47 protein-coding genes (1 of these 47 running past the window's edge) are annotated in these 57,671 nt (G+C 54.1%); 30 read left to right on the top strand and 17 right to left on the bottom strand.

Annotated features, from left to right (window positions below; genetic code table 11):
• From ribH to B2310_RS01825, 9 genes are all read left to right on the top strand, one after another.
• Window positions 1-53: the 3' end of a 6,7-dimethyl-8-ribityllumazine synthase gene (ribH, locus tag B2310_RS01865; protein ID WP_173380795.1), read on the top strand. 412 nt of this gene lie to the left of the window's left edge; only the last 53 of its 465 coding nucleotides appear in the window; the start codon falls outside the window, past its left edge; it ends in the stop codon at window positions 51-53.
• A gap of 37 nt (window positions 54-90) precedes the next feature.
• A complete protein-coding gene (nusB, locus tag B2310_RS01860) occupies window positions 91-528 on the top strand; it encodes a transcription antitermination factor NusB (protein WP_290727054.1) in 438 nt (145 codons plus the stop codon).
• Window positions 529-530: 2 nt separating this feature from the next.
• On the top strand, window positions 531-3,659 hold the full coding sequence (locus B2310_RS01855; RefSeq protein ID WP_290728275.1) for a DUF2723 domain-containing protein: 3,129 nt from the start codon (window positions 531-533) through the stop codon (window positions 3,657-3,659).
• Window positions 3,660-3,672: 13 nt separating this feature from the next.
• A complete protein-coding gene (locus B2310_RS01850) occupies window positions 3,673-4,602 on the top strand; it encodes a glycosyltransferase family 2 protein (protein WP_290728273.1) in 930 nt (309 codons plus the stop codon).
• Window positions 4,603-4,626: 24 nt separating this feature from the next.
• A complete protein-coding gene (locus B2310_RS01845) occupies window positions 4,627-5,340 on the top strand; it encodes a polyprenol monophosphomannose synthase (RefSeq protein WP_290728271.1) in 714 nt (237 codons plus the stop codon).
• A gap of 3 nt (window positions 5,341-5,343) precedes the next feature.
• Complete coding sequence (locus B2310_RS01840; protein WP_290728269.1) at window positions 5,344-7,038, top strand: glycosyltransferase family 2 protein; 1,695 nt, start codon at window positions 5,344-5,346, stop codon at window positions 7,036-7,038.
• A gap of 78 nt (window positions 7,039-7,116) precedes the next feature.
• Window positions 7,117-7,374, top strand: coding sequence for a Trm112 family protein (locus B2310_RS01835; RefSeq protein WP_173364981.1), 258 nt, complete (start codon window positions 7,117-7,119; stop codon window positions 7,372-7,374).
• On the top strand, window positions 7,375-9,981 hold the full coding sequence (locus B2310_RS01830) for a tetratricopeptide repeat protein (protein ID WP_290728267.1): 2,607 nt from the start codon (window positions 7,375-7,377) through the stop codon (window positions 9,979-9,981). It begins immediately after the preceding gene.
• Complete coding sequence (locus B2310_RS01825) at window positions 9,974-11,074, top strand: type IV pilus twitching motility protein PilT (RefSeq protein ID WP_073114012.1); 1,101 nt, start codon at window positions 9,974-9,976, stop codon at window positions 11,072-11,074. The genes B2310_RS01830 and B2310_RS01825 overlap by 8 nt, the downstream gene beginning before the upstream one ends.
• Before the next feature lie 70 nt (window positions 11,075-11,144).
• On the opposite strand, the gene B2310_RS01820 is transcribed toward B2310_RS01825, so the two are convergent.
• Window positions 11,145-11,870, bottom strand: a complete 726-nt coding sequence (locus B2310_RS01820; RefSeq protein ID WP_290728265.1) for an endonuclease — start codon at window positions 11,868-11,870, stop codon at window positions 11,145-11,147.
• A 79-nt stretch (window positions 11,871-11,949) separates the two neighbouring features.
• Between B2310_RS01820 and B2310_RS01815 the strand changes: the two genes are divergently transcribed.
• A complete protein-coding gene (locus tag B2310_RS01815; protein ID WP_290728263.1) occupies window positions 11,950-13,278 on the top strand; it encodes a bifunctional folylpolyglutamate synthase/dihydrofolate synthase in 1,329 nt (442 codons plus the stop codon).
• Here the strand turns inward: B2310_RS01815 and xseA are convergent.
• Window positions 13,275-14,573: an exodeoxyribonuclease VII large subunit gene (xseA, locus tag B2310_RS01810; RefSeq protein ID WP_290728261.1), complete on the bottom strand. Its 1,299-nt coding sequence runs from the start codon at window positions 14,571-14,573 to the stop codon at window positions 13,275-13,277. The two genes, B2310_RS01815 and xseA, sit on opposite strands and share 4 nt — an antisense overlap.
• Window positions 14,574-14,709: 136 nt before the next feature.
• On the opposite strand from xseA, the gene B2310_RS01805 reads away from it, so the two are divergent.
• Together B2310_RS01805 and B2310_RS01800 are read left to right on the top strand one after the other, a co-directional pair.
• On the top strand, window positions 14,710-15,447 hold the full coding sequence (locus tag B2310_RS01805) for a DsbA family protein (protein ID WP_173380803.1): 738 nt from the start codon (window positions 14,710-14,712) through the stop codon (window positions 15,445-15,447).
• Between the two features lie 100 nt (window positions 15,448-15,547).
• On the top strand, window positions 15,548-18,736 hold the full coding sequence (locus B2310_RS01800; RefSeq protein WP_290728259.1) for a carbohydrate binding domain-containing protein: 3,189 nt from the start codon (window positions 15,548-15,550) through the stop codon (window positions 18,734-18,736).
• 96 nt (window positions 18,737-18,832) lie between these two features.
• Here B2310_RS01800 and B2310_RS01795 read toward each other — a convergent pair whose 3' ends face one another.
• Window positions 18,833-19,276: a hypothetical protein gene (locus B2310_RS01795; protein WP_173382830.1), complete on the bottom strand. Its 444-nt coding sequence runs from the start codon at window positions 19,274-19,276 to the stop codon at window positions 18,833-18,835.
• A 19-nt stretch (window positions 19,277-19,295) separates the two neighbouring features.
• On the bottom strand, window positions 19,296-21,512 hold the full coding sequence (gene glgB, locus B2310_RS01790; RefSeq protein WP_290728256.1) for a 1,4-alpha-glucan branching protein GlgB: 2,217 nt from the start codon (window positions 21,510-21,512) through the stop codon (window positions 19,296-19,298).
• A 138-nt stretch (window positions 21,513-21,650) separates the two neighbouring features.
• Here glgB and B2310_RS01785 point away from each other — a divergent pair, with 138 nt between their 5' ends.
• Entirely contained in the window at window positions 21,651-22,085 is a 435-nt protein-coding gene (locus B2310_RS01785) for an acyl-CoA thioesterase (protein ID WP_290728254.1), read from the top strand.
• Between the two features lie 3 nt (window positions 22,086-22,088).
• Here the strand turns inward: B2310_RS01785 and B2310_RS01780 are convergent, their stop codons facing one another.
• Both B2310_RS01780 and sufB read right to left on the bottom strand, forming a co-directional pair.
• Window positions 22,089-23,519, bottom strand: a complete 1,431-nt coding sequence (locus B2310_RS01780; protein ID WP_290728252.1) for an aldehyde dehydrogenase family protein — start codon at window positions 23,517-23,519, stop codon at window positions 22,089-22,091.
• A 41-nt stretch (window positions 23,520-23,560) separates the two neighbouring features.
• Window positions 23,561-24,976 carry a Fe-S cluster assembly protein SufB gene (gene sufB, locus B2310_RS01775; RefSeq protein WP_290728250.1) on the bottom strand — a complete coding sequence of 472 codons (1,416 nt, stop codon included), beginning with the start codon at window positions 24,974-24,976 and terminating at the stop codon, window positions 23,561-23,563.
• 52 nt (window positions 24,977-25,028) lie between these two features.
• Between sufB and B2310_RS01770 the strand changes: the two genes are divergently transcribed.
• The 9 genes from B2310_RS01770 (at window position 25,029) to B2310_RS01730 (ending at window position 42,606) form a co-directional block, all read left to right on the top strand.
• Window positions 25,029-26,438 carry a sodium-dependent transporter gene (locus B2310_RS01770; protein WP_290728248.1) on the top strand — a complete coding sequence of 470 codons (1,410 nt, stop codon included), beginning with the start codon at window positions 25,029-25,031 and terminating at the stop codon, window positions 26,436-26,438.
• Window positions 26,439-26,525: 87 nt separating this feature from the next.
• The gene (locus tag B2310_RS01765) at window positions 26,526-27,920 is read left to right on the top strand and encodes a hypothetical protein (RefSeq protein ID WP_290728246.1); all 1,395 of its coding nucleotides are present in this window, start codon (window positions 26,526-26,528) and stop codon (window positions 27,918-27,920) included.
• 13 nt (window positions 27,921-27,933) lie between these two features.
• Window positions 27,934-31,572, top strand: coding sequence for an FISUMP domain-containing protein (locus tag B2310_RS01760; RefSeq protein ID WP_290728244.1), 3,639 nt, complete (start codon window positions 27,934-27,936; stop codon window positions 31,570-31,572).
• 393 nt (window positions 31,573-31,965) lie between these two features.
• A complete protein-coding gene (locus tag B2310_RS01755; protein WP_290728242.1) occupies window positions 31,966-34,854 on the top strand; it encodes a carbohydrate-binding protein in 2,889 nt (962 codons plus the stop codon).
• Window positions 34,854-36,731 carry a GDSL-type esterase/lipase family protein gene (locus B2310_RS01750; protein ID WP_290728240.1) on the top strand — a complete coding sequence of 626 codons (1,878 nt, stop codon included), beginning with the start codon at window positions 34,854-34,856 and terminating at the stop codon, window positions 36,729-36,731. The genes B2310_RS01755 and B2310_RS01750 overlap by 1 nt, the downstream gene beginning before the upstream one ends.
• Window positions 36,732-36,733: 2 nt before the next feature.
• Complete coding sequence (locus B2310_RS01745) at window positions 36,734-38,482, top strand: GDSL-type esterase/lipase family protein (RefSeq protein WP_290728238.1); 1,749 nt, start codon at window positions 36,734-36,736, stop codon at window positions 38,480-38,482.
• A gap of 120 nt (window positions 38,483-38,602) precedes the next feature.
• Window positions 38,603-39,535 carry a TIGR02147 family protein gene (locus tag B2310_RS01740; RefSeq protein WP_290728236.1) on the top strand — a complete coding sequence of 311 codons (933 nt, stop codon included), beginning with the start codon at window positions 38,603-38,605 and terminating at the stop codon, window positions 39,533-39,535.
• The gene (locus B2310_RS01735) at window positions 39,525-41,225 is read left to right on the top strand and encodes a right-handed parallel beta-helix repeat-containing protein (protein WP_290728235.1); all 1,701 of its coding nucleotides are present in this window, start codon (window positions 39,525-39,527) and stop codon (window positions 41,223-41,225) included. The genes B2310_RS01740 and B2310_RS01735 overlap by 11 nt, the downstream gene beginning before the upstream one ends.
• A 43-nt stretch (window positions 41,226-41,268) precedes the next feature.
• Window positions 41,269-42,606 (top strand): carboxylesterase family protein, encoded by a 1,338-nt coding sequence (locus B2310_RS01730; protein WP_290728234.1) that lies wholly within the window; start codon window positions 41,269-41,271, stop codon window positions 42,604-42,606.
• A 157-nt stretch (window positions 42,607-42,763) separates the two neighbouring features.
• On the opposite strand, the gene B2310_RS01725 is transcribed toward B2310_RS01730, so the two are convergent.
• The 7 genes from B2310_RS01725 to B2310_RS01695 form a co-directional block, all read right to left on the bottom strand.
• Complete coding sequence (locus B2310_RS01725; protein WP_290728233.1) at window positions 42,764-43,840, bottom strand: TIGR04133 family radical SAM/SPASM protein; 1,077 nt, start codon at window positions 43,838-43,840, stop codon at window positions 42,764-42,766.
• A gap of 42 nt (window positions 43,841-43,882) precedes the next feature.
• Window positions 43,883-44,266 carry a hypothetical protein gene (locus tag B2310_RS01720; RefSeq protein ID WP_290728232.1) on the bottom strand — a complete coding sequence of 128 codons (384 nt, stop codon included), beginning with the start codon at window positions 44,264-44,266 and terminating at the stop codon, window positions 43,883-43,885.
• Between the two features lie 44 nt (window positions 44,267-44,310).
• A complete protein-coding gene (locus B2310_RS01715) occupies window positions 44,311-44,979 on the bottom strand; it encodes a hypothetical protein (RefSeq protein ID WP_290728231.1) in 669 nt (222 codons plus the stop codon).
• Between the two features lie 26 nt (window positions 44,980-45,005).
• Window positions 45,006-45,488 carry a hypothetical protein gene (locus tag B2310_RS01710; RefSeq protein WP_173381537.1) on the bottom strand — a complete coding sequence of 161 codons (483 nt, stop codon included), beginning with the start codon at window positions 45,486-45,488 and terminating at the stop codon, window positions 45,006-45,008.
• A gap of 111 nt (window positions 45,489-45,599) precedes the next feature.
• Window positions 45,600-45,914 (bottom strand): YbjQ family protein, encoded by a 315-nt coding sequence (locus tag B2310_RS01705; RefSeq protein ID WP_290728230.1) that lies wholly within the window; start codon window positions 45,912-45,914, stop codon window positions 45,600-45,602.
• A 40-nt stretch (window positions 45,915-45,954) separates the two neighbouring features.
• Window positions 45,955-46,572 (bottom strand): bifunctional phosphoserine phosphatase/homoserine phosphotransferase ThrH, encoded by a 618-nt coding sequence (gene thrH, locus B2310_RS01700; protein ID WP_290727093.1) that lies wholly within the window; start codon window positions 46,570-46,572, stop codon window positions 45,955-45,957.
• Window positions 46,573-46,576: 4 nt separating this feature from the next.
• Window positions 46,577-47,455, bottom strand: a complete 879-nt coding sequence (locus B2310_RS01695) for an Hsp33 family molecular chaperone HslO (RefSeq protein WP_290728229.1) — start codon at window positions 47,453-47,455, stop codon at window positions 46,577-46,579.
• Window positions 47,456-47,562: 107 nt separating this feature from the next.
• Here B2310_RS01695 and B2310_RS01690 point away from each other — a divergent pair, with 107 nt between their 5' ends.
• The 7 genes from B2310_RS01690 to B2310_RS01660 all read left to right on the top strand — a co-directional run bounded on the left by B2310_RS01690 (window position 47,563) and on the right by B2310_RS01660 (window position 53,205).
• On the top strand, window positions 47,563-48,876 hold the full coding sequence (locus tag B2310_RS01690) for a B12-binding domain-containing radical SAM protein (RefSeq protein WP_349679635.1): 1,314 nt from the start codon (window positions 47,563-47,565) through the stop codon (window positions 48,874-48,876).
• Between the two features lie 47 nt (window positions 48,877-48,923).
• Window positions 48,924-49,469: a DJ-1 family glyoxalase III gene (locus tag B2310_RS01685; protein WP_290728227.1), complete on the top strand. Its 546-nt coding sequence runs from the start codon at window positions 48,924-48,926 to the stop codon at window positions 49,467-49,469.
• Between the two features lie 43 nt (window positions 49,470-49,512).
• Entirely contained in the window at window positions 49,513-49,941 is a 429-nt protein-coding gene (locus B2310_RS01680; RefSeq protein WP_290728226.1) for a hypothetical protein, read from the top strand.
• A complete protein-coding gene (locus B2310_RS01675) occupies window positions 49,941-51,056 on the top strand; it encodes an NAD-dependent epimerase/dehydratase family protein (protein ID WP_290728225.1) in 1,116 nt (371 codons plus the stop codon). Before B2310_RS01680 ends, B2310_RS01675 begins: the two co-directional genes overlap by 1 nt.
• A gap of 9 nt (window positions 51,057-51,065) precedes the next feature.
• Window positions 51,066-51,815 (top strand): glycosyltransferase family 2 protein, encoded by a 750-nt coding sequence (locus B2310_RS01670; RefSeq protein WP_290728224.1) that lies wholly within the window; start codon window positions 51,066-51,068, stop codon window positions 51,813-51,815.
• A gap of 17 nt (window positions 51,816-51,832) precedes the next feature.
• Window positions 51,833-52,426, top strand: a complete 594-nt coding sequence (locus B2310_RS01665; RefSeq protein WP_290728223.1) for a fibrobacter succinogenes major paralogous domain-containing protein — start codon at window positions 51,833-51,835, stop codon at window positions 52,424-52,426.
• Window positions 52,427-52,614: 188 nt separating this feature from the next.
• Complete coding sequence (locus tag B2310_RS01660; RefSeq protein WP_290728222.1) at window positions 52,615-53,205, top strand: fibrobacter succinogenes major paralogous domain-containing protein; 591 nt, start codon at window positions 52,615-52,617, stop codon at window positions 53,203-53,205.
• A 35-nt stretch (window positions 53,206-53,240) separates the two neighbouring features.
• On the opposite strand, the gene slyD is transcribed toward B2310_RS01660, so the two are convergent.
• Genes slyD through B2310_RS01645 form a run of 3 tightly spaced genes read right to left on the bottom strand, consistent with a single transcriptional unit; the run spans window position 53,241 to window position 56,907 of the window.
• Window positions 53,241-53,870: a peptidylprolyl isomerase gene (slyD, locus tag B2310_RS01655; protein WP_290728221.1), complete on the bottom strand. Its 630-nt coding sequence runs from the start codon at window positions 53,868-53,870 to the stop codon at window positions 53,241-53,243.
• Between the two features lie 57 nt (window positions 53,871-53,927).
• On the bottom strand, window positions 53,928-56,462 hold the full coding sequence (locus B2310_RS01650; RefSeq protein ID WP_290728220.1) for a U32 family peptidase: 2,535 nt from the start codon (window positions 56,460-56,462) through the stop codon (window positions 53,928-53,930).
• A 43-nt stretch (window positions 56,463-56,505) separates the two neighbouring features.
• Entirely contained in the window at window positions 56,506-56,907 is a 402-nt protein-coding gene (locus B2310_RS01645) for a hypothetical protein (RefSeq protein WP_290728218.1), read from the bottom strand.
• Between the two features lie 59 nt (window positions 56,908-56,966).
• Between B2310_RS01645 and B2310_RS01640 the strand changes: the two genes are divergently transcribed.
• On the top strand, window positions 56,967-57,179 hold the full coding sequence (locus B2310_RS01640) for a hypothetical protein (RefSeq protein WP_290728216.1): 213 nt from the start codon (window positions 56,967-56,969) through the stop codon (window positions 57,177-57,179).
• 25 nt (window positions 57,180-57,204) lie between these two features.
• Here the strand turns inward: B2310_RS01640 and B2310_RS01635 are convergent.
• Window positions 57,205-57,671, bottom strand: a 467-nt coding sequence (locus B2310_RS01635) for a RidA family protein (RefSeq protein WP_290728214.1), incomplete at its 5' end; no start/stop codon positions are given.

Raw genomic sequence — 57,671 nt, 5'->3', positions numbered from 1 at the left:
CAAACTGGGCTTCCACCGCAGTGGAGATGGCAAACCTTTACAAATCTATCTAGAGTCCATCTAACAATTAAAGACTAAAAGATTACGATTATGCAGAAAAGTTTTCGACCAGCCCGAGTCTTTGCGATGCAGCTCCTGTATTCCATGGAAATCACGGGCCAGACGGCGGGGGAGGCGCTTCCGGGAATTCTCGAAAGCCAGCCCCTGGATGACGAACAGAAAAAATATGGGATGAAGCTTGTGGACCTGGTTCAGGCGCACCACGACGAACTTGATGAGAATATCAAGACCGCCTCCGCGCACTGGGAAATCGAGCGTATGGCAAAATTGGACCGGATTGTAGCCCGGATAGCGATGGTCGAACTTCTTTACGTGGCGGATATTCCGATGAAGGTTGCGATTACCGAGGCCGTTCAAATCGCGAACAAGTACAGCACGGATAACTCGGGAGCATTTATCAACGGCCTCATGTCTGGGTTCATTCAGGCGCGTGGAATGGTTTCTAAATCTCAGGAAAAGGAGAATTAGTGATGATTAAGGAAAAATGGATGAAGCATATCTTTGCTGGGATTGCAGGGCTTGTCGCTCTCATCGTCTATGCATTGACGATGGCTCCTACGGTCAGTTTCTGGGATTGTGGCGAATTTGTCGCTTGCGCGAATACCTTGGGCATCCCGCATCCTCCAGGAACGCCTTTCTTCGTGTTCTTGGCCCGTGCGGTCATCGTGTTGCTTCCGTTCGTCGAAGAAATTGCGAAGCGGGTGAACTACATCTCGGTGTTCAGTTCTGCGGCTACGGTCTATATCACGGCCCTCTTTGCTTGGGAGCTCCTTGCCTCCGTTATCGATTCCGTCAAAACGGATGCGGACAAGCTCGGTCGTCCCATCTTTAGCAAGCTGTCCGACAAGTTAGACGGCAAGGCTCGCACCATCGTGCTCGGTTCTGCAGCCCTTGTTGCCGGTTTTCTTCTCACCTTCTCCGATACGTTCTGGTTCAACGCGGTCGAAGCCGAAGTTTACGGCGTTGCCATGTTTATCCTGATGCTTATCTCTTACCTCGGACTTTTGTGGTACAAGAATCGCGAAGACGAAGGCAGCGACAAGCTCCTGATTTTCATCTGCTATATCGCCTTCCTCGGTGTGGGTGCCCATCTTTATACGATGCTCACGGTTCCTGCAGTGTTTGTGCTCCTGCTTGTTGCCCAGCCCAAGAAGATCCTGGAACGTCTGCCCATTTGGATTACGGGAACGCTCCTCTGCTCCGTGATATACATGGTCTCGGCTTTCATCGAAATTTCCTTGGCCTGTCTCATCGTTCTTGCTGTGTTGACGTTGGCGAAACCGTTCTCTCCGAACGTGAACAAGGCTATCCGCCTTTCGCTCGCCTTTGCGTTCTTTGCGCTTGTCGGCTACAGCACGCACCTCTACATTCCCATCCGTTCGGAACTCAACCCGATTATTGACGAGAACGACCCGGAAATCAACATTCGCGATGACCAGGGCAACCTCCAGCTCGGCAACCTGTTCAAGGGCGAAAACTGGGTCGCGTTCAATAACTTCGTAGAACGTAAGCAGTACGGTTCCGAAAGCATGCTCACCCGCGCTTTCTACCGTCGCTCGCAGCTTGCGCACCAGGTGCTCTCGTTCCCGAACATGAGCTACGGTGGTTACCAGATGGCTCAGTATCTGCCTTACAAGGTGGGCGGTGTCAATTATTCGAACGGCGTCTATAGCTTTGATAAGTCCGAGAATGTGCCGCTGGAAAGATTAGGCCTCAAGTTCTCGACGCAGATGAGCACGATGGGCGACAAAATATTCCCGCAACTGCTCATATTCCTTATCTTTAATGGCCTCCTGGTTCTTGTCTGCGTATTCGTCTATAGGCATAATAAGCATCTGGGCATTTACCTTTCGGTGCTTTATGGATTGTGCAGCCTTGGGCTTCTGTTCTACATCAACTTTGCAGACGGAACCCGCATGGAACAGCGTGAACACGATTACTGGGTAAGCGTGATGACACGCAATGTGTCCGATTTGAATGCTGTTGGTGCCGGAATTTCGAAGGTGCCCGACCCGAACGAGCTCATCGACCTCCGTCAGGAAATCGAACACGCCAAGTTGAGCATCGAATCCCTGCGCAATCGTGGGGCATCCGCTGCGGAAATCGCAAAGTACGAACGAGTCGTCGACAAGGCAGAGCATTCGACGGCATGGGTCAACTGGAAGAAAATCGAGAGCGGTTTTGCTCAGCGTGGCCTGCGCGCTCCGTTCCCCGACCCCGTGCATATGGAAGTGCGTGAACGTGATTATTTCTACACGCCCGCATTCATCTTCATGAGCATGATTTTGGGCGTCGGCGCGGGTATCCTGGTGCTTACGTGTGCTACCGGTGCCTATGCTTCGATCGCGGCTCCCGTGGCCGCCGCGCTTGTCCTGGTGTCCTTCCTTGTTCCTTGTGTTTCGAACTACAAGGAACACGACCGTTCTGGTCTGTGGGTCCCGTGGGATTACGCCTATAACCTGCTCAACAGCTGCCGCCCGAACGCTATCCTCTTTACGAACGGCGATAACGATACCTTCCCGCTGTGGTTTGCTCAGGAAGTTGCCGGTGTTCGCAAGGACGTGCGCGTGGTGAACCTCTCGCTGGGCAATACCGACTGGTACATCAAGCAGATGCTCGTCAACGAACCGATTCTCAAGTTGTCTTACGACAAGAAGACGATTGACAGCGACATGGTGCTCGACAACAGCTCCGCCCAGAATCCGAACCATTCTGTCGCGACTTGGGTGAACAGGGCTAACCGCCTCATGCCGCAGCTCAAGAGCCGCATCGAGCAGATGGAAGGTCAGCAGCTTTCGGCAGAAGATTCCGTGAAGTTGTATACGTTCAAGACCCACTACCAGATTTGGGATGCCTTTGTTGAATGGGCTGCCCGCACCCGCAGTGGCGTGATGCTTACGCAGCACAAGCTGGTTCTTGACCTCGCGCTCCAGAACATGGACAAGCCCATCGAGATTTCGACGACGGTCGGAACCTCCAATTTCATGGGCCTCGAAAAGTACATGGTGCAGGAAGGTCTCGTCTACAACTTTATCAAGGGCGATCTCAATCCCAAGCGTAACGAGTTTGATGTTGCCTACGCCTCGGGCTTGATTGACAGCGTTTTCAAGTTCCGTGGCTTAGGCGATGGTACTGCGTTCATCAACGACGAGACATCAAGGCTCCTTTCGAGCTATGTGTCGCTCTACCTCCAGATATCGTTCGCTGCCCGCGAAAAGATTGCGTCTCTCCGTGTCCAGAAGCCGTTTACCGCGGAAATGAAGGCCGAGGCGGAAAAACTTGCGGCATCGTCCGTCAAGTATCTGGAACTTGGCATGAAGCAGTTCCCGCAGGAATGGCGCTGCTACTGGGCCGCCGGTTTTGTCTACGACATCGTGGGCGAGAAGCAGAAAGCGCTGGATGCTCTGGAACAGGGCTTGAAGAGCGTTTCGGAGTATGACGATGTGGGACTCTACCGATTGAAGATGAGTGTTGAGCAAATCAAGAACAGTCCTGCGAAGCCGATGACGGTCGATGAAATTGTTCCGGCCGCAGCAGATAGCGTTCAGGCCGATTCTGCGAAGGTGGATTCACCCACGGTCGTTGCGGCGGTGAAGTAGTCCGGAGGCGAAAATGGATTTAAGCCTAGTCATTCCTGTCAAGGAAGAGAGCGAGAATCTTCCGGAACTCTTTAAGGAAATCGTTGACGCGCTTGCGCCGACGGGCTTCGAATATGAAGTCATCGTTATAGATGACGGAAGCCGCGACAATACTTGGGAAGTGCTGGAAAACCTTTCTAAGGAATATCCGTTCATGCGCGGTATTCGCTTCCAGTTCAACTGCGGCAAGGCCGATGCCCTTGCTGTCGGTTTCTCGAAGGCCCGCGGCCGCTACGTGGCTACCCTCGATGGCGACCTGCAGGATGACCCGCTCGAAATTCCGAAGATGATCAAGATTCTGGATGATGGCTACGACCTGGTTTCGGGCTGGAAAATCCGTCGTCTCGATCCCTGGCACAAGACGTGGCCCTCCAAGCTGTTCAACCTGACCGTGTCCATGGTGTGCGGCCAGCGCCTGCACGATTTTAACTGCGGCATCAAGGCGTACCGCAGTTCCGTGGTCCGCTACATCGAACTCTATGGCGACTACCACCGCTTTATTCCCGTGATGGCCAAGTGGCAGGGCTTCCGCATTACGGAGATGCCGGTCGCGCACAGGGCCCGTGTCCACGGCGTATCGAAATACGGCGTGTCGCGCCTCGTGTCCGGTTTCCTCGACTTGATTTCGCTCATGTTCATGCGCAGCTTCTCGACCAAGCCCCTGCATTTCTTCGGGCTTATCGGGCTCGTGTTCATGCTGCTCGGTCTGGGCGTCTGCGGCTACTTCGGCTATGAATGGTTGCAGACGGGTGCCATGCATGTGCGTCCGCTCCTGCTTGCGGGTGGCTTTTCGCTTGTGATGAGCGTGCAATTCTTCTCGCTGGGGCTTCTGGCCGAGATGTTGAATGGCCGCAAGCGGCGGATTTATCCAGTTGCCGAAACTTTTGGCGGTGCAGATTTGTAGATTGTTGCGTATTGGAGTTAGAATATGGCATTTCCGAAGAGCTTAGTCATTGTCCCTACCTATAACGAGAAGGAAAACATCCTTCTTATCATTTCGGCGATTCTCGAACAGAACGCGTGCCTCGAGGTGCTCGTTGTCGATGATGGCAGTCCCGACGGTACGGGCGACATGGTCGATGAGGAGTCTAGGAAGAATCCTCGCGTGCACCTGATTCGCCGCAAGGGCAAGATGGGGCTCGGTTCTGCCTATGTGACTGGTTTCAAGTGGGCTTTGGAACGCGACTACGAACGCGTATTCGAGATGGATGCCGACTTTAGTCATGCTCCCACGGACTTGAACAGGTTCCTCGAAGCCGCCGAGGAATCGGACCTGGTTCTCGGTAGCCGCTACCAGAATCACCGCATCAGCGTGGTGAACTGGGACTTGCGCCGCCTTATCCTGAGCTACGGAGCGAACGTGTACACGCGCATCGTGACGGGCCTTCCGATTAGCGATGCGACGGGTGGCTTCAAGTGTTTCCGTCGCGAGGCCCTGCAGGCGCTGAACCTCGACAAGATGAAGAGCGATGGATACTGCTTCCAGATAGAGACGACCTTCAAGATTTGGAAAAAGGGACTCCGCGTGAAGGAAATTCCCATCGTGTTTACCGATCGCACGCGCGGAACCTCCAAGATGAGCGGTGGCATTATCTCCGAAGCCTTCTTCCTGGTTCTTAAGCTCAGGTTGGGACTCGCATAGCGCATGTATTCCTGTTCCATTATCATTGTTGCCTACAATTCCTGCGATTTCATTCCTGCATGCCTGAAATCGGTCCGAGATGCGTGCGAGGGAATCGATGCGCAGGTGATTGTGCTTGATAATGGCTCGGTCGAACCGATTCTACCCGAAATCAGGCAGTTCTTCCCCGAAGTGGAATGGATTGATTCCAAGGAAAACCTGGGCTTTGGTAAAGGTTGTAACTTTGCCGAAAAGCATGCGACAAAGCCGTACCTGTTCTTCATCAATCCTGATACGATTATCTCGAAGAACGCCTTCCGCGAAATGCTCAAGTTCATGGAAGAACACCCGGAAGCGGGGACGGTCGGCTGCCGCATCCTGAACGAAGACGGAACGCTCCAGTGGGCTTGCCGCCGTTCTTTCCCGACAATTGTTTCCGCTGTTTCCAAGACGATTGGCCTTGCGGCGATGTTCCCGAAGAGCAAGACGCTTGCCAGCTACAACATGACGTACGCCGATCCGGACGAGATGATTGAAGTCGATGCCATTAGCGGCTCGTTCTTCTGCATCCGTCGAGATGTCTATGAAAAGCTGAACGGCTTTGATGAAGATTACTTCATGTATGGTGAAGACTTGGACCTCTGTTTTAGAACAAAGAAAATGGGGCTCAAGAACTATTACACACCGGTCACGAACATTCTGCATTTCAAGGGCCAGAGCTGCCGCACGCGCCGTTGGGGTTCCTATGTGGACTTCTACAAGGCGATGCTTATCTTTGTGAAAAAACACAAGGACCTTTACTTTGTCCCGAATTTCCTCGTGTCTTTCGGTATTTTATTTGCGGCGTTCGTGGGCATGTTCTCGCGCTTGATTCCGAAGTTCTGGAAGATGTTCCTCGACCTGGGCGTTGTGGCGCTGTGGGCGTTTTCGTTCCTGAACCACACAAGCGTTGTGTCCGATGTGTGCTTCCATGATTCCAGTTGCCTCGAAAGTGGGTGTGCCGGGACGAGTGAGGTTATAAAACATTCCATTATGGATTTTGCCCAGTTCGAAGACTGGTGGCTTGTTGGCCTGGTGGTTGTCGTGAACTTTGCGTTCCTTATTTTCCGTGGGGAGTATACGGAATCTAGCCTCAAGGGCGAAAAGTTCCTGCGTTACCTGATTCCGCTGAACCTGCTTACGGTGGGCGGGTACGAGGCTTTCCGTTACTTCACGCAGATGCCCGTCGTGTCGGAAGGCGGCAATAATTATTGGCCGTACGATCCGCATTTGATTGTGTGGACTATCTGCTCCAGCCTCTTTATCCCGCTTGCGCTCCTTGCCTGGCGCCGTATCGCATTTTGGATAAACTATTTCTACCGCATCTTTGCCAAGAAGCGTCACCGTTCCATTCTGCTCGGTGGCCGCGAGGATTCGCTTACCAACTGGTTCGACAGCTACAACGTGATTCCGGGAATCGAGATTCTCGGTTGCGTGAGCGGCGAACCCGATAAGATTAGCGCAGAAAACCGTCAGCACCTCCTGGGGCCGCTTTCGGATATGGAATCCATTTGCAACCGTACCGGCTGCCGCGAACTCCTGGTCGTGTCCAATTTCTCGGGTTATCGCGAGGATTTTGACATCAATTGGCTCGATAAGCTCGGCCTGAGGGTATATTTGCTCATCGGAAACGGCAAAAATGGCAATTTTGCCCTCGTAGACCTCAAATATCTGCACTAAAAGCCCTCTCCGGTTATCCTTTTCTCGAAAATAGAGTTATTTTTATATCAACTATAAGTTGTTGATTATAAAGGCTTTATGTTCGACTATAAACTCTTGGATATTCTTTGCTGCCCCGAGACTCGGGGTAAACTCCGTATGGCAGATGACGCCCTTTTGGCGAGCATCAACAAGGCCGGTGCCGCAGGAACCCTCAAGAATGCGGCTGGCGAAAAGATTTCTGAAACTTTGACCGAGGTCCTTGTGAACGAGGCGGGCTCCCGTGCCTATATCGTTCGCGAAGGAATTCCTGTTCTTTTGACGGACGAAGCGATCTTGCTTCCCTTGGAGGGATAAATGGCCGTTACACTGGATACCCTGAAAAAGTCTATTGGCAAGAAGAAGGCGAAGTCTATGGCTTTCTCCTGGCTTGCCGACTATGAGTTCATGGCGGGAGACGTCGACAATGCGCTTGCCCGCGTGGATGCCGGTCTGCAGCTTTATCCGGGCGACATTCCCGGCATGCTGGTTCGCGCCAAGATTTTGTTCCAGCAGGGCAAATTCCTGGATTGTGTCGAAGAATGCAAGCGCGTCCTGGAAAAGGATCCGTTCTGCCTTTCGGCGCAGAAGCGCATGGGCGATGCTTACGATCAGCTGATTGGCCTTGCTGCCGGGGAAGAGGAAGCGCAGGAAAATACGGGAAACCGCAACCGCTGCTATCGCCGTGTTCACGATATGGATCCGCTCGATACGTTCTGGAAAGAAGAATACGAAGCTGTTCCTGAAACCTTGGGTGCTGCCGCCGTTGCCGGTGCTGCAGCCCTGGGGGAGGCCGACTTTGCGATGCCCGATATGGATGCTGCTGCAGACGTGGCTGCCGAGCCCGAGATGGAAACGGCCTCTGCCGAAACCGAAGCGCCTGCTGCGGAAGAATCGGATTCCCTTTTCGACAAGTCCCTCGACATGGATATCGATACTCCGGCCGAGGAGCCTGCTCCGGAATTTACGCTGACCGAGGAACCCGCCGAACCAGCCAAGCCGGCCTCTCCGTTCTCCATGGCGGACGACGATCCGTTCGCTTCGTTGAAGTCGCTTGGTGTTGAAGATGACTCCGTCGATGAATCTGCGATGGATACCCTGGAGAACTCGCTGAATTCCGCGCTGGATTCTGCCGAGACGGACATTACTCTCGACGAGGATGCCGCTCCGAGCGAAGAAATCTCCGGCAATGACGTGGATTCCGCGTTCTCGAATTTCTTTGGTGACGAAAGCGATGATCTTGAAACGGAATCGTCTCAGTCTTCCGCTCCGTCTTCTCCGTTTGCACAGATGGATTTGCCGACGAGCCTGGACGACGAACCCGTGGCTCCGCAACCCAAGGACGAGGATGTTTTCGGTTCGGAGAATGTCGAGGACAAGCCGCAGAGCATTGACGATGCGTTTGGCGATATCTTCGGCGAAGACGAACTTCCCGAAGAATTGCCCTCTTCCGCTCCGGCACTGGAATCTACGCCTGCTCCTGAAGAATCCTCGTTTGGTTCGGGTCTCTTCGAAAAGTCGGCGGATGCCGATATGGGCGTGGGCTCTGATGAGGATTCTCTGAAGCTCGACGAGCCCGAACTGGAGGAGCCGGAAGCCGACAAGCCGCAGAGCTTGGACAGCGCGTTCAACGATATCTTTGGCGAGGATGAACTTCCCGAAGAAAAGCCTGCTGAACCGGCTGCCGAGGATGCTTCTGCAAATGAGGATGAATTCTCCCTGGGACTTGATCTGCCGGTCGAGGATGCTCCTGCAACTGAGGCTCCCGCTGCGGATGACGTGTTGGATCTCGATAGCGAAGACCTGACGTTCGGCGAGGAAAAGGCTTCCGAGGACGAATCGCTCGAACTGCCGGCCGAAGAAGAAGCGGTTCCCGAGGAACTTGCTGCTGAAGAGACCGCTGTGGAAGAACCCGCTGCGGAAGAACCGGTTGTCGAGGAAACGAATGCCGAGGAACCTGCTGTCGAAGAACCTGTAGTTGAACAAACTATTGCCGAAGAACCGTCTGTTGCAGAGCCCGAAGTAGCTGATGATGGCGGTATCCATGTGCAAAGTGCTCTTGACGCTCTCTTTGCCGATGATGACGAACTTCCGGAAGAACATGCCCCTGCATCGGATATGCCCGAAGCTGTGGCCGAGGACTCCCTTGTAGAAAGTGCTCCCGAAGAAGAAAAGGTCGAATCTGTTGCTGATGAAAACAAATTAAATGATGAGGATTCGCTTTCCAAGGAAATGGGAGACGCCTTCTCGACGCTGTTCGCCGATGACGATGATTTGCCGGTAGATGAATCCAATGCTGATGCGTCTGCGGAACTTCCGGAACAGGAGGCTGTGGCTTCGCAGGAAGACACGGGTGCTGCTATTGAAGAAGCGCCGCTTGCCGATCCGACTCTCGAATCGGATTTGGACAAGTCGTTCAGCAGCCTGTTTGGTGAAGACGATTCTGTTGCAGAATCTGAACCTGCCAAGGATATTCCCGCTGAAGAATCTGCTCCGACCGCGGATGCCGATGTTGCGCAGGAAGTCGTGGAATCTTCGACGGATCACGAAAGTCTTGAATCCGAATTCTCCGGTGCGTTCAAGGAACTCTTCAACACCGATGACGATTCTCTCGATGAAAAGGAATCGCTCCCGAACAACAAGGGGATGGATTTCCTGATGTCGGGGGATTCCGATGACGAAGTCGTTGCCGGACTTGTTTCGGATCCGAATGTTCCTTTGGACAAGCTGCCTTCCGAAATAGACCCGAGTAGGAACACGCAGACTCTTGCTGAAATTTATTTTGAACAGGGCTACTACGACAAGGCTCTCGACATGTACAGGGACTTGGCGAGCAAAGATCCCGAAAACGAGGCTATAGCCAAGCGTTTGGCCGAAGTCCAGAAGGCCTACGATTCCAAGTTCGGAGGCGAACAGAATGGCTGATTTGAGAATCGAGCAGCTGCTTCGTGCGATGGTCGAGAACAAGGCTTCTGACTTGCACATCCGTACGGGCGTTCCTCCGATTTACCGTATTAACGGTGCACTGACAAAGTTGTTCGAAACGCGTGTGGATGCCGGCATGATGGATTCCTTCATGGACGATATCATGAACCGCGACCAGAAAAACCGTTTCGAGACGAACAAGGAATGCGACTTTGCCGTGGGCGCCCGCGACATGGGCCGTTTCCGTGTGAACGTTTTCCGCCAGCGCGGCACGATTGCCATGGTGATTCGTCACATCAAGGCGAAGATTCCTGCATTCGAGGAACTTCACTTGCCCGAAGTTATCCGTGACCTTGCGCTTACTCGCCGTGGCCTTGTGCTCGTTACGGGAACGACGGGTTCGGGTAAGTCGACGACGCTTGCTTCCATGCTGGACTACATCAACCAGACGGAAGCGGTGAACATCATTACCGTCGAAGACCCGATTGAATACCTTTACCGCGACAACAAGTCCATCATTTCGCAGCGCGAGATTGGCGTGGATACGCTTTCGTACGCGAACGCCCTGCGCGCCGCCCTCCGTCAGGACCCGGACGTGCTCCTGGTGGGCGAAGTCCGTGACCTCGAGACGATGCAGATTGCGCTGACTGCGGCCGATACGGGCCACATGGTGTTTGCGACCATCCATACGACGAACGCGACCGAAACGATTCAGCGTGTGCTTTCGATGTACCCGCCGCACCAGCACGACGAAATCCGTATTCTCCTTTCTGAAGTGCTTGCGGGTATTATTTCGCTGCGCTTGTTGCCGACTGCCGATGGCAAGGGCCGCGTGCCCGCCGCTGAGGTACTTGTGAATACTGCTGCCATCAAGGAATACATCCGTGACAAGGACAAGCTTTCGCTGGTGGAACACGCCATTGCCGAAGGCCACATGCAGTATCATAGCCAGACGTTCGACCAGGCTCTGCTCGAACTTTACAAGACGGAGCAGATTTCGCTTGAGACCGCAATGAATGCCGCCACGAACAAGGATGACTTCGATCTTAAGATTCGCGGTATTTCTGGTACGTCCGACCGCGGCTGGATGTAGTTTTACTCAGAGTCATACCGCAGCCTTACGAAGTAAGGCAAGTGTATCTACTAGAATCATCATGCCTGCATTACTGCGGGCATTTTTCGTACACGAAGGGGTTGTGGTCGCCTTGTACCTTGAAGATGCGGCGGTCGCGTTCGCATTCCTTTTCGGTGACGGGGTACATCTTGTTCCAGGCTTCGAAGAGCTTGCGGTCCTGATTCGATAGCTTTACGCCGTAGGTCTTTTCCATGTAGAAGCTTGCGCGGGCGATGATTCCGCGGGCCTCTTCGCGGGGCTGCGCCTTTTTTTCCTTAAAGTCGACGATGGTCTTGCAGCCGCCGTACATGGGCTCGGGATTGTTGGTCCACTGGCTGTACATGAAGTTGTTGCGGTCTCCGTTCACCTCGCCGATAGCGGGGTAGAGGTTGTGCATGTCGCCTTCCATCAGCTTGAATGTCGTGTCGTTCGCACTGCAGTTCTTGCGGCCGCCGTCCTTCCAGCAGGGCAAAAAGTGCCCCATGTTGTGTGCTGTCACCATGTGTTCCCACTCGATGCGTTCTGCTCGCTTGAAGCTCTTGCGGTTCGGGTTTTCGCGCGGCTTGAAATCGCAACTGTTAAAGTCGACGTTCTTCTTGTCGTCGTATTTGCAGCCGCAGTAGAGAGTCTCCTGCAGTTCGCCGTAATAGACGCGCCTCATTTGCTTGCTTGCATCGCGGTAGTTGTAATGCCGGGGTGCGGCAGTCGGGTCAACGCGCGCAAATACAATAGACGAAAGCGCCGCCAGAACCAGGATAGGGCCTAATAATTTCATAATAAAAACCGTGATGTAATCGTTGTGAATATAGATAATGCTTTGTAATGTTTGATGCCGAAATTCTAAATTTGTGCCCATGCAATCCATCGGTATGGAATATCTGGAATCGCGCCTGATGTTCGGGATGGTTCCCGGGCTCGAATCGACGCGTGCGCTTTGTGCCGCGCTCGGCAATCCCGAAAAAAAGTTCAGGTCGATTCACGTGGTCGGCACGAACGGGAAGGGCTCCACCAGTTATTACCTCGCGGGCGTATTGCAGGCGCACGGGCTCAAGACGGGCCTGTACGTGAGCCCGCACCTGGTAAGCCTGCGGGAGCGTATCCGGATTGACGACGTTCCCATTCCGGCAGAAGATTTGGACCGGTTGCTTTTAAAAGTGAAGGCCGCCGCAGAAAGCACTGCGGTCGAGCCCACGTTCTTTGAAGTCCTGACTCTGGTCGCCTTCCTCTACTATGCGGAGCAGAAGATTGATGTCGCCGTTCTCGAGGCGGGTATGGGCGGTCGCCTCGATAGCACCGCTGTTGCGGGTGGCGAGATTGCGGTCGTGACGAGCATCGGGCTCGAGCACACCGAGGTTTTGGGGCCTACGGAATCGGCGATTCTCCGCGAGAAGATGGGGGTCGTGGGAGAGACGCGCGAAGTTGCACGCGGGAAGACGTTTATCGTTGGCGGAATTTCGGGTGCCTTGCTCGAAGAGGCGCGCGGATATGCGGCTGCTCTCGGGTGCAAGTGTATTGTCCCTGAAATTCGTGGCGACATCGTGCTCCCGAATCTCGGGCGCCATTACATCGAAAATGCGAGCCTCTCGCTTGTGGCCGCCGCGCAGTTTATAAACGTTGCGCATCTTGCAGGAACAATAAATGGCGCGATAAATTATGACGATTCCCTCGCGCTCAAGACTCTTGCGACACGCTCGTGGGCAGGCCGCATGCAACTGCTTGCTGGCCCGGACGGCAGGATACGCGTTATTCTGGACGGGGCCCACAATTCGCATGCGGTTCGCCGCCTGGTAGAAACCTTGCGCGAGTATTATCCAGGGAAAAAGTTCCACTGCCTGTTTGGCGCCCTCAAGGATAAGGATGTGGGGGAGATGCTCAAACTTATGGCGCCTCATGTCGCCCGCTGGCATATAACGAGGACGCCGTACCCGCGCTTCCGTGAACTTGCTGACCTGCGTAACGAAATGCAGGCGCTTGACCTCTATGTCGCAAGCGAGGGCGAACTTTCCCGCGAATACCTGGATAAGGTCCTGAACGATTGCGGTGCCGATAAGCTAAATGATTCCCCGCTCCTGATTACGGGCAGCCTCTACATGATTGGTGCGAGCATCCAGTTGCTCCGCGATGAATTTACGGAACTCGAGTTCTTCCGCGGGCTTGAACCCACGACAAACGAACACCGCTAACGCACGGTAGATTCTACCGTTCCGTCCCTGAATTTTGTGGTGAGTGTATCGCCAGACTTGAGTTGCGATGCGTTGCGGACAAACTTTCCGTTTTTATCCAGCGTGAGCGTGTAGCCTTTTGCAAGGGCTGTCTCGGGGTCGGCATTCTTTACCCGCAATTCAATGAGTCTATACTCCGAATCTGCAAGGTCGAGAATCTTGCGGGTTCCCTGTCTCAGGCCTTCGGTATTGCGGTCGAGCCTTGCTAGTTCTTCTTTTACCAAGAAGTGCGAATCCTTTTGCAGGGTAGAGAGAACAACGGCATGCCGCGTTTTTTCTCCCTGGATGCGCGAGGTGACCCGCTGTTGCAGCCTTGTGGCGGCCATGCCGAGCTCCTGCTTGCTTTCGGAAAGTAGGCTGCGCGTGGAATCGGCAATCCTCCGTGCTGTTTCTACAAGGTTGCTCCAGCTTTCCTGGGCGCGTTCCACAAGCCGCTTGGCGCAGTCGGTGGGCGTGATGCATGAAACGCATGCCACCTCGTCGAGGAGGCTCTTGTCTATTTCATGTCCGATGCCCGTGAATACAGGGATGGGGTAGTTCGCGACCGCGCGGCAGAGCGCCTCGCTATCGAAATAGTTGAGGTCTGTCTTTGCGCCGCCCCCGCGCACGATGCACACCACGTCGATTTCGCTGTTTTCGCGCAGGGTATCGAGTGCCGCAAGTACGCTCGATTCTGTGTCGTTCCCCTGCATCTTTGCAAATGCGGGTATGACCCTGAACTTGAACGGCGATGCGGCGAGCCTCGTGGTGAAATCCTTGTAGGCGGCAGTTCCTTCGCCTGTCACGAGCCCTACGCAAAGGGGCATCTGCGGGAGTTCTATCGACTTGTTCTTTTCGAGCAGTCCTTCGAGAGCGAGTTTTTTGAGGATTGCCGCTTTCGTGACCGCAAGTTCCCCGAGCGTGTACACCGGGTCGATGTCGAGTACGCGCGCCTGCAGCTTGCCGAAGGGGATATATACGTCAGCCTGGATGAGCAGGCAAACCTTGAGCTGTTCCTTGATGACGAACGGCGTCGGTGCGTTTTCGGTCTTTTGCCGGAGGGCGGCGAACTGGCCCGCGAAACAGCTGAGCGAAATGGTCGCGATGGGCCTTACGTCGCCTTCGGCGAAGTCCGCGATGCTCATGTAAACAACTTTTTGCTTTTCGGCTATTTGCGTGATAACCCCGTGAACCCAAACGGCCGGAGTGTCGGCGAGCTTGTTGCGGATAGAGGTCATGTACTGCATGACGGAGAATGTGCGCACGGGCTGTTCCATGGCTGCAAGAATAGCAATTTATGCCATAAAACATCGAACAAATGCTGCTATCCGCTGACCACTATTTTATATATTTCCTTCAAAACGCGGGCGGACTTCGCCTGCTGGACAATTTGTTTCAACTAAAAGGATAAACATGAAACGTATCTCTATCGTCGCTATGGCAATTCTTGCCGCTAGTCTCGTCGCTTGCAACCAGGCCTCTGCCGGTGGTTCCTTCAACCAGCAGGCCCGCCTCGACTCCCTCGAAAAGAAGGTGGCCGAAATGGAAGCCAACATGGAAGCGGTTGCCTACATTCTCGAAAAGCGCGCCGGCATGTCCCTCGAAGATGCCAAGAAGGAAATGGAAGAGGCCAACAAGGTCTGGGACATCCCCGACGAGGACAGCCCGGTTTTCGGCAACACCAAGAACCCGAAGCTCACGATTGTTGAATTTACCGAATTCCAGTGCCCGTACTGCTCCCGTATCGCTCCTGTCATGAAGGAACTCAACGAGAAGTATCCGGACCAGATCAAGTTCGTGTACAAGCACTTCCCGCTCAGCTTCCACTCCAACGCGAAGGCCGCCGCGGCTTCCGCCATCGCAGCCCAGAAGCAGGGTAAGTTCTGGGAATACCGCTACGCCCTCGCTCCGCATAGCCGCGAACTTTCCGATTCTACTTACCTCGCCGTCGCCAAAGAAGTCGGCCTCGACGTCGAAAAGTTCAAGAAGGACATGGTCCTCGATTCTGCCATGGAAGCCCGCATTGACAAGGATTTCAAGCTGGGTGTGCAGGTCGGCGTGCAGGGAACCCCGAACTTCTACATCAACGGCAAGCGCCAGGACCGCTTCTCCCCGGATCTCGTCGAAAAGATGCTCAAGGAAGCCAAGTAGTGTTTTCTGGTGTGCACGCTTAAACGTCTAGGCGTGTGCCCTTTTTTGTGCTAAAAGTTTAAATTTAAGGCAAAACAAACAACAAACAAGGAAACGACATATGATAAAGCAAACATTGAAAGTCGCGTCCGTCATCCTCCTGGGTGCGAGCGTGGCAGCAATGGCTCAGCCGAAACCTCCTCGCGTAGTTCCTTACAAGTTCTTCAACGAAGAGATGCCCGAAGGCGGAGATACCTATGCGTACGGTGGCAAAAGCAAGGGCTTTTCCATCGATGCCAAGAACGGTTTCAAGTCTAAGGCGGCTCTTAACCTCAAACTCGATCCGAGCGAATATTCCGGCGCCCAGATTTGCTTGAAGAATGACTTCTTCTTTGACATGGACAAGGTCATGCTTGACGGCAAGCTCGAGTTCATGGTCAAGGGCAAGAAGGGCGGCGAAGCCCTTATCGTTGGCCTTCTCGACGAAAAGAATTCCGACGGCAAGGAAACGCAGGTCAAGCTCACTGTCAACAAGTATATCGAAGGCGGCTCTATCACGACGGACTGGAAGAAGGTTTCCATTCCTCTCGTGGACTTCCCGGACCGCGGTCTCTACTGGGACAACACCCGCAAGTCCGAATTCCCGGCCCGTATCGATTGGAAGAAGATTTACGCTATCCGTCTCTCCATCGACAAGGGTTCCGCAAAGGATTTCGAAATCTGGGTGGACAACATCGAAATCGTGAAGACTGGCAAGAAGGCCCCTCCGAAGAAGAAGATTGTTTACTGGGATGAAAACGAGGACGTCATCAACGGCCCGAAGAATCCTGAAAAGCTTGATGGCAAGGTCAAGCCGGTTGCAAACGGCATCTTCTACGACAACCGCGTCAAGGGCTTCAGCTACAGCTACGGTGGCCTTTCCGCCCAGCGCGAAGCCGAATCCAAGACTCCGGGCAACTCGAACGTGCTCGCCCTTTACATCGACAACAACGACTGGTCCGGTGTGACCTACTCCATTGGCGAAGGCAAGTACATCGACCTTTCCAAGGTCCGCAACAAGGGCGGTCTCTACTTCTGGATCAAGGGTAAGCTCGGCGGCGAAAAGGTGTACGTCGGTATCCTCGACAACCAGGGCAACGACATCAAGAGCCAGACCAAGATTAGCCTCAACGACTGGATCGAGGGCGCGAAGGTCGGCACTGACTGGAAGCTCGTGAAGATTCCTCTCAAGAAGTTCAACGACAAGGGTAAGGCTTGGGATGCTAACAAGCAGGCCGAAGTCGCCAAGGATGTGCAGTGGAACAAGATCCAGGAAATCCGCTTCTCCGTGGGCAAGGGTGAAAACCAGGGCGAACCGGGCAAGCCGGCTCCTGTGACCATCTTTGTGGACCAGATCACCTTCACCGAAACCATCGACTGGGTTGACCCGGATATCAAGTGGGACAGCTGGAAGAACAAGACTCCGGATGTCGTGATTTCCGATTTCGAAGGCAAGTTCACCAAGGACAACTGGGAACCGTCCAAGGGCCCGAAGTCCAAGGTCGAAGTGGAAATGCCGTTCAAGACCTCCAAGCTCGATGGCAACTCCCTCAACGTGAAGCACTTCGAAATGTCTGACTGGGTGGACGTCGTGCTCGACTTCACCAAGAATGGCGCTAACCATGACGCCAAGCAGCGCGACTGGACGAACCACTGGGGCATCATGTTCGACGTCTACTCCGAACGTGCATGGCAGTCCATCACGGTCCAGATCGGTGACGCCGGTAACGAACTCTTCGTGTCCAACACCGGTGTGCCGCGCGGCCGCACCACTGTGATTGTGCCGTTCCGCACCTTCAGCAAGTTCCCGTATTACCAGCCGCCTACCGCCAAGGAAAACGGCGTGTTTGACCTCAAGGGCGTTGTTTCCCTCGACTTCAAACCGGGTGGAGAAGGTTCTAACGGCTCCTTCGAAATCGACAACATCAAGCTAACCAACCAGCGCGAAGTCAAGGCTGCCGCTCGTCCGGCTGTTGTGAAGGTCGACGTGAAGGGTACCGGCGACGTGATCAACCCGAACATCTCGGGCGGCCTCTTCGGTATCAACGCTGCCCTCTGGGATGGCGACATGCTTGACAATCCGAAGTTCAAGGTGCAGACCCGTGACTACGTGAAGCGCATCAACCACGGCATCATCCGTTACCCGGGTGGCCTCCGTGCCGATGACGACCACTGGAAGGAAATCCTCGATAACAAGGACTGGATGGTCGATACCGACGAATTCCTCGAATGGCTCAAGAAGACCGGCTCCAACGCCATGTTCACTGTCAACTTCGGTTCCGGCACCGAACAGGAAGCCGCTGCCTGGGTGAAGCACACCAACATCGACAAGAAGGCCGGCATCAAGTACTGGGAAATCGGTAACGAAGTCTACGGTAACTGGCACCCGTACTACGAAAAGTACGGTAAGGACGGCGGTACCATCTATGGTAAGCGCGCCCGCAAGTTCATCGAGGCCATGAAGAAGGTTGACCCGACCATCAAGGTGGCGGTGCTCGGCGTTCTCGACGGTCAGTGGAACGATAACGTGCTCAAGGAAACCGGCGACATTGCCGACGGTATCATCGTTCACCACTATCCGCAGCACTACGGTGAAGAAAACGACTTCGCCATGCTCAGCGCCCCGCAGGATCTCGTGCCTATCTACAGCCGCCTGCACAAGCTCGTGGACAAGTGGACCAAGCACTTCAACAAGGACAAGAAGTTCGAACTCTGGCTCACCGAATGGAACTCCGTGGACTTCAACCCGGGTCCGCAGACCATCGCTCTCGAAAATGGCCTGTTCGTTGCTGATTATCTCGCTATGCTTGCCACCGAAAACGTGGACAACGCACAGTACTGGGATATCCACAACGACATCACTCCGGAAGGCGGTGACTACGGCTACCTGACCCGTTCTGCCGAAGAGTGCATGAACTGCCCGCGCCCGAGCTACTGGGCATTCCAGATGGCTTCTGACGCTCTTCGCGGCAAGCTCCTCAAGACCGTGATTACCGGTGACAAGGAATCGCTCATCACGACCTATTACACCGAAAACGGCAAGAAGAAGAGCCTTCTCGTAATCAACAAGAGCCCGTACAGCGACTACGAACTCAAGCTCGACATTCCGGGCTTCAAGGGCAAGGCCACTGTCCAGACGCTTGACAAGAGCTCCGAAAAGCTCAAGGCCGGCTGGGAAAATGACCCGTCCAAGAAGGCCAAGAAGGGTGTTGACGTGTCTAAGCCGATCAAGGTCGGCAAGCGCACCATCACGCTCATCACGATTGAGTAAGACATAAGGACGTCATCCCCGCGCAGGCGGGGATCTCGTTAAAACAATTGCCTCGCCGGAAACCCCGGCGGGGCTTTTTGTATAGGGAAGAATGTTTTAGTTTTCTTTTAGTGAGTCGGATGCTTGTCCGGCATCTTTCTTGTCTTTAGATGGCCTGTCGAAACCGCCGGCATCTTCAAAACGCTTTTGGTCTTCGGCTGACATGTGGGCGACTTTATCTGCAATTGTGAGTGCCATGAAACAGGCTGGCATAATACCTGAATCACACTTTTGGGAAAGGTCTTTTGCTATTTGGGCTAGAGCTTCCGGTGTTCTTGCGTAACCGCCTGCATTTTCGAACCGCAGCTTGTCTTCGGGCGTCATTGCTGCGACTGTGTCGATAAATGAGAGGAATACGAAGCAGGAACGGATGTCTCCTGATTCACATTTTTGCGAAAGCTCTTTGGCTTCTTGAGCTTTGGCTTCTGGATAGTTGTCGCTGGCACCAAGTGAGAATGCGGATGCCGCAGCGAGTGCAACTGCGAAACGCCGAAATTTCATAAGATGCCCTTTGCCTGTATTACCGTTCCAGCCTGAAGTACACGGCCGCAAGCGGCGGGAGCTGGATGTTCAGGCTCCACTGCCTGTTCTGCCACGGGATGTCCTGCGTCCAGACTTCGCCGAAGTTTCCAACGTTAGAGCCACCGAACATGGCCGCATCCGTGTTGAAAATTTCTTTCCAGGCTCCGCGGGCGGGGGCGCCCAGGCGGTAGTCGTTGCGGACCACCGGCGTGAAGTTGAACACGCACAAAATCTGGTTCCCGTGGTCGTCCTTGCGCACGAAACTCACGATGGAATTGTCTGCGTCATCGCACCAGATCCACTCGAAACCGGTGTGGTAGTGGTCGATTTCCCAGAAGGGCGCGTTTTCCTTGTACAGGTGGTTGAGCGTCTTCATCATCTGCAGCAGCTTTCCGTGGCTGTCCCAGCTGATGAGGTGCCAGTCGAGCGACTGCTTCTCGTTCCATTCGCGCCACTGCCCGAACTCGTTGCCCATGAAGTTGAGTTTTTTGCCCGGGTGCGCGTACTGGAAGGCGTAGGTGAGGCGCAGGTTCGCGAACTGCTGCCAGTTGTCGCCCGGCATCTTGCGGAGCATGGAGCCCTTGCCGTGAACCACCTCGTCGTGGCTGAACACCTGGATGAAGTTCTCGCTGTAGGCGTACATCATGCTGAAGGTCAGTTGGTTGTGGTGGTACTTGCGGTGGATGGGCTCGTGCTCGATGTAGCTCAAAAAGTCGTTCATCCAGCCCATGTTCCACTTGTAGTGGAATCCGAGGCCACCCTGCTCTGGCGGGCGCGTGATGGAGGGGAAACTCGTGGATTCTTCGGCAATCAGGATGGCGTGCGGCGTGAGACGGCCCATGATGCTGTTCAGGTGCTTCAGGAACTCGATGGTATCGTAGTTGATGTTGCCGCCGTCCTTGTTCGGCACCCACTGGCCGGGGCCCTTGCCGTAGTCGAGGTAGAGCATCGATGCTACGGCGTCTACGCGCAGGCCGTCGCAGTGGAATTCCTTGAGCCAGTACATCGCGTTCGCGATAAGGAAGTTCTTGACTTCGTTGCGGCCGAGGTTAAAGATGTAGGTGCCCCAGTGCGGGTGTTCGCCCTGGCGCGGGTCGGCGTGCTCGTAGCAGGCTGTGCCGTCAAAGCGGCCGAGTGCGTGCGCGTCCTTCGGGAAGTGCGCCGGCACCCAGTCGAGAATCACGCCGATTTCGTTCTGGTGGCAAAGGTCCACAAAGTGGCGGAACTGGTCGGGCGTACCGTAGCGGCTCGTGGGGGAGTAGTAACCGGTCACCTGGTAGCCCCAAGATTCATCGAGCGGATGTTCCGCCAGCGGCAGGAATTCCACGTGCGTGTAGCCCATCTCCTTCAAGTAGGGGATGAGGCGCTCGGAAAGTTCGTCCCAGTTGAGGAATCGGTCGGGGTTCGCGGGGTCGCGCCTCCAGGAACCGGCGTGCACCTCGTAGATGTTCATCGGGCTTCCGAATACCTTGGTGGCCCAGTGCGTCTTCATGTAGAGTTCGTCGCCCCATTCGTAGCCGTCGAGGTGCGTCGTGATGGAGGCTGTTGCCGGGCGGACTTCCGCAAGCTTTGCGAGCGGGTCAATCTTTACGTGCAGGTTTCCGTCTGCGCCATGGATTTCAAAACGGTAGAGTTCGTTTTCGCCGAGGTTCGGGATGAATATTTCCCAGATTCCGGAGCTGCCGAGCATGCGCATCTGGTGGCGGCGTCCGTCCCAGCTGTTGAAGTTGCCCACGACGGAAACTGCGTGTGCGTTCGGGGCCCAGACGGCGAACTGCACGCCCTTGAATCCCTGGTGCTCCACGAGGTTCGCACCCAGCTTGCGGTAGAGTTCGTAGTGCGTGCCGGTCGAAATCAGGTGGCGGTCGAATTCGGTAAGTACGGGCTGGAAGGCGTACGGGTCGGTGAGCGTGTACTCGATGCCGTCGCCCTGCTTGATAATCAGGTTGTAGAAGAACGGCTCGTAGTCCATGTCGAGGATGGCCTCGAAGAACCCGGTATTGCCGAGCTTCATGAAGTCGAATTCTACTTCGCCATCGCAGGATTCACCGCGGATGTAGGCGGCCTGCGGTTGGTACGTGCGGATGACCGTCTTGATACCCTTGTCCGTCTCGAGCGGGTGGATTCCCAAAATAGAGAACGGGTCCTTCGTCTTGAAGTCCCAGATAGCCTGCATGTCTTCTGCAGAAAGGCTCGTGAAGTCGTTCCAATCCATAATATCTCTCTTTTTAGTTTTTTCAAGGAATATATATAAAAAATACGGAGAACAAATTACGGGATGGCAAAAAAAAATAGTCTAAACGGGAATTGTTCCTTTGCTAAAAATTCTAGATTGTTGGCACAGGAGGTTTTTATGGCTATTGCGATGGAAGATACGGTGAACCCGATGCAATTTACACAGGTGTTCAAGGTGACACCCGAGATGATTGACGACAACCACCATTTTAACAACGTGTGGTCGGTCAAGTGGATTCAGGATATTGCGATTGCCCATTCCGATTCTGTCGGCGGCACGGCCCTGATGAAGAGCGTGGGCGCCGGCTGGATGATCCACGTGCAGCACGTGGAGTACAAGAACCAGGCTTTTCTGGGCGATGAAATCCGCGGGACGACGTGGGTGGCGGCGTACGGCCGTGTGGCGAGCTTGCGCAAGTGCAGGTTCGAGCGCGTGTCCGACGGCAAGGTGATTTTCGAATCCGAGACGCAGTGGGTGCTCGTGGACATGAACCGCGGCCGCCCCATGGCCATCACCGACGAGATGAAGAAGCTGTACGTCGAAGGGACGTAGGCGTTACCCTAGAATCTTCTTTGCGATCCGCTGGATTTTGGCGCGGAGGCTCTTGTCGCTTGCCTTGTGGTAGGGCGGGTAGAAGAACTGCATGGGGTCGAATGCGCCCTGGAGCATCACGTTGCGTTCGTGGCTGAACGTCTTGAACCCGTAAATCCCGTGATAGTTGCCGGTGCCGCTCATGCCCACGCCCCCGAAGGGAAGCGAGAGGTTTTCGATTTGCAATATGCAGTGGTTCACGCAGGTGGAACCCGAGGTTGTTTTGCGTAGTACGCGGTCAATCGCCTTCTCGTTGCGCCCGAAGATGTAAAGTGCGAGCGGTTTCGGGCGGCTCTGTATGAATGCAATAGTTTCTTCGAGCGAATCGCAGGTGACAATCGGGAGGATTGGCCCGAAAATTTCGCTCTTCATGATATCCATTTCGGGCGTGACGCCGGTAAGTACGGTCGCGGGCGTGTACCTGCCCGCGATATCGCAATAATCTGCCCCGCCGATGGGTGCCATCGCGCCTTTTGTAATCGCATCTTCGATAAGCGCCTTGTGGCGTTCAGCGGCGTGGCTTTCGACGATGTGAACGAAGTTCTCGCATGCTTTGCGGGCTTCTTCCGTCTCGCCATACATCTGTTTTATGTTGTCTGCAATCGCGTCGGCGAGCGGTTGCACGAGATTGCGCGGGCACAGCACGTAGTCCGGCGCAATGCAGGTCTGGCCTGCGTTCACGCACTTGCCCCAGGCGATTTTCTTGGCGGCGTCTGCAATCTTCACATCGTCGAGGATGACTACGGGAGACTTGCCGCCAAGTTCGAGCGTGACTCCGGCGTGGACTTTTGCGGCGCATTCCGCGACATGCGCGCCGACCTTAGGGCTACCCGTAAAGAACACGTGGTCGAAGGGAAGAGCGAGCAGCTTGTCTCCGATTTCCGCTCCGGCGCCCTGCACGACGGCGACCTCGTTTTGCTCGAACACACCTGCGATAAGCGATTCGAGAAACGCGGCTACATGCGGAGTCTTGTGGCTCGGTTTCGCGATGATGACGTTCCCTGCGGCAATGGCTGCGGCGATGGGGGAGATGAACAGCAGGAAGGGGTAGTTCCACGGCGCCATGATGAGCACGCGGCCCTTCGGTTCAAAATGGCTTACGCTCCGGTTGAGCGGGAACAGCCAACTCCAGCGCCCGGGCTTGTCTTCCATCCAGTCGGGGAGGTGCGCGATGTTGTAGTCGATTTCTTCGAGGGCGGGGAAGACTTCGGTGAGCCAGGCTTCGGTCTTCGGCTTGTGGAAGTCTTCCCACACGGCGTCGTAGAATTCCTGCTGGCGCTCTACAATCGCCTTGCGGAGTGAGCGCAACTTCGCGATACGCTCTTTTGCGGTCGTGTTCGCGACTGCCCAACGCTGTGTGCCCTGAGCCTCGAAAATTTCTTCTAGAGATTTCATCGCTAGATATTATAGTAAAAGGCCGCGACGTTGTGGCTGCATTAGCCTACGCTGTGTTCGAGCTTGAGCGTCAGCAACTGCCTTGCCTCGGTCGCGAATTCGCCGGGGAGTTCCTTGAACACGTCCTTGCAGAATCCGCCCACCATCGCCTGTATGGCGTCTTCGCGCTTGATGCCGCGGCTCTCGAAATAGAAAAGTTGGTCTTCGCTGATGCGGCTGGTGGTGGCCTCGTGTTCTGTGGTGGAACTTGCATTTGCTACCGTGATGTAGGGGAACGTGTGAGCCGCACTCTTGTCGCCTACGAGCATGCTGTCGCACTGCGTGTAGTTGCGGGCGCCTGTGGCGGACTTGCGGATGCTCACTTCGCCGCGGTAGGCATTGCTGGAGTAGTCGGCGCTGATGCCCTTCGAAATGATAGTGCTCTTGGTGTTCTTGCCGATGTGGATCATCTTGGTGCCGGTATCGGCCTGCATGTGCCCGTTGGTGAGGGCCACGCTGTAGAATTCACCGACGGAGTTGTCGCCCAGCAGCACGCAGCTCGGGTACTTCCATGTGATGGCGGAGCCTGTTTCCACCTGCGTCCAGCTGATGCGGCTGTTCTTGCCCGCGCACTTGCCGCGTTTGGTGACGAAGTTGTACACGCCGCCGGCTCCTGTTTCGCGGTCGCCCGCGTACCAGTTCTGCACGGTTGAATACTTGATGCTAGCGTTGTCCTTGGCCACCAGTTCCACGATGGCGCTGTGCAGCTGCTTGCTGCTGTATTCCGGCGCGGTGCAACCTTCCAGGTAGCTTACGCTGGCGCCTTCGTCGGCGATAATCAGGGTGCGTTCGAACTGGCCCGCTTCCTTGTTGTTGATGCGGAAGTAGGTGGAAAGGTCCATCGGGCACTTGACTCCGGGCGGAATGTACACGAAACTTCCGTCGCCAAAGACGGCGCTGTTGAGTGCTGCAAAGTAGTTGTCGCCTGCGGGTACCACGCTTCCCAGGTATTCCTCGATGAGTTCGGGATATTCCTTGATGGCGTCGCTGATGCTGCAGAACAGGATGCCCATTTCCATGAGCTTGCGCTTGTGGCTGGTGTATATGCTCACCGAGTCAAAGACCGCGTCCACGGCCACGTTGGCAAGTCGCTTCTGTTCGTCCAGCGGAATGCCGAGCTTTTCGAAGGTCGCGAGCAACTCAGGGTCCACGTCTTCAATCTTTTCGTGGCTCTTCTTGGTCTTCGGGGCGGAGTAGTAGACGATGTCCTGCAGGTCCACTGGCGGAAAACTCAGCTCGCCCCAGTTCGGCTGCTCCATTTGCTGGAGCTTTTCATAGGCTTTTAGTCGGAAATCGAGCATAAACTGCGGTTCGCCGCGGAGCTTGGAGGCTCTTCGGATGACATCTTCGTTCAGGCCCTTCTCGAAGGCCTCGTTCTCGATATCCGTCACGAATCCGTATTTGTAGTTTTCGCTCATTTTGACCTGTTTGCCTAAAAATGCGACACAAATATAGTATATTTGAGGAAATATGAGTGAAAAACGCGAAGGTTTTGGATCTAGACTGGGCTTCATCCTGGTGGCCGCGGGGTGTGCAATCGGGCTCGGTAACGTGTGGAGGTTCCCGTTTATCACGGGGCAGTATGGCGGTGCCGCCTTCATCTTAATTTATCTGCTGTTCCTGCTGATTTTCGGGTTCCCGATTCTGGTGATGGAATTTACCGTGGGTCGCGCAGCCCAGCGGGGGATAGGCAGGGCTTTCAATGTGCTTGAAAAGCCTGGCCACAAGTGGCACTATGCGGGTATCCCGATGATTGTGGGGAACTACCTGCTCATGATGTTCTACACGACGGTCACGGGCTGGATGCTCTATTACTTCTACCGTATGGTTACGATGGGCGACCTCATGGGGATGACGCCTGAACAGGTTGGTGCCGCTTTCGGCGACATGCTCGGAAACGGGCCGCTTCTTTGCTTCTGGATGATTGTCGCGACATTCCTCGGGCTTTCCATCGTGGCGCTCGGCGTGAAACGCGGTGTGGAGGGCGTCACCAAGGTCATGATGGTCGCTCTTTTGTTCATAATGCTTTTGCTTGTGGTGCGTGTACTTACGCTCCCGGGCGCGGGAGAAGGGCTCGAATTCTACCTCAAGCCCGATTTTGCGAAACTGAAGGAGGCGGGGATCGGGAAGGTCGTGTTTGCGGCGCTTGGTCAGAGCTTCTTTACGCTCAGCATCGGTATCGGGTCCATGGCCATTTTCGGAAGCTACATCGGTAAGACCCACAGCCTCCCGAAGGAGGCGGCGAACATCTGCGTGCTCGATACTGCGGTCGCGTTGCTCGCGGGCCTCATAATCATCCCGAGCTGCTTTGCTTTCGGCGTTAAACCCGGTGCGGGTCCCGGCCTTATTTTCGCGACGCTCCCGAATGTGTTCGCGCAGATGCCCGCGGGCCGTATTTGCGGTGCGGCGTTCTTCCTGTTCCTCTCGTTTGCGGCACTCTCGACGCTTGTCGCCGTGTTCGAAAACATTATCGCCTACTGGATAGATGCCCACGGCGTGGAACGCACGAAGGCGGTCCGCTGGAACTTTGTTGCCATAGTGCTGCTTTCTCTCCCGTGTGCGCTCGGTTTCAACGTGCTTTCCGGATTCGAACCTTTCGGTGCCGGGAGCTGCGTGCTCGACCTCGAAGATTTCCTCGTTTCCAATACGCTCCTGCCGCTGGGTTCGCTCGTGTTCGTGCTTTTCTGCAACCACAAGTTCGGCTGGAAACAGAAAAACTTCCTCACCGAGGCGAATTTCGGAAAGGGCTTCAATATACCCACGAATCCCGTGCTTTGCTTCTACTTTAAGTGGATTTTGCCCGCGGTAATCGTGTTTATCCTCGTCATGGGGTATATCGAGAAGTTCGCGCCGGGGCTTTACGCCAGAATTTTTGGCTAGACGGCGGTCTTAAATCTGGACGAAAACTCTCGGAAGAGGGTTTTGTTATTACATTTTGGCAAAAATGAAGTAAATGGAGTGTAATCCATGGTTTTGAAGCGTATAATAGTTTTGGGCTCGCTTTTAACGTGTTTCGCGTTTGCCCAACAGGCAGATTCAACCTCCGGGGCTTCTGCGTCCGATGGCCAGGGTACCACGGTTTCCGTGTTCGTCAAAAGTCCCGAAGAAATCAGAAAATTGAAGGACGATCTCAAGAATTTGCAGATAATGGCTGGTGATTCGAATCCAGAAGTTGCTGCCCTCCTCAAGCGGGCGAACCGAATCGCCGAGATGAACGATCGTTGCTCGTCTGTTTCGTTGAACGACCTGCTCGATACGACCTGTGCTCAGTTCTATGAAGTGGAACTCCCTACGTTTGAAAATGACTATATGGAATTGACCGGTGAAGTTCGACTCGGTTCTATGCGCATGGCGACGACTTTCGAAGAGCGAATTCGCCAGCTAGCTAGTTGTTCCGAGGCACTCACGAGCATTGTTATAAGCCGAGACCAGTTGCTTCGCTTGCGAGGGAACGTCTATCTGGAACCCATCAACTATGATGGCGATTTCGATGCGGAATACGATTTTAAACTTTTGTATGATTCCGTCCGCGTAAGCCAGCAGCAGAGGCTTGCGAACTTGTGGATTGAAAAGTGCGGCCCCATTGTTTTGCGCCAGTCGGGCAAGGAGTTCGCTCCGATGTTCGCTGCGACGTTGAAAGTGAAAAATGACTCCTTGAACAAGGCCGGGTCAAACGTGAAGTTCGCGATGAGTCAGAAGAACCTATCGCTGCGCGTGGATATGCGTCGTCCAGTGCATGGGGCCTACTACTTGAACGGAGTGCGCCTGTTCGAGGCGACTGTTGGGGCTGACAAAAAACATTCGAATTTGTTTTTCGACATGAAGAACAAAAAGGCGGACCTCGTCCAGCCGAAGGATGCTGTGCTTCTGTCTTTTGAAGGTAAGCAGGTGTTCAAGAAACTCAAGAAAATGGAAATGGTGGGGCGCTGGGCTTGGGACTCCGAAAAACTGCCCGATGAGGTAACGTTGGATGAATCGGAGCGGATGACGGCGGCCGATTCTGCTGCTTACATGCAGGGACTGGCCGAGCTCGAACGTGCACTCGCCGAAGATGAGGCTACGAAGGATGCGCAAAGTCAGTCGGCTGCTAATGCCGCTGATGCGGCGAAGGGGAATGCTTCCCAGAAATCCCGTATCCACTGGATTCCGCTTTCGATCTCTGCCGCCGTGGCGGTTGGCGGTGGCGTGATGGCGGCCGTGTTCAACAGCAAGGCCAAGTCAGCGAGCGAGGTGACGCCGGTAAATCCCGACGAGTATAACGAACAGCATGACAAAATTGAGAAAAACCAGACGCTGCGCAATGTAGGACTTGGCATCGCGGTGCTTGGTGTGGTTGGTGTCGGAGTGACATTCCTGTTCTAGGGAGGGCTGAATCATGACGAAAAGAAGTTCTATCGTAAAAATGGTGGCTATGTCCCTGGCTGTTCTGGGACTTGAGGCTTGTACAGACTACGTCGACAAGTACGAAAGCGATTTTAAGGAAGCCTATGGAAACGAGGAAGTGTTCAAGGCCAATCTCGACAAGGCGGATTGGGAATGGGCTTCTATCTGCGACACGGGCGACTGGTTCTGGTGCGCCATCCAAGATGGCAAGTTTGTTAGTGAAGCGCAGACGGGAGCTAATTGGGAACAATTCTCGTCTGGTTCGGCAAGGTTGAGCTTTGCGGGTAAGGATGGTCGGGCCTATGACTTTACGACGGATATCTTGCCGGAGGACCTCACTCCGTTCATCCGTCTGAATGGCGGTATTTCTATCAAGCTGGAAAATGCTTCGAACGGTTCCAATGCGGGTGTTGGCATTTCGCTGGACGGTTTCAAGGCCGACGAAAGTTCCGCGATTGTTCTTGCATACGGGAACGAATACCCGGGTGCAAAGCTTTGCCTTAGGGATGTGGTTAAGGATGGGGTGAATAGCGAATGGTGCTGGACACTTGAACAGGGTGGCGTGACAGCGCAGACGTTTGATTACAAGGACTTGAAGTACTCGATGGGTGAAGAGGACCTGGATACATTCATCGGGAATGTTGATTATGTTGCTGTAGTGTTGACAGAAGATGTGGAAGTCAAGAATGGGCTTATCGTTGTTGCGGTTGGTTTCAGCGGAAAGGGGTTGGCAGCGTCCTCAAGTTCAAACACCGCGAAACCATCCAGTTCAAGTTCGGTGAAACCCAGCAGCAGTGCGGAATCTGGTTCCGAAAACACAAGTGGATTCCTCTGGAAAGGATCTGATAAATCAAATGTCGTGAAAACAGATGTTGGTAGCGCGAAATGGACGACTAAACTCGATGACACGGATGGTGGCTCTACTGCCATCATCGAACCGCAAGGAAACCCTTATGATACGTGCAATGGTCTTTGTGGCCTTGTAAAGTATGGTGGCGCTGAGGGCAATGTCGTTTATCCGTGGGCACAAGTGCTCTTTGATCTGGATAGCAAGGGAGGGACGCATGATGTGTCTTCTTGGGAAGGTCTCTGTATTGCCTTCAACATGGACAAGGAAGCGACGTTGTTGCTGCAGCCTGCAGACGCATCCGATTACGGTTTCAATGTGCCTGCCGTTAAACTCTTGACTCCGGAAACTGGGAAGCAGTATAGGGTGCAGAACTTCAAGTGGGAGGATTTCGAGCAGGAGAGCGGATGGGGCAATGAAAACAAAATTACGGGAGGGGAGGTCGCCAAGGCTCTCAAGTCCATTGCTATCCAATTCAACGGAAATCCCTATCAAAGTCATTTCTTCAATATTTACCAGATCGGAAGCTATGGACGTTGTAACGTGCCGCCCGATACAGTAGAGGCAAAAGATATCGGTGTGGATTATTTTAAAGAGCTTAGCAAGGTCAGTGCTTTAGATTACTTGAACCCGGATATTAAATATGATTCCGTCCAGGATTCCCGTGACGGCAAATGGTACAGGACGATTGAGAAAGGTGGTTTGACCTGGATGGCGCAGAACTTGAATTATGAGTCGGAAGGTAGCTATTGCTATGATGATGACGACGATAATTGCGACAAGTTTGGCCGCCTTTACAAGAGGAATGTGGCCTTGAATGCCTGCCCTAGCGGTTGGCGCTTGGCTAGAAAGGCAGACTGGGATTCTGTATGGGGGCCGTATGCCAGCATCGCCGGAAACTCATTGAAATCCATGGTGGGGTGGAGCGAAATAAGGGAAGACCAGTATAATGCAGGTTTTTCTGCTGTCGCTGCTGGATATAGAAAAGACACGGGAGAATACATTTCGAAAGAGGATTATGCGTTTTTCTGGAGTTCATCGGTGAATGAAGACGGAAAACCATATTATGTTTATTTGGCCTATGATAGTGATGCTGCTACAGTAGGAAATGTTTCACGCGGTTCTGAAATTGCGCTTTCCGTTCGTTGTGTCAAGCAGAAAGTTGATAACGAAGGTTGCGAGGACACGGATTTGTGGTGCAAGAATACGTCATACCGTGTAAAGACAGGAATAGATGCCGGTAGCGGTAATTCCGGATACTGGAAGGTTGAAATCGACCAGGAAGAAGGTGGTGAATCGATCGTTGAATGGCCCGTTGAGTACAATGCGCGTGAGGAATTTAGTGCTGTTGTTGACTATTGCAAGGGCCTGTGCGGAACAGTGAAATTGGCGAGGGGCGAGATGCCGGATGGTTATAATCCTTGGGTCATGCTCACGTTCGATATTGCGGGATCCCCGGATGGGTCTGACAACAAGGTCCCGGTTGACGTGTCTGGCTGGGGTGGGCTCTGCATTACCTATACGTCAGATTCTTCGGCTATGCTGGAAATGGATTTTGATTTGTTGAAGAATTCCTATCTTTGGTATAACAAGCCGTTTGTCGAATTGTCCGCTTCGAAGACAGAAAGAAGGCAATGTTTTGAATGGACCGAATTTCAGCAGTTGGATTTGGGTGGAAAAGTCCTGTCTGGCCCGGATGGCGCAAAGAGCCTGCATTCCATTGATATAAAGTTTAGAGCGCCCAAGGGAAGCCCGAACTTCAACATCATCCGTCTGGAAAAGTACAAAAAGGCAGGAAAAGCCACATTATCTACTTTTGGCATGATTAAGGATTTGCGAGATAACAATTACTATAGGACTGTGGAAATTGCTGATTTGGTCTGGATGCGTGATAACCTTCGCTTTAAAACCTCGAATGCGGTCTATTTCAACGGAGATGATAAATATAAAGACTTAGGGTATTTCTACAATATTACGGAAGCCTTGAATGCATGTCCGGAAGGCTGGAGGATTCCCACGAACGATGAATGGCGCAAGGCGATTAAAGCGTCTGGAGGCAATCCGAACTCGGTTTCTGCGGGAAAAATGATGGACACCTTGGATATGCACGATAATTCTGGCTATTATTTGGGTAATCAGGGCAAATGGTATACCGATGGGGTCGCTTTCTGGTCGAGTACCGAAAAAGAGGCGGATGTGTATGTCGTGCCGTATTTTGGTAATGGCTCATACAATGGGACGAATTCGACGGGTGGTTTGAGTGATTTGAACAATGTCCGTTGTGTTCGTAAGGAATGGTACAGTCCGCTTACTAATTCGTTTAAGGATGAACGCGACGGCCAGGTCTATAAGACGGTCGTTGTTAATGGCAAAGTTTGGATGGGGGAGAATCTCAAGTACCAAACGGGCGAGGCTATTTTCTATAGGGACAGCGCTTCATATTCCGATAGGGGCTATTATTACACCTATACGGAGGTCAAGGATGCGTGCCCCGCAGGTTGGCAGCTGCCGACAAAGAGCGAATGGGAGGCGGCTGTCAATAGCGCAGTGAGTATAAAGGCGTTTGTGGATACGATGGGTATTGTAGATGGCCAGGGGTATTATATGTATGCTAATAGGAATAATGAAAATCAGGGGTGGTATGAGGAAGGAACGGCATTTTGGTCGTCGACGTCACTTTCTCCAGGATACATGACTCCTTTTTTCAGTGAATCTAAATATTATCGCGACGATACGTATTCTGGAAATGCGGATCGGAACCTTGCCCGCTGTATCATGGAATAAGGGCGGATTTTTGGCGTAAAACCTTTTGGTGATTGCGAAAAAACGGCTTTTTGGCCGTTTTTTGCGTTTTTGAGCAAAAATGGGTCTGCAGTTGTGTCTACAGTTATTACAAAATGTAGACTTTTAATTGTAATTATTTCTCTTAAAAAACTAAAAATTTAAAAAATTTACAAAGTTTTGTAGACTTTTTATTTTCAAATGAATTATATTTAGGAAAGGGAAGACGGCGCGTTGTCCGTGGGCAACGGATTCATGCGCCCGAAAGCCTGTTTGTGATGCGTTTTGTATAGTTTATGTGTATGGGTACTTTGCTTTATTTTGTTTAGAATATATATTAGGAATGGTGGGATGTGGTGTCCGGGCTGTTCCGTCTCTTAAAACTTGGAGAAAAGTATGGTGATTGGTTTCAGAACTACGGCCCTGCTTGCTTGTGCGGCAACTGTTTTCGGGCTTGCTCAACCTTCCTTCGCGGCGACCCGCCAGATGGAAAAGCTTTCGCGTGGCCTTGCTGTTGCGAATACGGGTAAGGGAATGCTCGTGAGCTGGCGCCTTTTGGGTACAGATGACCCCACGACGGAATTCAACCTCTACCGCGATGGAACGAAAATCGCCACCATCGGAAAGACTGCTGGCACGAACTACCTGGACGCTGACGGCAAGACGACTTCCAAATATACGGTCGCGGCAGTAGTTGGCGGCAAGGAAGGCAAGGCGGAAGGTGCGCTTATCGTCCTGGACCAGAACAGCAAGGGGTTTCCGTACAAGACCATCAAGGGTCTCAATGTACCCAAGGACCAGACGATGCCGGACGGTTCCACATGCAGCTACAGCCCCAACGACATGAGCGTGGGCGACCTGGATGGCGATGGCGAACTGGATTTGGTTCTCAAATGGGATCCGAACAATTCCAAGGACAACTCCCAGTCGGGTTACACGGGATCGGTGTTTATTGACGGCTTGAAGATGGATGGAACCCTCCTGTGGCGTATTGACCTCGGCAAGAATATCCGTGCCGGCGCCCATTATACCCAGTTCATGGTCTATGACCTGGATGGTGACGGAATTGCCGAAATCGTGATGAAAACTTCCGACGGCACTGTCGACGGCAAGGGCAAGGTCATTGGCGACGGTTCCAAGGATTACCGCTCCTCTTCGGGAACGATCATGACCGGTAACGAATACCTGACGGTGTTCAAGGGAAATACCGGCGAGGCTGTCCATACGATTAACTATTGGCCCGCCCGTGGAAAGATTTCGGGGGATACCTACGGTAACCGCGATAACCGTATGCTGGCGGCGATTGCCTACCTCGACGGGGTTCACCCGAGTGTGATCATGAGCCGCGGATACTATACCGAATTCTTTGTGGCCGCCTATGACTTTGACGGCAAGGAACTCAAGACCCGCTGGCAGCACAGTTCCGACAAGAAGGGACAGGGACTTTACGGCGAAGGCAACCACAACCTTTCCGTTGGCGACCTGGATGGCGACGGTTTTGACGAAATCGTTATGGGGGCTGCCGCACTCAATCATGACGGAACGCTCCGATACCGTACTGGTTTTGGCCATGGCGATGCCATGCATCTTTCTGATATGGATCCTGACCATCCGGGTTTGGAAGTCTACGATGTTCACGAAGAAAAGCAGAATGCGTATAGTGAAGAATACCGCGACAAGGATGGCAAGGTCATCTGGGGAACGACTCAGACTCAGGCTGGGAATGTGGACAATGGCCGTGGCATGGCTGCCGATGTCGATTCCACGAATCGCGGCTTCGAAATGTGGTCGGGTACCAGTGGTGGAATGCGTACCGTGAAGGGGACTCTTTTGCATGAGACGAAGCCTTCGGTCAATTTCCGCATTTACTTTGATGGTGACTTACAGGATGAACTGCTGGATGCTACAGGCAGTGGCGGCAGCGGAGGAAAGATTGAAAAGTGGAATTCCAGCAAGAAGACCGTCGATCGCTACTTCAGCTTCTATGAAGTGAATAGCTCGACTCTGAACAACTACACCAAGGCGAATCCCTGCATTGTGGCAGACCTGTTTGGCGACTGGCGCGAAGAATTCATTGCGCGTTCCAGCACGGATCCTTCGACGATCACGATTTTCCAGACTCCCGTGACGACTCCGCACAGGCTCTACACGCTGATGCATGACCCGCAATACCGCGTGAGTGTTGCCTGGCAGAACGTTGCCTACAACCAGCCGCCTCATGTGAGCTATTACCTGCCCGACATGGTGAAGAATCTGAAGAAACCCGACATTTACATGCTTGGTACCGAAGGTGTCGCGGGCCTCGCTCCTTCTATTTCGAAGGTGGGCGATGGGCTTGAAAACCAGGGAATCCTGCTGGGAAATGCAATCGAGAACTTCGGCTACAAGTTTATCGGCTGCGACGGCGTGAAGGTGACTGGACTCCCGAAGGGCGTGACCGCGAAGGTAGAGGGTTCGACCGTGACCATTTCTGGAACTCCGACGGAAGCGGGCGTATTTGCCTACACCGTTGTAACCGAAGGTGGTGAGGGTGATGCCGCATCTGCGAAGGGCGTGCTCTCTGTTGCCGCTCCGGGAAATGCTGAAGAAGTTGCAACGAAGAAGGAGGCCTCCAAGGTCGATGCTTCTACGCCGGATGCGGGAATCGGCTGGTCCGAGACGACCAATACGGGCTTTGTCGAGAAGGGATACTTCAACTTCGACAATTCCACCGCAAGCTACGGGACATGGAACCTGCATTCCGAACATACTGCTTCTACCACCATCAGCATCCGCTTTGCAAACGGTGGCAGTGCCGCACGCGATATGGAACTTGTGGTGAACGGAGTCAAGGTAGGGACAGTCTCTATGGATGCGACCGGCGGCTGGACGACTTGGCTTACGACCGATGCGAAGATTGATTTGGCGAAGGGACTCAATACGATTACGCTCAAGTCGACGACTGCCGATGGTGGCGCGAATGTGGATATGTTCTACTTCGATATCGAAGGCGTGAGCGCCTATGCGGGCCAGGTCGACGAGCAGACCACGATAAAGCCTGTTGCAGCTTCTGTGCGTGGAATGGTATTCAACCCTTCGACGGGTGTGTTGTACACCCCGAAAGCAGGCCTTGCTGAAATTTACTTCTACGACATGTCCGGTGCGATGCGCCTGGGCGTTTCCAGGAACGTGACTGCTGGCGCGACCTCGGTTGCATATGATCGCGAACTGCTCTCGAAGGGCATGTACGTGGTGAAGGTGAAACTTGACGGCAAGCTTGTCGCCGCGACGAGGATGGTGAAGTAATGGGCGCGTTCTCTAAAATCTGGCAGTCTGCCGTAATCGCCTCGATGCTTGCCGCTCCCGCGGTGCTTGCAAAAGTGACCATCTACATGTGTGGCGACTCCACCATGCAGGACTGGAACGAGGGCTATTATCCCAAGCAGGGTCAGGGTCAGGATTTCCATTACTGGTTCGACCCGACCAAGGCGGCGGTGGTGAACCGTGGCCAGGGTGGCATGTCTCTCGGTGGCGGCGGTAAGGCCAAGGATGGCAGCACTGCTGTCGGTTATTACGACATGTTCTTCAAGAAGGGCTGTTCTGCCGGTAACTGCATTGCCGAAAAGCTTCAGGCGGGCGATTACGTCGTAATCCAGTTCGGAATCAATGACGTGAATTACAGTACCGAGGATTTCTTCGCTTCCAACATGAAGAAGATGGTAAGCGATGTCCGCGCGAAGGGTGCATACCCGATTATCATGAGCCCGATTCGTCGCCTGTATTACGATTCCCCGACGCAGATTCATAACAGCTACCGCGGTTATCCGGCGCTCAACAAGAGCCTCGCCGAAGAACTCAACGTGCCGTTTATCGACATGAGCGAGATGGTCGCGAACTACATGATTTCGGTGGGCGAGCAGTATGCGGCTCAGTTCATCTTCAACTATGCGACCACGGCTGAATACAGCAACCTGGGCAGTGACCAGACGGACCAGGTGCACTTGCAGATGAACGGTGCGAACGCTTTCGGGCGCATTATTACCGAACAGATGCGTGCGCATACGGACCCGATTGTGAAAAAGCTCGGGGACTACATGGCTCCCATGTACCAGGTGGATGTCAAGGTGAGCCCCGAAGGTGCTGCCGATGCGACGTCCCTCGGTGCGTATTACCCGCAGGGAATGACCGTGATGCTCAAGACCATGCCGAAGAGCGGCAAGAAGTTCCTCGGCTGGTACGACGGCAACGGCAACAAGGTGGGGGCACCGAGCCGCTCCAATGTGAAGTCTCCCTACATCCATACGTTCGTGATGGGCTCTGCCGCAACGCAATATACTGCGGTTTATGAGGGCGGTACGGCGCAGAAGTATACCGGTGACGGCAAGGCGTTGACGGCGTTCCCGACGACGACTCCGAAGAGCCTTGCCGATGTGACGTTTGTTCCGTTTACTCCGATTGAAGGTACCGAGCAGATTGATGTCGAGGTCGACAAGAACATCAAGAAGTTCTTCGATGCCTATAGCCCCGATACGGGCGTCGGCTACAAGGAAAACAACTGGACCGGCTTTATGGGCGATGGCTTCTTCAATCTCGAAAACTCGCAGACGTCTTTCGCTTCTTACAAGGTCAAGTTCCCGGCGGCGGGTTACGTGACTCTTGCCGTGCGCTACGCCAATGGCGGAAATACGGACCGCATGTTCAATGCCTATCTGGACCACGACTACCTCGTGAGTGCGCCGCCTACGGGTGCCTGGGACAAGTGGGATACGGCCTACGTGGTGATGGATGCCCCGCAGGGTGAAACGGAACTCAAGATTATGTCGCTTACGAGCGACGGAGCTCCGAACATAGATGCCTTCGGATTCAGCCTTGCAGGCGTTTGCCGCGTGAGTGAGGGCTGCCCCGAAGTTCAGGATTCGACTAAGGATACGACTGATACGTCGACGACAGTTCTGCGCGGCGTGGCCGCAAATGCGGGAGTACAACTCCGTGGCAGCGTGCTCTCTCTGGTGCGTGATGCCGACGTGAGCGTGTTTGACATGCGTGGCCGCTTGGTAATGCGCAAGACCGGTTCTGCGGGCGAAATGAATTTGTCCGAAACTGTGCGCACGGCGGGGCTTTATCGCGTCGTTGTCCGCTCGGGTAGTGAAAAGTTTAACGCAAACTGGGTCAAGGTGAGGTAGATATGAAGGGAGTGTTTAAATTCCTCATCGCTGCTGCCGTGTTTGCGGGTGTCGCCGTGAGTGATTCTACGAGCTTTAAGGTTCACGTGATTGGCGACTCTACGGTCTGTAACTACAAGGACAATGCCTACCCGCAAACGGGTTGGGGGCAGATTCTGGGGAGTTTCTTTGACGGTTCCCGCGTTCAGGTGGTGAACTACGCTATCGGCGGTCGCAGTTCCAAGACGTTCGTGCAGGAAGGCCGCCTGGACGAGGTCAAGGCCAAACTGCAGAAGGGCGATATCATGATGGTCCAGTTCGGGCATAATGACCGCTATTTTGGAAGCAAAGCTCGCGAGGTCCCCTTTGATTCGCTTGGCTACTGGCTACAGCAGTATGCCGATGTGGCTAAAGGTGCGGGCGTTACCCTGGTGTACGTGACCCCGATGAACATGAACATGGGGGCGAATGGCCGCAATATCTTTACTGAATACAACGTTGTCGGCAAGATGGAAGAACTCGCCAAGAAAAACGGCGCCGTTTACGTGAACCTGAACGCGAAATCCTACAACGCCTACAGCAAGAGCTGGGACCCGGCGTATGTTTCCCGCTACCAGTTCAAGATGTTCCTGAAGGGAGAATACCCGAATTACCCGGATGGTGTCACTAACGATGGAACGACGCACTTCCAGGAATCGGGTTCCATTGCGCATTGCCAGTGGATTGCCGAGGAACTTGAAAGCGCCCTGAAAAATGAATCGTACATTTCTGCCGATAACAAGGCGAACTTGACGCAACTCGTGTCCGCCCTCAAGCCGCGCTACGCATTTACGGTCAAGGCGAATATTTCGAACAGCAAAGGGCTCATTACGCATAACCAGCAACTCCCTGGCGGCGCTCCGCTTACTTTGCATGTGAGCCCCGGTAGCTTTGGCAAGAAGTTCGTTGGCTGGTACGATGACGACTGCAATAAACTTTCTGCCGATTCGAACTACTACGGGAAAAAGACCCTCTACCGCGCTGCGACCTATACGGCTGTCTTTGACGGAGGGCCCGCCTGCCAGCCGACTTCGCACGGCGAAGAAAATTCTCTCGATAGCCCGACCTCTTCCAGCTCCGCTGGGCCTGAATCGTCGAGTTCGTTTGACCCGAAAATTTGTTTCGACGGTGTTGCCGACGAAGCTTGGCCTTCTCCGATTGACATGGCTAGCCCTGAAGCGGGGGATGGCTGGACCGAGGCGAACCACGAAGGCTATACGGGCCAGGGTTTCTTTAACTTTGACAACTCCGCCTACAGCACGGCTACTTACAATGTGACTTCGGACCAGTCCGCATCGAACGCCCGCGTGATGATCCGCTATTCGTTCCAAGGAAATACGGATCGCGATATGAAGCTGACTGTCGATAATGGTGAGTACGATGTGACATTCAAGTCTACCGGAAGCTGGGACAAGTGGGATACCGCTTACGTCGAGGACGTTTGGGTGGATGCGCTTGACTTTAAGGTGAAACTTGCCTCTGTCTCGGCAGACGGCGGACCGAATATCGACATGATTGCTTTCGACATCAAGGGCGTGTACCGCACCGGATGCAGCCCTGCGAAGGTGAAGGGCGATGTAGAATCGTCTTCGAGTGGAACGGATGCGATTGTGAAACGTCCGACGGATGTTCCTGCGGTTCGCGATGGCCGTCGCTTCAATGCCCTCGGTCGCATGGTCCCCGGCGAAAAGACGCATTCGAAACTCCCGAAGGGACGCTACTTCTCCAGATAGCTTTTTTGGGGTGATTCATTCCGCGGGGGTGTGGGATAAATCACTACAAAGAAATTTTTTTTGAAGTGTAGACTTTTTAAATATTCGAAATGTAGACGCTTTTGTTATATTTAAGGTGAAATGATCAATCTATTTGAGTATTTGAATTATCGCGAGTTTTTGCGCGACGCCTACGAGGAACGCCATGCGGGTGACTGGCGCTTTAGCCACCGTTATATTGCCGACAAGGCTGGTTTCGATGCGTCGATGTTCAACAAAATTTTACAGGGCAAGCGCAATTTGACCGCACGCCTCGTTTCTGTTTTTGCCGATATCTTCTGCTCCGATGCGCGAGAGAAATCTTATTTTGCCGACATGGTCGCCTTCAACCAGGCGAAAAACCATTCCGAAAGCAGGCAATACCTCGAAAAGCTTGTCGCCACCAAGGAATGCAAGGTGGAGAACGTGGCGAAAGACCAGTTCGAATACTTTGATCACTGGTACCACGCTGTAGTCCGCGAACTTGTGACTTTTTACCCCTATGTGGGCGACGATGCTGCGCTTGGTCTCATGGTGCGTCCGCCGATTACGGGCTCTCAGGTGCGTTCTTCCATTGCGCTTCTCGAACGCCTCTCGATGATTAAGAAGAATCCGGAGACCGGGTTCTACGAACAGACGCAGGGTCTGATTTCGAGCGGCTCGGAATCTTACAGCACGGCGGTGAATTCGTATATTCAGCAGAACCTGAACGTGGCGCAAGATGCGATGGACCGCTTTGGCCGTGGCGAGCGCAATCTTTCGACGCTGGCTTTTGCTTGCGACGAGTCGACATATAGCGAACTGGTAGAAATGGTCCGTCGCTTCCGTCGCGAAGTCTTGGCGAAGGTTGGCCAGTGCGAAAAGCCGAATCGGGTCTTCCAGCTCGGGATGCAGCTGTTCCCGCTTTCGGACCCGTATCCGCCTCCCAAGCGCAGGGGTCGCAAGCGCCGTATAGCGGGGCTCGATGCTGCTGCGGGTGAAAATGCTACTGGTGTCGAGAAAGATGGTGATGTGGAGGGTTCGGATGAGGCTTAGTTTATCTAAAGTTTGCAAAGCGCTCTCGGCCGGACTCTCGGCCTTGCTGGGCGCGGGTCTGGTTTCGGCCTGTAGCAACGACGGGAAGGTTGCGGGCGGAACCGAGGCGGAATCTACATTCGCCCTGCAGGTGCAGCTTGCCGACGGGTCTCCTGCCCCTAAAGCGCGAATCCGCATGCTCCCCGGCGATTTCCTGAGCGATGGCGAAATTTCTGCCGAGTGGATGGAATCCGATGCGGACGGCTTCGTGGAAATGGCTGCGGAACCGGGGGCCTACGCGGTTGAAGTCAGGAACGTGCGCGATTCCAGGGCTTCGGGCGCTGTGCTCAAATTTACGCTCGATTCGAACGATTCCAGAATCGATACGGTCCGGCTCGGAGAACTTTCGAGTATCGAAGGCTTCGTTTTCCTTGGCTCGGAAGCTCCTGTGATTCGCGTGGTGGGTCTCGACCGCTTCGTTGTTCCCGACAGCAGTGGACACTTTGTCATCGACTCGCTTCCGGCGGGAATTTTCGACATCCATGTAGCCGATGCCGCCGAAAAGAATTCTGCAACGCTCAGCTTTGTTCCGGGCGATACCTTGTATGTGGATTGCACGGATCCCGAATCCGAAATAAAGGTGTTCAAGAACCGTGAGCCGGTAGCGAGCAAGTATCCCGGGAAGGACTGGAGCGAACACGATGCGCTGCTTGCCCAGATGGAGGGCTATGCTGTCGGTACTCTGGGTGCTGCGGGCATTACCGATACCCTGGGGAACATCTCTAAGGCGGAAGGCGAAATCTGCATCGTCACCACGACGGAAGACTACCTGATTGTCGAGGACACGACGGAGGTGGATTCTGCGGGCAATGCGAAGACTTCTGCCGTAATCGCTCCGGGTTCGCTTCGCGACTGTGCCTATCGCGAAGGCCCCACGTGGATTCTTTTCGAGAAGAGCGGTACATACAACTTGCAGTCTCCGCTCCGCCTCAAGAACGACAAGACGTTCGACGGCCGCGGACGCGATGTGCGCTTTGCGGGCATGGGAATCCTTACCGAAACATCGAGCAACCTGATTTTCGAAAACATCACGTTTACGGCTCCCGCGATAACCGTGCTCGATACCAGCTCGCGCAGGGCGCTCTCGATTCACAACCGCTCGCATCACGTGTGGGTGGACCACTGCACCTTCGAGGAATACCCGCTGGTGGAACTCGACGTGAAGCGCGGCTCGCACAACGTGACCATATCCTGGTCGCGCTTCGAAAATGCGCAGACGGGCGTGCTCTTTGGACTTTCGGGCGATATCATCAAGGATACCGCGCAGAGCCTGACCGTGCATCACAGCTACTTTGCGGGCCTGAGCAGAGATGGTGTTCTCTCGCATGGCGGCGTGCTCCATGCCTACAGCAACTTCTTCGATGGTGTCGAGTTGTCTGGCGTGGTCTGTTCTGATTCTGCACGCTGCCTTGTCGAATCCAACGTTTTCAATAACGAGATGGCCGTGACGCTTTACCGCTGGTATAACGAAGACGGCTCTCCGGTAGATTCGACGGTCGGCTTTGTCGCGATGAAGGATAACCTGTTCACGGCGGGCGGCAAGCCCGTTGATGGCGATGCTCTCGGCTACAAGCCCGATTACGATTACAACGTCGATTTCGCCGATGCGGATAATGCGTGGATTGTCCGGACCGATAGCGGCGCCCAATAATTTGTTATAATTGCGCATAGGATGCTCAAAAAAAGGATTTGCCATGAAAAAGGGAATTCTAGCTTTTCTTGCGCTTGCTTTTGCATTTTCCGTTTCGTATGCGGGAGAACGCTACAGGGACCGCATGTTCGATGTCTCGTTCGAGAAGGATGTCGTCTACGCATCCGATGTCCCGCACCTTAACAAGGCGACTTCTATCACGCGCTTGATGATCGCGATGAAGGGGGCCGAAAGTGCGATTTATCTTTACGAAAATGAAACGGATATGGCTCCTGTCGAATTGCACATGGATGTCTATTCTCCCAAGGACGATTCCGAGAACAAGCGGGCCGCAGTCCTTGTGATGCATGGCGGAGCTTTTGCGGCGGGAAACAAGGCCGATATGGACCAGCAGTCTGTCGCCTATTGCGATTCGCTTGCGGCCCGCGGCTTTGTGGCTATTTCGGTGCAGTATCGCCTGGGCATTGCCACGAAAATCGAAAACAAGGTCCTTTCCATCGACAGTCTCGATTTTTCGAGGTCGGTCTATCGCGGAATCCAGGACGTGCGTGCGGCGGTGCGCTATGTGCGTTTCAATGCCGATAAACTTGGAATCGACAAGGACCGCATCTATCTTCTGGGCAACAGCGCGGGGGCAATTTTGGCCCTTGAAAATATCTACATGGACAAGGCTTCCGAAATTCCGCCTGTTGCGCATGACTCTCCTGACCTGGGGGGCCTTAATCCTTTTGGCGCGGCGGGCGAGGAATCCGAGGCGAACGCCGTTGTTGCTTTGTGGGGCGCTGTCCATGACCCCTCTATCATCGGGAATACCGAAACCCCCGTGTTGCTCGTTCACGGTACCGCCGATAGCACGGTGCTTTTCAAGACGGGGCGGCCGCTAAGGAATATCGCCGCGACTTTGGGTGTGAACATGGTGCAGATGTCGCTGGCCGGAATAGATTCCTTTGAAATCCAGACTCCTACCTTGTATGGAAGTTTTGTTATCGATTCCGTTCTCAAGGCAAAGAAAGTTGATCACGAGACGTACTTTGTCGACGACATGCCGCACGAATTTTACGACGAGGACGACTACGATACGAAAGTGAAAGAAAAAGTGTTCGGCTTTCTTTATGGACTCACGCAGAAGCCTTCGACGGTGCGCGTGGTTGGAGTGTTGGCTTCGCAGGTGTCGAAACTCCGCATGGGCGAGGGCAACCGCAGTTTCGTATACACGGGTTCCCGCAACGTCCAGTATGCGGTCACGGATTTGCGAGGCCGCATCGTGATGGACGGCTTTGCTTCGGCTGGCGAGGTGGTTGATTTGAACCGCCTCGACCGAGGCGTGTACGTGCTCCGCGTGAAGGGCGAACGTCCGCTGCGCTTCGGCCTCGTTAAGTAAATCTGATGGGGCTATGCCCCGGCGGCTTCCAAGCGCTTTACGTGGCAATAAGCCAATTCCTTGGTCTTTTGTACTTTCGCTTCGCTCAAGTACCAAATGCTAGGCTCGGTCATGACCAAGTACACTTGGTCGCGACTCTCGCCTTACGCATTTGTCATCACGCACCAGCGGCTTCGAGTCTCGCTACGTGGCAGTATGCAAGCTCTTTGGTTTTTTCATCACGTAAATGCAGGCTGGAGCCTTCGCAGTAGCGCCAGTACTTGCAGGTCTTGCAGTCGCCAATTTTTGCCCAGCTGCGGTCGCGCATTACCTGGTAGCGGTTCTGCCACACGTCCCAGAGGTCGTCCTTGTAGATGTTGCCCTGGATGTAGTCGCCGCGGAGGCTTGGGCAGGCAGAAATGCTGCCGTCGCAAAGCACCGAAGAAACGTTCACGCCGGCACGGCAGAAGAACGGGTAGTTGCGGGCGTCCTTCTCGTAGCTGCCGAGGAACCCTTCGCAGCCGTAGTTCACGTTGATGACGTTCATCTTCTTCACTTCGCGGATAAAATCGAACACCTGGCGGAATTCCTGGTTCGTGAGCTGGAACAGCGGATTGTCCTTCGCGCGGCCCTTCGGGAACACTGTCGCGATACGCCAACGCTTCACGCCGATTTTCAGGAGGATGTCGAGAATCTTCGGGAGTTCCTTCAAGTTCTGGCGGTTCACGCAGGTCATCACGTCGAAAGTGAGGCCTTGCGTGTGAGCGGCCATGTCGATAGCTCGGAGTGCGTTATCGAAACTCGTGGGGGCTCCGCGGAAATGGTTGTGGCTTTCCTTGAGGCCATCCAGGCTAATCGTGAGCGAGCGCAGCCCTGCATTCAGCAGCTTGGTGTAGCGTTCGGGGGTCATGGCAAGGCCGTTGCTGACCATTCCCCAGGGGTATCCGCGCTTCTTGATTTCCATGCCGCATTCTTCAAGGTCCTGGCGCATCAAGGGTTCGCCGCCGGTAATCACCACGATAAAGTGCTTCGGGTCGATGTGCGGGGCGAGTTTATCCAGCACACCCATGAAGTCTTTGCGGGGCATATCCGGGATGGCGTCCTTCACGCAGTCACTACCGCAGTGCAGGCAGTGCAGGTTGCAGCGCAGCGTGCATTCCCAGAAAAAGTACGTGAGCGGGTGCGCCTTGATTTCGTTGTGGCGGTAAAGGCGATATGCTTCGAGTGCGAGTTTCTTTTTAAGAGAGAGTTGCATAAAAAGTGTGGAGTGTGAAATGAGGAGTGTGTAATGTGAAATTTAATGGATGCGCTCACTTTCGACGTAGTATTTTGACTTGAATTCGTCTTCGCTATAGAGCGTCTTTTTATCCTTTTCGTCGTGACAGTCGAAAGTTTTCGTTTTGTCGTCGGTCGATTGGAAACAGGTGACGTCGTCTTCACAATAGTACGTGTCTGTGCACGCCGGATACGACATGGTGCAATTCTCGAAGTTCCCGGCAATCGCATCTTCCTCGTTTTCGCAATCGTAGAAAATACCATATTCGGGGCATATCTGATCAAAATCGCAGGCAATAAGCTTGTTGCCCGCTGAAGGGCTATCGCTGGAGGAATCATCACTGCAGCCGCTCCAGAGCATGGAGCAGAGGCTCAATAGAATTTTTTTCCAATGCTTTTTTATCATATTTTTCGACTTTCGTCTATAGGCTCATAGAGCCGTTCTTTCGTCTATTTCTCCATGCACTTGTTGATGCGTTCTTCGATTTCCTTCATCTTGTCTTCGTAGACCTTCTGGAGTTCTTCGTCCAGGGCAGGCTTGTTCACTTCCCACTCTTCCTGCATCTTGAGGAACCTGGCGTATTCTTCGCTGGGCCTGGTAGAGCCATCGCTGCAGGATTCTACCGCATTATTGATGACGGTCGGGGCGCCGTAAAGGGCTACGAACATGTCAAGTTCCCTGCGCAAGTTCTCGAGGCACATGGGCGTTTCTGCCAGGGTCTGCTTGATGGAATCAATCTTGTCTACGGCATCGTGCTTGGCCTGTTCCTCTTTCCACATCTTTTGGGTGTCTGCGCTGTAATCTGTAGCGAAATATGCGACACTGGAATCCATGGGTACACACGTGAAGTCTACTTCTACGCCGTAGGCGGGCATGATTTGTTCGAACACGCTGCTGGAACTTTCGGGTTTGGCCGCCTCGGAACTCGACGAAGCGGTTGTTTCGCTGGAACTGGACTGCGTGCCGTTTGCGTCGCTGCTTTCGGGGGCCTCCATGCAGTGGTTCGAATCGCAGGGCGGCGCTCCGTACATGGGCGCTTCATTAGGCGAGTTGTCGCAGCTGGCCCAGAAGAAAGCGGTCAACGTAAGTGCAATTTTTTTCCAATGCTTGTAGAACATGTTTCCTCCTAAATTATGTTTTGTGATTAATCCTGCTTTTCCGGACAGTCGATGATGGGGTGACAGCCTGCAAGCGAATCCAGTTCTTCGGAAATGTTCGGGTTCCGTTCGATGCAGACGTCACCATTTTCTGTGCAGTTTATGGCTTTTCCGCTGCCGGCCTTCGGGGCGAATACCTGGACTCCTTCGGGGAGCTCGACGCCTTCCGCACCCGCAGCAGAGGGGTCCCTCAGGTACTTGTTGCCGTCGGTGCAGTCGATAATCTTGAACACCTTGCCCGAATCGTTCGTTGCGGTATCGTTGTAGCAAAGGACTCCCTGTTCGATAATGACTGGAGCCTCTACCCCATAAAGGCAAACCGCACCCCCTATAGAGTCGGATGGCATTACCTGAACGCCATATTCGGGAGCAAACATAGAAACTTCATCGCTGGAGCCGTCGTCTCCGCAGCTGGCCCAAAAGAGCCCGGCCAGCGCAAGTGCAATCTTTTTCCAATGTTCGTAGAACATGTTTCCTCCTTTCTGCCACTGAGGGCATTCCGAATACTTTAAATATATACAAAATAAAAGCCCCCCGCAACGGCAGGTGGCTTTTGCGTGATAAAAGATGCGGTTTTTTGTTTAATTCTTGAATTTTACCGCTGTCCCGTAGGCGATAATTTCGGCAGAGCCGGCCATTACGGATGCCGTAGCGAATCGCACGTTCACGATGGCGTCTGCTCCGACGGCGGCCGCTTCGCGCGTCATGCGTTCGATGGCGATGTTGCGTGCGTCGTTGAGCATTTCGGTGTAGCCGGCAATTTCGCCGCCGATAATCGTCTTGAGGCTGGCAAATACGTCGCGGACCACGTTCTTGCTGAAGACCACGCTTCCACGCACCATCTGGAGGGTTTCGAATTCTTTGCCGCTGATAAAGTCTGTCGTGTAGAGCTTCATTGTTGTCTCCTTTTTTTATCGACTAAAAAAGATGTTTGTCTCACAGCGTGTTTTGGAACTGGTGGAACTTCTCGAGGAGTTCCGCGTACGTCTTTGTGGCCTCGAGCTGCGGAAACTGCGCCACGATGGAGTCCGGCGCGCAGAAGAAGCAGCCCTTGTCGGCCTGCTTGAGCATGCCCGTGTCATTGAAGGAGTCGCCCGAAGCAAACACTTTGAAGTTCAGCTCCTGCAGGTGCTTCACGACCTTCGTCTTCTGGTCGCTCATGCGCAGGTGGTAGCCCCTGATGCGGTCGTTTTCCACCACGAGATTGTGGCAGAAGATGGTCGGGAAGCCGAGGTTCTTCATGATGGGGTAGGCGAATTCCTGGAACGTGTCCGAAAGGATAATCACCTGCGTCTCGTCGCGGAGCTTGTCCATGAAGTCGCGCGCGCCGTCCAGAAGCCCGAGGTTCGCGATGACGTTCTGGATGTCCGAGAGCTTGATGCCCTCGCGGTCGAGGATGGCGATGCGGCCCTTCATGAGCACGTCGTAGTCGGGGATGTCGCGCGTGGTGAGTCGCAGGTCCGCGATACCCGTCTTCTCGGCGACGGCAATCCAGATTTCGGGGGCGAGGACACCTTCAAGGTCCAGGGTAACGACACATTGCTTCGTAAACATACGGCTATTTCTTTCTCTCGTTTATAATCTCGCGCAAGTCCGCGACCGTAATCTGGTACGGCGTGCGGCAGAAATCGCAGACGACTTCCAAGTTCTTGCCCTCGGCTTCGAGTTCCTGCAGGTCCTTGAGCGGGAGCGTGGCGAGTGTTGCCACCGTGCGTTCGCGGCTGCAGGGGCAGTAGGCCTTCGGGTCGATTTCCTTCACGATATCGATTTCGTACGGCCCGCGCAGCTGGTCCAGCAGCTCGTCCAGGTCAAAACCCTCGGGCGTGTTCATGTCCTTGAACTTCGGCAGGTTCTGCACGATGACTTCGATGAGGTTGATATCCTTGTCCTCGAGGTCGGGGAAAGCCTCGATGTAGAAACCCGCGGCGTAGTCGAGCTTGCTCGGGTCTTCGCGGTTGAACGCCGCCTCGATGCCCACGGCGGAGCGAATCTGCTCGGACTGCAGCAGGTAGGTGGCGAGGTTCTGGCCCATCGAAATGGCGGGCGCCTCGATGATGCTCTCGTGGACACGCTTGCCCTGCTCGTTCAGTTTCACGACCTGCACGCTCTGCGGGATGAGCGCGGGCTCGTTGCCGCCCACGGCCTGGAGTTCGGCCTGCGGGATCATCGCGCGCACAAGCCCCATCGGCGTCGTGTCAGACGATACCTTCGTGATTTCACCGCCAAAGCGCGTAGTCAGCGAGACCGTGCCCGCGTACTTGAGGCTTGCGCTCAGGAAAATGCTTGCGATGGAGTTTTCGGCCAAAAGCTTGAGGGCGAACCCCTGTGCGTTGTGCTGCTTGCCGATTTCGTTCATCGTCGCGGTCAAGTCGACGACAATCAAGCGGAAGGGCGTCTTTTTGCCCGTGGCGCGGATAATGCGGTCCTTGAAATTCATGGGCTCAAATGTAGTAAAAAATGTAGCCCGAGGGGAGTAGTGAAGTATGTGTTGTTATAATTGTACCAGTGAAAAAACAGCTATTTATCAAATTGATTCAACCCCAAATGCATCGTCGTCCAATGGATACGGACATAAAGTTGCACATGGCACCTCCTTTGGGCCTGCTCACGATTGTGAATCTGGTCAGGAAAGAGCACAGGGTGCAACTGGAAAATGAAAATATTCAGCAAATTCATTATGATGATGCGCCTGATATTGTTGGAATATCGGTTACGGTTGACACCTTGCCGAGGGCCATCGAGATAGCGCGACATTTTCGTGAAAAAGGCTCCATTGTTGTTGCTGGGGGAATTCATGTGACGACCGCCTTTGATACGATTCCGGCAAATGCTTTTGATGTGCTTTGCATTGGCGCTGCAGAAGGCACTTGGCCGGAGATTATAAAGGATTTTCTGGACAACAATCTGAAGCCTGTCTATCGCTGTCCAAAACTGCAAGATGGAAACCTTGTAGTTTCTCCTGCATACGATTTCCTCAAGAAAGGCGAATACTTATACTGTCATGTCGTTCACACAAGCAGGGGTTGTCCTTTTAGGTGTGATTTTTGCTATAACAGCGCTAAAGCACATCAATACCTAAATCGCAATATTCAAGATGTCTTGGCGGACATCAAGGCGGTTCGTTCGAGACACATCATGTTTATCGATGATAATTTTGCAGGGAACCCAGTATGGACAAAACAGTTCCTGAAAGAAATTATGCCGTTGCGATTAAAGTGGAGGGCGGCCGTGTCCATCAATGCGGCATTCGATGATGAATTGCTTGACTTGATGAAAAAATCAGGATGTCAAAGTCTGTTTATCGGTTTTGAAAGTATCAATCCGGATTCTGTAAGCGGGGTTCACAAAGTTCAGAACCACACGCAGGAATATGAGAAAGCGATAAGGGCTATTCATGAAAGGGGTATCATGATTAACGCTAGTTTCGTGTTCGGGCTGGATGGCGATACGCCTGAAGTCTTTAAGTCGACTCTAGATTGGATTGTGAAAAATAAGATTGAAACGGTCACATCCCATATTCTGACGCCTTATCCGGGAACGGCTCTCTATGACAGGATGAAATCGGAAGGAAGAATCCTTACCGATGACTTGACCCTTTACAATACGGCTCATGTGGTTTATCAACCAAGAGGAATGACTAGGCAGGATCTGTATCAAGGGTATCATTGGATTTATAAAGAAATATATAGCTTGAAAAATATATGGAGACGTCGTCCGGAGTCTAAGGGCATAAGAGCAGCCTACTTTACATTTAATCTTTTATACCGGAAGTATGGAAAGTTTACCGATATGCTCTGCCATTTGATATCGTATGAAAAAATAGGGGCGATTGCGGAACGAATAGCGAAGTCGGTCTAAGATGAATAGTCTTTGAATTTATTATTTTCCTCAAAAAGAGGTTCAATATGCAGATACTTTTCCTTATGGCCGATGGTTTCGAGGAAACCGAGTTCGTCACACCTTTCGATTACCTGCAGCGGGCGGGCTTTGAGGTGGCGCTTGCGAGCGTTTCGGGAGATTCGTTCGTGACGGGTGCCCACGGGCTCAAGATTGCGGCCGATTTTGCGCTTTCGGGTGCCGATACCGCCAAGTTCGATGCCGTTCTCCTGCCGGGTGGCGGTCCGGGCGTGCAGCGCCTCAAGGCATCTGCCGACGTGGAGCGCGTCGTGTGCGACTTCAACGACAAGAACAAGTGGATTTTCGCTATCTGCGCGGCCCCGCTCGTGTTGAGCAAGGCCGGGCTTCTTGTGGATAGGACGGCGACATGCTTCCCGGGCTGCGTGGAGGAACTTGTCTGCAACAAGTTTGTGGAAGACCGCGTGGTGGTGGACGGCAATATCGTCACGAGCCGCGGGGCCGGAACCGCCGAGGAATTCGCGTTCGAATGCATCGCACAGCTGGGCGGGCGCGATTTGTCCGAAAAAATCCGCAAGCAGGTCGTGGCCCGCTAGGCGTTTTTGTATATTGTTCACATAAACAACAAACGAGGAATTTATGAAGTTTTCTCATGCTTTGATTCTTGCAAGTTCGCTCGCATTTTTCGCTTGCGGTGACGATGAATCCTCCACCGGTCCGAGCAACAACGATACTGCGGACTGCTCCGTGACCGACGGCGTGAAGGTTGTTTCCCCGAAGGGCGGCGAGGAATTCAAGGTGGGCGAGACCATCAAGGTCGTGTTCGGCTCCGACATGGATTTTGGCGGCTTCGGTGTTGAGCTCCGCTTCGACGAGGGCGCGAAGAAGGTGAACCTGCTCGAAGAAAGCATCGACGACGCTGTAATCGATGGCAAGACCTGCAACGAGTACGGCATCAAGCTGGATGCCGAGGGCATTGTTGCGGCAGATGACGCCTATATCTACGTCTATCCGTATTCCAAGCAGGCCAAGGCGGGCAAGTCCGGGACCTTCAAGGTCAAGGAGTAATGACCCCCCGCTTCGACGACAGTAGTTTCACCGTGGCCATCGTGGGCTGCGGTGGTTTTATCGGTAGCCATTTGCTCGACGCCGTGCTGGAACGTACCCGCTGGCGCGTTTTTGGCGTGGATCTCGATTTCTACAGGCTACAGCACCGTCTGAACCATGAACGGTGCGAGTTCCTGTGTGCGGATTTGGCCGACCCTGCTGTCGTGGAGCGCATCGCGCAGTTCCCGCTGGTGGTGAACTTGGCAGCGATTTGTACGCCGAGCCGTTACATGGGGGAGGCGTGCGAGGTTATCCGGAGCAACTACGACCATCCGGCGGCTTTGGCCTCGGCCTGCGCGAAGAGCGGGGCCTGGCTCGTGCATTTTTCTACGTCTGAGATTTACGGGAAGACTGCGGTGGAGAGCGGAGAACTGGAGGAAGATTCGACTCCCGCCGTGTTCGGGCCCGTAACCGCGAGCCGCTGGAGTTACGCGACGGCGAAGCTCCTGGCGGAACGGTTTATCGCGGGGCTGCCCGGCTTGCGCTGGACTGTGGTTCGCCCGTTCAATTTTGTCGGGCCGTACATGGACTTTATGCCGGGCGTGGACGGCGAGGGAATTCCGCGGGTACTCGCGAACTTTTCAACGGCGCTTTTGCGGGGCGAACCCCTGAAGCTCGTGAACGGCGGGAAGGCGAAGCGCTGCTTTACGAGCGTGCACGACGCGATTGATTTCTTATTTGCGCTGTTCGATGCTGGGCTTGGATGCGCGTTGAGTTTTGGTGTCGGTGATTCGCCGGATGCTGCGGGTGTATCGAAGGTAGGTGCCGCGCCGAGCGCTGGTGTCTTCTCGCAGGCGTTCAATGTGGGGAATGCGGAGAACGAGGTTTCGATTGCGGAACTGGCGCAGAAAATGCGCGCGATTTTCGCGAAGGTGCGCGGGATTGATATCTCTACGCTGCCGGAACCGCAAAGCGTTTCGGGCGAGGAATACTACGGCGCGGGTTATGACGATTCGATGCGTCGCATGCCCTCGGTTACGAAGGCCGAGCGCCTGCTTGGGTTCAAGGCGCGCATCCCGCTCGACACGGCTCTGGAAGAATCGCTCTCCTGGTTCGTGAAGCATTATTCTGTGTAGAACTGTATTATGTGTCATCCTGAGCGAAGCAAAGCGAAGTCGAAGGATCTAGACTATTTCATTTTCATTCCGGCATACAATGTCGCCGCGACTCTCGCCGGCGTGCTGGGGAGCATTCCTCCCGCGGTCATGGAACGCGCGCTGGTGCTCGTGATTGACGACGGCTCGAAGGACGATACCCGCGGGGCTTACGAAAATTTTGTGGGGGAGGCCCACCTGCAGTACATGCGCTTTGAGTTCAATCGCGGTTACGGTGCCGTAGTCAAGACCGGAATTTCCGAGGGGCTCCGCTCCGGCGCGAGATACATCGCCTGCCTTCACGGCGACGGGCAGTACCCCGCAGAACAGCTAGATGAATTCTTCGCGTATCTTGAGCGCGAGCCCGAATTAGCCTTAGTCCAGGGTTCGCGTCATGCCATCGCAGGTGGCGCGAAAGCCGGAAACATGCCTCTCTATAAGCGCCTCGGCGGGGCTTTCCTTACCGCGCTCGAGAATGTCGCTTTCCGGCAGAAGCTTACGGACCGTCATAGCGGTTTTATTGTCTACAATGCGGAATTCCTGAAGACGCTCGACCTCCAGAAACTGAGCCCGAGTTTCGATATCGACCTGGAAATCATCTCCATCGCCGATGCCTGCGGCTACCGGCTGGCCGAACTTCCGATACCTACGCGATACGCAGACGAAAAATCCAACCTGAACGTAGTGACTTACGGCCTGCGCGTCTTGCGGCAGGTTTTGCGTCGACTGTGTTTGCGCTAATGACAAAGGATCCTGATATGAAAAAATTACAGCTAATCGCTGCTGCCATCGCCCTTCTTATGACGGGCTGCAATGAGGATGCTCCCTTCACGATGAAGGACAAGGCCGGCAACGTCTATAAGACTGTCATGATCGGGAACCAGGTTTGGATGGCCCAGAATCTGAATGTCGAGACTGAAGAGAGCTGGTGCTATTTCGACAATCCCGCGAACTGCGAAAAGTATGGCCGCCTGTATACGTGGAGTGCTGCAAAGAAAGCTTGCCCCGAAGGCTGGCATTTGCCTGACACGACAGAATGGAATGTCTTGATCCAAACGGCTGGTGGCGGCGAAATTGCTGGCGGCAAACTCAAGTCCACGTCCGGTTGGGATGAAGACAAGGGCGAAAGCGGCAACGGGACGGATGATTTCGGGTTCTCGGCGCTCCCAGCCGGCAGCAGGGGCATCTATGCGGGCTTTACCCTCAAGGGCGGCGTTGCATCCTCATGGACTTCTACGGGGACCAGCCGCTACTACGCGTACAGCATGTGCTTGAACTACAACTATGCCACAGCAAAACTGGGTGTCAGCAACAAGAACTACGGGTTCTCGGTCCGCTGCGTGAAGGACTAGCTGTCTAAGCAAAAATAAGGCGCTTTTTGCGTTTTTTGAGGGGCTTTGTCAAAAATGTTAAATAAGCGGTGATGTCTGAAGTTCTTTGAATTTTTTTTTCATTTGCTACGACATTTCAGTTTTTTTTATTTACATTGAATGTGATAGAACTAGTTTGAGGTTTTTATAGAAAACTAAAGGATGAAAATATGAAAAAATTACTGATAATTGCTGCCGGCATTGCCCTTCTTATGACGGGTTGCAATAAGGAAATTCCCCTGACAGTAAATGACCGGGATGGCAATACCTATAAGGTCATCAAAATCGGAAAGCAGGTTTGGATGGCACAGAATTTGAATGTCCGGACCGAAGATAGCTGGTGCTATGACGACAATCCCGCGAACTGTGAAAAGTATGGCCGTCTATATACATGGGATGCCGCTGCGAAAGCTTGTCCCGAGGGATGGCGCTTGCCTAGCAAGGATGAATGGGAAGATTTGTTCGATGCTGTTGGCGGCTCAATGAGTGCTGCCAAGAAACTCAAATCCACGTACGGTTGGAAAGAAGATGATGGTGAAAGTGGTAATGGTACGGATGATTTCGCTTTCACGGCACTTCCTGCTGGCGCTAGGGATAAGCGTGTGGGATCCTTTGATGAAGGCTACATTACGAGATTTTGGAGTTCTACTGAAATCAGCGCCGATTTGTTGTACAATATGGGCTTGTCGAACTCTGGCAGTGCGGACTTGGGCTCCAATGGTAAGTCCTTTGGAATTTCAGTTCGCTGTATCTTTGACTAGGCCTACAACCGTCAGAGCTTTTAGCCGGGCTTAAACTACCCGTTGCCGTGGTGCTTGTCGTGGTTGGGGCAGCCGCAGCCGCCCTTGCCGTCGCAGTTTTCCTTGTGCCCGTGGTGGCCATGGCCTTCGCCGCCGCATTCGCATTCATGGCCTTCCTCGCCGCAGTGGCACTCGTGCTCGCCTTCGCCCTTGCCGCCACAGCAGCAGTGGTGGCCTTGCGGGTTGAGTTCCTCTTCGGTGGCCTCGCGCACGCTCACGACCTCGATGGCGAAGTTCAGGTTCTTGCCCGCGAGTTCGTGGTTTGCGTCGATCACGGCCTTGTCGCCCGCGACGGACTTGACGCGGATGGGCATCGGGCCCATGGGCGTCTGCGCGTAGAACATCATGCCGGGTTCCACCTTCTCGACACCTTGGAAAGCGTCCATCGGGACTTCCTGCGTCATGCGCTCGTCATATTCGCCGTAGCCTTCGGCGGGGATGACCTTCACATCGAACTTGTCGCCGACTTCGTGGCCGACCATCGCGTTTTCGAGCCCCACGACGATCATGTGTGCGCCCTGGATGTACTGGAGCGGTTCGCGGCCTTCGGAGGAATCAATGACGGCTCCTTCGTCGGAGGTGAGGGTGTAGTGCATCTGGACGACGGTCTTATCGGCGATTTTCATGGTGTTCCTTTGGCCCTGAGTCTGGGCGGTGAAAATTATAGGCGCAATATAGAAAAATTAGACCTTCTTGCGGTCGTGCCACACGCTTTCGTTGAATAGCTGGCCTTCGGAAAGCCCGTATTTTTCTTCGACGCCGGCGAGGCGGATGGCCTCGTCGATGGATATTTTCCCGCGGATGGCCTGCGTGTAGATGAGCGCCTTCTTACGCACTGTTGCTGCGTCTTCCTGGAGCATTTCGAGGCGGAAATGGTTCACTCCGGCGGCGCGTAAATCCGGCAATAATTTCAGGGCGGATTGCGGTTTGCCTACGAACAGTGTGTTGCGGCATTCCGCGTCGCTCTGCAGAAAGTGACGTTCGCCCTTGTGGTCGAGAATTTCGACCTTGTGCTGGGTGCAAATCTTGCCGCATTCGGGGAATCGCCTGCCGGTAGTGAGCGCGCGGGCAAACGCGCAGTATTCGGAATGGAAGGCGGGCATGTACTGGTGGAGCGTGAGTTCCATGCGGCTCCCGTCGATATCATCCAGCAGGTCGAAAAGTTGAGTGGAGTTCAGGTCCCACGAGGGGTGGAGCGTCTGCAGCCCCTGCAAAAGCAACCAGTCGTAGCTCAGGCAGTTTGCTGCATTCAGGCTGTAGTCACCCGCGAGCGGAATGCCACTTTCCTTGAGGATGGAGAGCGCACCGAGGTTACGGACCAGCGCAAAGTCGGGGCATAGCCGCAGGATGTTCTTGAGGTAGTGGCTTTCGCCCGGCTTGTGGATACGGAGTGTGGCCATGCCTGCCCTGAAACCGAGTTCGCGGATTTGTTCGAGCGGTTCGTCGTATTTTACGCCCCAGTCGAAATCCATGACAACGTTGTCTATGTCGAGGCCTTCGAGGGCTGAGATTTGTTCGGGACTGCGGACGAGCACCGAAATGACCGGTCGCGCGGCAGTGGGCGCAACTTTCGTGCCGAACTTTACGCTGTTGAGGAGGGCACGGCCCGCATTGGCGCTCGGGTTCAGCTCGTGCCATATGCAGCGTTCGTTGTCAAGCGCTTCTATCGCCTTCTGGCGGAGCGTGCGGAGCATCTTTCCGGGGATGAAGGCTCCGCGTTCGACGTCAATTTCTAGATCCCTGAGGCTGTAGGCGGTCGCACTCAGGCCCGAAAGTTCCTTCTGTGCGAGGTCGCGCAGTTTATCGCCCATGTCACCGTTCTTCGCGGCTTCGAGCACCGTGTCACTTTCGATTTCAACGCGGTTGCGCGGTACATCGTAGACGGCGAGCTTGAGCACATTGCCGATGCTTCCCGAAAGTTCCATCTTCACGGGAATGCGCTTCGCCTGCTCGCGGTCGGTAAACGTCTTGCGCAGTTCCTTTTCCAGCGCAGGGGAATCATTCCTGTACACCTTCATCCCACGGGCGACCTGCCGCGTGTCGAAATCGCGCCCGAATTCCATTTTCAGGAGTTGCGGGCCGCAGCCGCGCGTAGATGGCTTGCCTTTGTACTCGTGCACGACTTGCGAGGCGTAGAGTCTCGCACCGGCGCTTTGAGCGAATTTCGGTTCCTCGAAGAGGATTCCGTCACCCGGCCGCGGCATCATATCCGCAAGAACATTTTCATCCAGTTCCACCACGACACACCCGCGCTCCACGCGTACGACCGTCCCGAGGAACATCCCGTGATGGTTGCTGAACGTGCCGTCCACGAGTTCCTGGTGGTTGTCCCCGTCAAGCCAGCCCGTGCGTAGCCCGCGGCTGAACAGCACTTCGAGCGGCGCCATGTCTTTGCCTTCGAGCGGGATGCGGCCAAGCGCCTTGCGGTAGGCGCTTGCGACCGCCGCTACGTATTCCGGGCTCTTGAGGCGGCCTTCCACCTTGAGCGAGCTCACGCCGATTTCTTCAAGTTCGCCGAGTCGCGGGAGGGCGCACAAATCGTGCGGACTGAACAGGTATTGCGCATCCGTATCGCGGTATTCCTTGCCGTCCACGAATATGCGATAGGGGAGCCTGCAGCTCTGGGCGCACTGCCCGCGGTTTGCGCTGCGACCGCCGAAATTCTCGCTGGTGAGGCACTGCCCCGAATAGCTCACGCATAGCGCGCCGTGAATGAACACTTCGAGCTCGAGCGGGGTCGCTTCCTTGATGCGGGCGATTTCCTTGAGCGAAAGTTCGCGGGCGAGCACGGCGCGGTTGAACCCCAGTTTTGCCGCCAGATTCACGCTTTCGGCGCTCGCGAGCGTCATCTGCGTGCTCGCGTGAATTTCCTGCGTGGGCGCGATGGCGCGTATCAGGCGCGCAAGCCCGATATCCTGGATGATGAAGGCGTCCGGTTCCAGCGAAATCACCTTCGCGAGGAATTCCGGCAACTCTCGCAGTTCGCGCTCGAATACGAGAACGTTCATCGCAAGGAACGTGCGCACGCCGCGTACCCTCGCATACCGGATCATCTCGCCGACGTCTTCGAGCGAAAAGTCCTCGGTGCGCCCGCGCGCGTTCCAGTGCGGAACCCCGAAATAAACGGCATCGGCGCCGTTAGCGACGGCGGCCTCGAGCATCTCGCGCGTACCCACGGGCAAGAGAAGTTCCGGAGATGGCCTAGTATTCGAATTCATTTTATCAAAGATAGTTTTTTCGTCTTCGCAGGGCGCTTTATGTCTACACGATATCTTCGAGCTTGTATCCGAATTTCACGACGGCTCCGGATTCGCGTACCATGAGGACCTTGCGGTGGGCGAGCCCCTCGAGGATAGCCTCGTCCAGCCGATCCTGGATGTCTTCGGGGCTGCCTTCGAACGAAATTTCCTCGATTCCGTTAGGGAAAACTTCTTCCGCCCAGTCGCGTGCTGCCTTGTTGCCCGCTTGCGTGATGACGGCCACTACGGTGTAATCCGGGTCCATCTCGTAGAGGGCTTCGTGGATGAATGTGTCGTCATCAGGTGTGTTTGCCTTGCTGGTGAACAATCTCGGCAGGCCAAGGGGGGGAACATTCGCATCTTTTACCGAAACGGAACCCTCGAAACCCTGAGCGACGAACCATGACCAGATTTTGTCAATCATAATACCCTTTTTTAAAGCTGATGGACTTTATTCTCTTTATTTATAATTAAATTTCGGCTATGAAAAAATTTTTCGCTATTTTGGCAATAACAGGTTGTTTTCTGGGACTTAGCGCTTGCGCTGATCAAGAAATGAACAATGAAATCGCACGGCTTACAGCGAACAAGGTCGAAATGGAACGCCAAATCCAGGCGATGCAGCAGGAACTTGATTCGCTGAAGCGTCAGAATGCGAAACTGGCGAGCGAACTATCCGCGCTGGACATGAACTAGCCCGGCGCAGAAGCCTTTAAGTTTTTTATTGCTCAATCCAGTTCATGCGGCCGGTAAAGCGCACTTCTTCGGGGACAACCTGGAAGGTGCAGCTGATTTCGACGGCGGCATTCTTCGGAAGCGCGGAAACACCCACGGCGGTACGCGCGTGCTTGCCGTTTTCACCGAGAATCTGGACGGCAAGTTCGCTTGCGCCGTTCAATACGGCGGGCTGTTCGTGGAAGTCGGTTGCGGACTGCACGAATCCCTGCATCTGCACTAGCTTGAGCGTTTCGCCGTGTTCGAGTTTCGTCATGGCGGCGGCGATGTTGTTGAGGAGGCAGACGCGTGCTGCCTCGGTCGCCTTTTCTGCAGAAAGTTCAGTCGGGACGGTTCCCGTGTAGGCCGAAAAATCGCCCTTGACGCTCGGGAGCTGTCCTGAGACGACGATGGTGTCGCCGAAGCGAACGGCGGGAACGTATGCGGCAAGCGGTGCCGGGCATTGCGGGAGCG

It is taken from the genome of Fibrobacter sp. UBA3629 (genome assembly GCF_002374005.1).
In the GTDB taxonomy this organism is placed as follows: domain Bacteria; phylum Fibrobacterota; class Fibrobacteria; order Fibrobacterales; family Fibrobacteraceae; genus Fibrobacter.
This window is presented reverse-complemented; position numbering and strand designations above follow the sequence as displayed.

What these genes read in the sequence shown, in the direction of transcription:
- B2310_RS01840 (WP_290728269.1), top strand. Translation starts at nt 5,344, where the DNA reads ATGTATTCCTGTTCCATTATCATTGTTGCCTACAATTCCTGCGATTTC.
- B2310_RS01650 (WP_290728220.1), bottom strand. Translation starts at nt 56,462, where the DNA reads ATGAATTCGAATACTAGGCCATCTCCGGAACTTCTCTTGCCCGTGGGT.
- B2310_RS01645 (WP_290728218.1), bottom strand. Translation starts at nt 56,907, where the DNA reads ATGATTGACAAAATCTGGTCATGGTTCGTCGCTCAGGGTTTCGAGGGT.
- B2310_RS01740 (WP_290728236.1), top strand. Translation starts at nt 38,603, where the DNA reads ATGATCAATCTATTTGAGTATTTGAATTATCGCGAGTTTTTGCGCGAC.
- nusB (WP_290727054.1), top strand. Translation starts at nt 91, where the DNA reads ATGCAGAAAAGTTTTCGACCAGCCCGAGTCTTTGCGATGCAGCTCCTG.
- B2310_RS01820 (WP_290728265.1), bottom strand. Translation starts at nt 11,870, where the DNA reads ATGAAATTATTAGGCCCTATCCTGGTTCTGGCGGCGCTTTCGTCTATT.
- B2310_RS01735 (WP_290728235.1), top strand. Translation starts at nt 39,525, where the DNA reads ATGAGGCTTAGTTTATCTAAAGTTTGCAAAGCGCTCTCGGCCGGACTC.
- B2310_RS01670 (WP_290728224.1), top strand. Translation starts at nt 51,066, where the DNA reads ATGTGTCATCCTGAGCGAAGCAAAGCGAAGTCGAAGGATCTAGACTAT.
- B2310_RS01760 (WP_290728244.1), top strand. Translation starts at nt 27,934, where the DNA reads ATGACGAAAAGAAGTTCTATCGTAAAAATGGTGGCTATGTCCCTGGCT.
- B2310_RS01675 (WP_290728225.1), top strand. Translation starts at nt 49,941, where the DNA reads ATGACCCCCCGCTTCGACGACAGTAGTTTCACCGTGGCCATCGTGGGC.
- B2310_RS01795 (WP_173382830.1), bottom strand. Translation starts at nt 19,276, where the DNA reads ATGAAATTTCGGCGTTTCGCAGTTGCACTCGCTGCGGCATCCGCATTC.
- xseA (WP_290728261.1), bottom strand. Translation starts at nt 14,573, where the DNA reads ATGGAACAGCCCGTGCGCACATTCTCCGTCATGCAGTACATGACCTCT.
- B2310_RS01825 (WP_073114012.1), top strand. Translation starts at nt 9,974, where the DNA reads ATGGCTGATTTGAGAATCGAGCAGCTGCTTCGTGCGATGGTCGAGAAC.
- B2310_RS01785 (WP_290728254.1), top strand. Translation starts at nt 21,651, where the DNA reads ATGGCTATTGCGATGGAAGATACGGTGAACCCGATGCAATTTACACAG.
- B2310_RS01730 (WP_290728234.1), top strand. Translation starts at nt 41,269, where the DNA reads ATGAAAAAGGGAATTCTAGCTTTTCTTGCGCTTGCTTTTGCATTTTCC.
- B2310_RS01765 (WP_290728246.1), top strand. Translation starts at nt 26,526, where the DNA reads ATGGTTTTGAAGCGTATAATAGTTTTGGGCTCGCTTTTAACGTGTTTC.
- B2310_RS01800 (WP_290728259.1), top strand. Translation starts at nt 15,548, where the DNA reads ATGATAAAGCAAACATTGAAAGTCGCGTCCGTCATCCTCCTGGGTGCG.
- B2310_RS01745 (WP_290728238.1), top strand. Translation starts at nt 36,734, where the DNA reads ATGAAGGGAGTGTTTAAATTCCTCATCGCTGCTGCCGTGTTTGCGGGT.
- B2310_RS01660 (WP_290728222.1), top strand. Translation starts at nt 52,615, where the DNA reads ATGAAAAAATTACTGATAATTGCTGCCGGCATTGCCCTTCTTATGACG.
- B2310_RS01855 (WP_290728275.1), top strand. Translation starts at nt 531, where the DNA reads ATGATTAAGGAAAAATGGATGAAGCATATCTTTGCTGGGATTGCAGGG.
- sufB (WP_290728250.1), bottom strand. Translation starts at nt 24,976, where the DNA reads ATGAGCGAAAACTACAAATACGGATTCGTGACGGATATCGAGAACGAG.
- B2310_RS01815 (WP_290728263.1), top strand. Translation starts at nt 11,950, where the DNA reads ATGCAATCCATCGGTATGGAATATCTGGAATCGCGCCTGATGTTCGGG.
- B2310_RS01665 (WP_290728223.1), top strand. Translation starts at nt 51,833, where the DNA reads ATGAAAAAATTACAGCTAATCGCTGCTGCCATCGCCCTTCTTATGACG.
- B2310_RS01690 (WP_349679635.1), top strand. Translation starts at nt 47,563, where the DNA reads ATGCATCGTCGTCCAATGGATACGGACATAAAGTTGCACATGGCACCT.
- B2310_RS01715 (WP_290728231.1), bottom strand. Translation starts at nt 44,979, where the DNA reads ATGTTCTACAAGCATTGGAAAAAAATTGCACTTACGTTGACCGCTTTC.
- B2310_RS01780 (WP_290728252.1), bottom strand. Translation starts at nt 23,519, where the DNA reads ATGAAATCTCTAGAAGAAATTTTCGAGGCTCAGGGCACACAGCGTTGG.
- B2310_RS01680 (WP_290728226.1), top strand. Translation starts at nt 49,513, where the DNA reads ATGAAGTTTTCTCATGCTTTGATTCTTGCAAGTTCGCTCGCATTTTTC.
- B2310_RS01835 (WP_173364981.1), top strand. Translation starts at nt 7,117, where the DNA reads ATGTTCGACTATAAACTCTTGGATATTCTTTGCTGCCCCGAGACTCGG.
- slyD (WP_290728221.1), bottom strand. Translation starts at nt 53,870, where the DNA reads ATGAAAATCGCCGATAAGACCGTCGTCCAGATGCACTACACCCTCACC.
- glgB (WP_290728256.1), bottom strand. Translation starts at nt 21,512, where the DNA reads ATGGATTGGAACGACTTCACGAGCCTTTCTGCAGAAGACATGCAGGCT.
- B2310_RS01685 (WP_290728227.1), top strand. Translation starts at nt 48,924, where the DNA reads ATGCAGATACTTTTCCTTATGGCCGATGGTTTCGAGGAAACCGAGTTC.
- B2310_RS01755 (WP_290728242.1), top strand. Translation starts at nt 31,966, where the DNA reads ATGGTGATTGGTTTCAGAACTACGGCCCTGCTTGCTTGTGCGGCAACT.
- B2310_RS01725 (WP_290728233.1), bottom strand. Translation starts at nt 43,840, where the DNA reads ATGCAACTCTCTCTTAAAAAGAAACTCGCACTCGAAGCATATCGCCTT.
- thrH (WP_290727093.1), bottom strand. Translation starts at nt 46,572, where the DNA reads ATGTTTACGAAGCAATGTGTCGTTACCCTGGACCTTGAAGGTGTCCTC.
- B2310_RS01640 (WP_290728216.1), top strand. Translation starts at nt 56,967, where the DNA reads ATGAAAAAATTTTTCGCTATTTTGGCAATAACAGGTTGTTTTCTGGGA.
- B2310_RS01770 (WP_290728248.1), top strand. Translation starts at nt 25,029, where the DNA reads ATGAGTGAAAAACGCGAAGGTTTTGGATCTAGACTGGGCTTCATCCTG.
- B2310_RS01845 (WP_290728271.1), top strand. Translation starts at nt 4,627, where the DNA reads ATGGCATTTCCGAAGAGCTTAGTCATTGTCCCTACCTATAACGAGAAG.
- B2310_RS01850 (WP_290728273.1), top strand. Translation starts at nt 3,673, where the DNA reads ATGGATTTAAGCCTAGTCATTCCTGTCAAGGAAGAGAGCGAGAATCTT.
- B2310_RS01710 (WP_173381537.1), bottom strand. Translation starts at nt 45,488, where the DNA reads ATGTTCTACGAACATTGGAAAAAGATTGCACTTGCGCTGGCCGGGCTC.
- B2310_RS01705 (WP_290728230.1), bottom strand. Translation starts at nt 45,914, where the DNA reads ATGAAGCTCTACACGACAGACTTTATCAGCGGCAAAGAATTCGAAACC.
- B2310_RS01805 (WP_173380803.1), top strand. Translation starts at nt 14,710, where the DNA reads ATGAAACGTATCTCTATCGTCGCTATGGCAATTCTTGCCGCTAGTCTC.
- B2310_RS01720 (WP_290728232.1), bottom strand. Translation starts at nt 44,266, where the DNA reads ATGATAAAAAAGCATTGGAAAAAAATTCTATTGAGCCTCTGCTCCATG.
- B2310_RS01750 (WP_290728240.1), top strand. Translation starts at nt 34,854, where the DNA reads ATGGGCGCGTTCTCTAAAATCTGGCAGTCTGCCGTAATCGCCTCGATG.
- B2310_RS01695 (WP_290728229.1), bottom strand. Translation starts at nt 47,455, where the DNA reads ATGAATTTCAAGGACCGCATTATCCGCGCCACGGGCAAAAAGACGCCC.
- B2310_RS01830 (WP_290728267.1), top strand. Translation starts at nt 7,375, where the DNA reads ATGGCCGTTACACTGGATACCCTGAAAAAGTCTATTGGCAAGAAGAAG.